The organism is Verrucomicrobiia bacterium (assembly GCA_026414565.1).
Lineage (GTDB): Bacteria > Verrucomicrobiota > Verrucomicrobiia > Limisphaerales > Fontisphaeraceae > Fontisphaera.
This window is the reverse complement of the sequence record JAOAIT010000037.1, coordinates 57672-101616: the sequence shown is the minus strand read 5'-3', so window position 1 is coordinate 101616 and position 43945 is coordinate 57672. Positions and strand designations below refer to the sequence as shown.

Genomic DNA, 43945 nt, shown 5'->3' with positions numbered 1-43945 from the left:
CGCTTCGGGGCCAGCACTTCTTGCCGTGTGATTTCGCTCATTTGGGTGTTGATCGTTCGGTAACACCCATTTTGAGCTTACAGGGGCCGCCCCAGCGGCCCCATACCCCTCCTTCGGTAACATTTATTTTGAGTCAAATCGACCGCCCGGGGCGTTGCATTGCTGCCTTGCAATTCCACCGCGCTTGTTTCTACTCTCTCTGGCTTGGGGTTTTTTGGGTTTGTTTGTTGTGAAAGAACCACTTTCGATCCGCCGGTTTTTTACCGGCAAAAAAGTGCTGTTGACCGGGGCCACCGGCTTCCTGGCCAAGGCCGTGATGGAAAAAATCCTGCACGACCTGCCGGAAATTGGCGGCATTTATCTCTTGATCCGTTCGCGCCGCAAGCCGGACGGCACGCTCATCCCTGCCCGGGAGCGGCTCCATGATGAGATTCTGCGCAACAGCGCCTTTGGCCGGCTGCGCGAAAAACTGGGCGAGGATTTTGAGGCCTTTTGCGAGGCGCGCATCCGATGTGTCAGCGGCGATCTCACCCTGCCGCGGCTGGGCCTGTCCGAGACGGAGTTTCAAACCCTGGCCCGGGAGATTGATGTCATCATCAACAGCGCCGCCACCGTGGTCTTTGATGAGCGGCTGGACCTGGCGCTAAGCCTCAACACCCTGGGGCCGGCCCGCCTGCTGGAGCTGGCCCAGGCCGGCCATGCGCTCTACGTGCATATTTCCACCGCCTACGTCTGCGGCAAGCGCACCGGCAATGTCCCGGAAAAATTGCTCGATCCGCTGGAGGCCATTGACGCCCAGCTTCCGCCCGGCGTGGAGCGTCCCCGCCGCTTTGTCGTTAAAGAGGAAATTGCCGCCCTGCATCAAGTGGCCGACCAGGTCAAGGCCCGCTGCGCTGAGGAAATCCGCCGCCGCGGCTGGGATCCCAACAGCGAGGATGCGCGCAACTATCTGGAAAAAGAGCTGGTGGACGCCGGCATGCGCCGCGCCCAGCAACTGGGATGGAATGATACCTACACCTTCACCAAGTTTCTGGGCGAGCAGCTCGTGCGCGAAGACCGCGGCCGGGTGCCGGTGGTCATCGTCCGGCCCTCCATCATCGAGTCGTCCCTGCGCGATCCCGAGCCGGGCTGGCTGGACGGCCTGCGCATGGCCGACCCCATCATCATCGGCTTTGGCAAGGGCCGCCTGAATGATTTCCCCGCCAACCGCAACATCGTGCTGGACATCATCCCGGCGGATTTTGTGGTGAACTGCGTGCTGGCCGCCGCCGCGCACATTGCCCGCGAGCCATCCGGTTTTGATCTGTTCACCGTGGCCAGCTCCACCAAAAACCCGTTGTGGTTTGAAAGCCTCTACACCCACGTGCGGGACTATTTCCTCAAGCATCCCTTCACCGACCGCAGCGGCCGGCCCATCCGCGTCCAAGAGTGGAAATTCCGCCCCATCGCCGAATATCGCCGCCTCATGGTGGCCCGCTACCTGCGCCCGGCCCAACTGGGGCTGGCGCTGGTCAATGGCCCCATTCCCATCCCCGGCTCCCGCAAATGGCGCCCGCGCCTCAAAAATTACGTCAATAAAATCGAGCAGCTCCTGTACTACGTGGACATCTACGGCCCCTACGTCAATCTGGACTGCCGTTTTGAAACCGAACGCTCCTTTGCGCTGTTGGAATCCCTCGAGCCGGAGGAACGCAAACAGTTCAACTTTGACCCACGGGTCTTCCATTGGCGCGGCTACCTGCAGGATGTGCACATCCCCGGCCTCAAGCGCAACATCCTCCGCATGGACGCCGTGCCCCGCACCGGCGCCGGCCAGGGACGGCTGCTGGACGAGGAGGCGCGCGCCGCCAAAACGGCCGCCGCCGCCCCCACCATTCGGGGGGTGCCGCAAACCATCGTGGACATCGCCCGCCGCGGCCATGAACGGTTTGGCAGCAAAACCTTCCTCGAAATCCGCCGCTCCCGCCCCGAAAATGGCCCCGCCCATGTGCGGCTGACCTACACCGATTTTTGGGAAAAATCAGGCCATCTGGCCCGCAAACTGGCGGCCCGCCTGAACCTGCACGTGGGCGATCGCGTCGCCCTCATGGGCGAGAACTGCCCGGAGTGGGCCCTGGCCTACCTGGCCATCGTCCGCGCCGGCGCCACTGCCGTGCCGCTGGACCGCATGCTGCCGGCGGGGGAAACCCGGCGCATCCTGGAGATGGTGGGCGCCCGGGCGCTGGTGATCAGCCCGGCCTGTCTGAAAACTTTGCGCAGCAATGGCAACGGCCACGGCGGCCCCCGCCTGCCCCTCTGCCTGAATCTCCTGCAGGAGGTGGAGCCGTTTGCGGGAGAGGCATGGCCCCATCCCAAAGCCAGCCCCGAGAGCCGCCCCTTGCGCGATCCTGCCCCCGAGGCGCTGGCCTCGCTCCTGTTCACCAGCGGCACCACCGTCGAACCCAAGGGCGTGATGCTCACCCATGCCAACTTTGTGGCCAACGCCATGGCAGTTTCCGAAGTGCTCGAACCGCTGGAATCCGACCGTTTCCTTTCCGTCCTCCCCCTGCATCATGCCTTCGAGTTCACGGCCGGTTTCCTGATCCCCATGCTCGGCGGAGCGTCCATCTACCATCTCGAACAACTCAAGGCCCAGGAAGTGCTGGACGCCATGCGGCTGAATGAAATCACCGTCATGCTCGGCGTGCCCCGCCTCTTCAAGCTCTTCCGCGACGGCATTCAGGCCCGCATCCAGGCCGCTGGTCTGGCCGGGCAACTGATGCTCGAGGCGGGCGAGCTGGCCTGCCTGGCCGGCGAAGTCTTCGGCGCCAACTGGCGGCCCCGCATCTTCCGCAAAGTTCACGAGGCCTTCGGCGGCCACATCCGCGTGTTCGTCTCCGGCGGCGCGGCGCTGGACCCCGACATCTTCCACTATTTCAAACGCTTTGGCCTCACCATTTGCGAGGGTTACGGGCTGACCGAAACCTCGCCGGTGCTCACCGTCAACCCCCTGTCCGCCCCCAAAGCCGGCTCCGTCGGCCCGGTCATTCCCGGCATGGAAATCAATATTTTGCCCCTCGAGGCGGACGACGAAATCGGCGAGATCCTCGTGCGCGGCCCCTCGGTGATGCACGGCTACTGGCACAACCCCCAGGCCACCGCCGCGGTGTTCACCGAAGGCTGGTTCAAGACCGGCGACCTCGGCAAGTTTGACGAGGACGGCTACCTTTACATCACCGGCCGCCTCAAGGACATCATCGTCACCAGTGCCGGCAAAAACGTCTATCCCGATGACGTGGAGCACCACCTCCAGGGCCTGCCCGGCCTGAAGGAAATGTGCGTCATCGGCCTGCCCGGCCGGGACGGCCAGGGCGAGGAAGTCACCCTGGTAGTGGTGCCGGAGAATCCGGAGGCCCGCCCGGCCATCGAGGCGGCCGTGGCCAAAATCTGCGCCGACCTGCCCAGCCATCAGCGCGTAAGCCGGCTGGAGTTTCAAACGGAAGATTTGCCGAAAACCACCACCCTGAAAATCCAGCGGGCCAAGGTGCGCCAGCGTTATCTGGCCGGCGCCCGCCCCCTCAAACCCACCCCCGCCCCCGCCGTGGCCGCGCTGGCCGCCACCCCGGGCGAATCCCTCGCCGATACCAGCACCGTGGCGGTGGAAGTGGCCCGCGCCGTGGCCCGCGTGGCGGGCAACCTCACCCCCGCCGAAATCGAGCCCCACCATAAGTTACAAATGGATTTGGGCATTGACTCCATCGGCCGGGTGGATTTGCTGCAAACCCTCGAAGTCCGTTTCTCCCTGACCCTGCCGCCCGGCACGGAGGACAAAGTCCTGACCGTGCAGGACGTGGTCACCGTGGTGGAGCAGGCCCGCCAGCAACAGGCCGCCGCCCGGCCCCGCCGCACCCGCCGCCTGTGGGAGCGCGCCCAGGTGCCGCACGACGCCCTCCAGGCCGGCATGCGCCAGACCCGCGGCCGCCTGCTGCTGCGCGGCCTCTTCGAGGCCGTCACCGGCTTCATCATGAGCACGCACCTGCGCGTGCGCGGCGACGGCCTGGAGCACCTGCCTGCCCATGGCCCCTACATCCTGGCCGCCAACCATTCCAGTCATCTGGATCTGCCGGCCATCCGCAAAGTGCTGGGGCCGGCCGCGCGCAACCTCCACGCCATGGCGGCCAAGGATTACTTTTTCAACACGCCCTTCAAACGCTGGTTTTTCACCACCTTCCTCAACGCCCTGCCGCTGGACCGCGAAGCCAACGCCGCCGAAAGCCTCGCCGTGTGCAAAACCGTCCTCGACAGCGGGCGCTCCATCCTCATCTTTCCCGAGGGCACCCGCTCCATCACCGGCGATTTGCAACCCTTCAAGCCCGGCGTGGGCGTGCTGGCGGTGGAATTGGATTATCCCATCATCCCGGTCTGGATTCAGGGCGCCTATGACGCCCTGCCCAAGGGCCGCGTCATCCCCCGCCCGGGCCACATCGAGGTCCGCATCGGCCCGCCGGTGGATTTCTCGGTCCTGCGCGCCCAGCGCGAGCAGGCCTCCATCTCCGATCTCTATCGCCGCGCCGCCCACATCCTGCGCGAGCAGGTGGAAGCCCTGGCTGACCTCCCCCCGCTCAAGCCGGAGCCTTAACCCTCCCCGCCCGCCCAGTTCAACGGCGCATTTTCCATTGCCGCGCCCAAGCCACCCGCGCTAGTTTGGCGGAAGTGAAAACTGCCGCCGCTTTTGTGGTTGTGCTGGTCACCGCGCCGGACACCGACGCCGCCCGCCGCCTAGCCCAGGCCGTCCTTCAGGGGCGCGTGGCCGCCTGCGCCAATCTGGTCCCCGGCCTGGAATCGCATTACTGGTGGCAGGGCAAATTGGAAACCAGCTCCGAGGTTTTGCTCATCCTCAAGACCACCCGCCGCCAGCTTGCCGCCCTGGAAAAAACCATCCTCGCCCACCATCCCTACGACACGCCGGAAATCCTTGCCCTGCCCCTGGCCCAAGGCACGCCCAAATATTTGCACTGGCTGGCCGGCGAGGTACGCAAAGAAAAATCCGGCCATTCTTCCCGAACAAGCCGCCGGGCATCGCGAGACTCCAGCCCTGGTCCCGCCGGGGAGTGATGGCGCCGCCCCCAGCAGCCCGGCCCTTGAGTTCTACTCGGGTTTTGCGTTTGTGCCCGCCTCGCCCTGCCCCGGCGGGCGTAAGGTTGGCGCCTATTTGGCCCCCGCCCAAATCTCCTTGATGGTGTCTTCCTGATTGAAACCCTGGGGGAAATGGCGCTGCATGTTGGCGTAATACCAGTTGCGGCGGCCTTGCGGGGTATCCACCGGCGTATGCAGCACCCGGCTGCCGGGCATTTGCAGCCAGCCGTTGGGATCGTTGTCCCGCACCCATTTCCAGGCATACCGCAGCCACTCATTGCGGTAGTCCTCCGGCTGATGCGCAAACCAGGACATTTCATCATAGCCCCAAACCCAGAACTTCATGCCCGGCGTGCCCGGTTTGGCGCTGCCGCCCCAGTTGTCCACCTCCACCAGGTACGGCAGGCTCTCGCAGCGCCAGCCCGCGGGCGTCAATCCCCCGCGGCTGCGGCCGTAGAGGCTGTCCAGATAGCCTTTCTCCAAAATGCCTTTCTGCGGTTGCTCCAACACCTCTTTGATGCGGAGCGGAAACGAGTGAAAATCAAACAATAATTGCTCCCCGCGCCGCGGGCCGCCGTCCGGGGTGTGCGCATCGCACAACACCCAGTGGCGGCGCGCATGACGCGCGGCATACTGGCGCACCCGCGTCAACATGTCCCACCAACCGTCATAATTTTTATCCTGCCGCCCAATGAGCGCCACCTGCCCGAAGTGAATCGCCTCCATGCCGGCGCTGATGTAGGTGGTGGCCACGTGGTAAAACCACATGCGCGTTTCCAGTTTGGTCATGTCGGGCACGGTGGTATCCCGCCCCCAATGATTGAGGTACACGCCCTGATCAAACAGCATTGCCGCGTAGCGAAAGTTGCGGGTCTCCACCGGCACCCCGAAGGCCTGAAACACCTCCGGCGGAATGGGCACAGTCTCCACCTGCGGCGTCACAATCTCAAACACACACCCCTGCAGGATCAGCTCCGGCATCACCTGGTGGGTGCGCGCCGCAATCTCCCGCGCCCGTTGCACGCGGTTGGAAAACTGGTTTTCCCGTCCCCACATATAGAGCACGCGCCCCGCGAACCGCGCGCCAATGTTTTGCAGCATCCGCAGATTGTCCTCCGGACTTCCCTGGCCCGTGCAATAATCCATCATCGTGATGGCACGGGAAAGATAACGCTCCAAAACCGCCCGCGACATGGGGCCGTCAAATTGCAGTTCCGGATGGGCCGCCCGCAGCAGCGGCAAGCCCAAAAGCCAGATAACCAACCAAATGCCTGGTTTCATGCCGCCAGCGTCGCGAGCTGGCTTGCGGCTGTCAAGCGCCGCCCACAGGGCTGCGCTTCCCCTCTCCCTCACCCCGCCATTGCGGAACCGGGCGCGCTGTTTTATCCTCCGCGGCCATGAGCGACTTCCAGAAAGCGGACGGCATGATGTATGCCCCCAAGGGCAGGCCCAATGTGGTGTGCGCGCCCGGGGAGTTTCGCTTCGCGGCCATTGGCCTGGATCACGGCCACATTTATGGCATGTGCAATGGCCTGCTGGAGGCCGGCGGCCAGCTTGTGGCCGTGTACGATCCCGACCCGGAGAAGGTGAAACGCTTTTGCCAGACCTACCCCGGCGTCCGGGCCGCCGCCAGCGAGGCCGAAATCCTGAACGATGCCACCTTGCAGCTTGTGGCCGCCGCGCCCGTCCCCTGCCAGCGCACCCCCCTGGGCCTGCGCGTCATGGAGCACGGCAAGGATTACTTTGCGGACAAACCGGCCTTCACCACCCTGGAACAACTGGCCGCCGCGCGCGAAAAAGTGCGACAAACCGGCCGCCTCTTCGCCGTGTACTACGCCGAGCGCCTGCACTGCGAGGCCGCCCTGTACGCCGGCCAGCTCATCCAGGGGGGCCGCATCGGCCGTGTGCTGCATGTGGCCGGCCTGGGGCCGCACCGCATGAACGCACCCACGCGCCCGCCGTGGTTTTTCGACCGGCATAAAACAGGCGGCATTCTCTGCGACCTCGCCAGCCATCAATTCGAGCAATTCCTGGCCTTTGCCGGCGCCCGCAGCGCCCGGGTCCTCCACAGCCGCGTCACCAATTATTACGCCAGTCAATACCCCGAGTTTGAGGACTTCGGCGATGCCACCGCGGTGGCGGACAATGGCGCCACCTTTTACTGCCGGGTGGACTGGTACACCCCGGACGGCCTCGGCGCCTGGGGGGATGGCCGCACTTTTATCATCGGCACCACCGGCACCATTGAACTGCGCAAGTACCTGGACGTCGCCCGCGACCGCGCCAGCGATCATGTCTATCTGGTGGATGCCCACGGCGAGCATCATCTGGCCGTGCAGGGCAAGGTGGGCTTTCCCTACTTTGGCGCCTTGATCCGCGACTGCCTGGACCGCACCGAAACCGCCATGCCCCAGGCGCACACCTTTTTGGCCGCTGAACTCAGCCTGCAAGCCCAGGCTCAAGCCCTCCGACTCTAATCCATGACCTCTGCCCAATGGGAAACCCTCCGCCGTTGCGCCCGCGGCGAAGCCCTCCCCCATCTCCCCGTGGCGCTGATTGTGGACAGTCCCTGGATCCCCGGATACCTCGGCCTGTCCACCCTGGACTATCTCTTCGCGCCCGACGTCTGGCTGGAGGCCAACTTCCGCGTCATCCGCGAATTCCCCGACCTCATCTTCCTGCCCGGTTTCTGGGCGGAAATCGGCATGGGCGCCGAACCCAGCGCCTTCGGCTGCAAAACGCTTTTTTACCACGACAAAACGCCCCAGGTCCTGCCGCTGGTGGAGACCTGGGACGCCCTGCCCGAGTTGAGCGAACCCAACCCCGAAACCGACGGCTTCCTGCCCTATCTCCTGACGCTTTATCGCCGCTCCCACCCGCGGCTGGCCGAGGCCGGTCATGAGGTGCGCATCGTGGCGGCCCGCGGGCCGTTGACGCTGGCCACCCACCTGGTGGGCGTCAGCGAATTTCTCATGGGCCTCAAAACCGAGCCCGACAAGGCGCACCGCCTGTTGCAGGTGCTCGCCCGATTCATCACCCGCTGGCTCGAAGCCCAGGCCGCGGCGGCAGGCCCGGCGGTCCAGGGAATCATGGTGCTTGATGATATTACCGGCTTTCTTTCGCCCAAAGATTTTCAGACCTTCGCCCTGCCTTATCTGCAACAGATTTTCCGCGCCTTTCCCACAGCGTTAAAAATCTTCCACAACGACACCAACAACGTGGTGCCTTACCGTTTCCTGCGCGAAATTCCGGTGGACATTTTCAACTTCACCCACCTGCAGCCGCTGCCGCGCGTGCGCGAACTCTGCGGGCCCGATATCTGCCTCATGGGCAATGTCCCCCCGCTCGAAGTCCTCGCCCAGGGCACGCCCGGGCAGGTGGCCGAGGCCGTGCGCCACGCCCGGGCCGGCCTCGCCGACTCCCGGCGCTGGCTGCTCTCCGCCGGCGGCGGCGTCTCCCCCGGCACCCCCGGCGCGAATCTTTATGCCCTGGTGGCGGCTGCCCGGGCCGCATGATTTGGAATGGCCGCGCGCATCTGCGGTTGTCAACCGCTGCGCCTGACTTTATAAATAAAGCTATGAAAATAATTGCTCGTGCTCTGTCGGCCGCCGGCCTGGCCCTCTTGTCCCTGAGCCTGGGGGCGGCGAACGAACTCCCATGCCGCCTCGAGGTGGATGTCCACCGGCCCATCGCCCGGGTCAGCCCGGTCATGTGGGGCATCTTTTTTGAAGACATCAATTTCGGCGCCGACGGCGGCCTTTATGCCGAGCTGGTTAAAAACCGCTCCTTTGAATTCAACCAGCCGCTCATGGGCTGGCAGACCGTGCGACCGCCCGGCAGCACAGCCATGATTGGCGTCAGCTCCCGCGACCCCTTGCACCCCAACAATCCCCAATACCTGGATGTCACGGTGGGACCCGCGGATCACGGCGTGGCGCTGCTCAATGAAGGCTTTCGCGGCATGGGCCTCCGCCAGGGAGAATCCTATGTTTTTTCCGTCTTTGCCCGGCAGGTCAGCGGCGGCCCCACCGCCTTGAAGGTGGAATTGCTGGATGAACAGGGACAAGTCATCGGCCAGACCCGCCTCAAAGGCTTCCAACCGGCCTGGCTGCGGCACACGGCCGCGTTGACCGCCCGCACCACCGCCGCCCGCGGCAAACTGCGCCTCCTCTTCGAAGGCCAGGGCCGTGTGCACCTGGACATGGTCTCGCTCTTCCCGCGCCAGACCTGGAAAAACCGCCCCGGCGGCCTGCGCGCCGACCTGGTGCAAATGCTGGCCGAGCTGAAACCGGGGTTCATTCGCTTCCCCGGCGGCTGCATTGTGGAGGGATTTAATCTGGAAAACCGTTACCAATGGAAGAACACCATCGGCCGCCCGGAGGAACGCAAGCTCATCATCAATCGTTGGAACATGGAGTTCAAACACCGGCCCACCCCCGATTATTATCAAAGTTTTGGCTTGGGATTTTATGAGTACTTTTTGCTGTGCGAAGATTTGGGCGCCGAACCGCTGCCCATTCTGAATTGCGGCATGGCCTGCCAGTTCAACACCGGCGAGCTGGTGCCCCTCGAGCAGTTGGACCCCTTCATTCAAGATGCCCTGGATTTGATTGAATTTGCCAATGGCCCCACCAACACCGTCTGGGGCGCCCGTCGCGCCGCTATGGGCCATCCCCGGCCTTTCCACTTGAAATTCCTGGGCATCGGCAACGAGCAATGGGGGCCGCAATACCTTGAACGCTACGAACGCTTTGCCCGCGTACTCCAGCAGCGGCATCCGGAAATCCGCCTCATCTCCAGCGCCGGGCCGGACCCGGACGGCCCGAAATTCGACCTCCTGTGGCCCCGTCTGCGCCAGCTTCGCGCCGATATTGTGGACGAGCATTACTATCGGCCCCCGCAATGGTTTCTGGACAACACCCATCGTTATGACCGCTATGACCGCAACGGCCCGCGGGTGTTTGCGGGCGAATATGCCGCGCAAAGCGTCCGCACCGTCAGCCCCGACAACCGCAACAACTGGGAGTGCGCCCTCGCCGAGGCGGCCTTCATGACCGGCCTCGAGCGCAACGGCCAGGTGGTGCGCATGAGCAGCTACGCCCCGCTGTTTGCCCATGAGGACGCCTGGCAGTGGCGGCCCAACCTCATCTGGTTCGACAACCTGCGCGTCTATGGCACCCCCAATTACTACGTCCAGCAGGCCTTCGCCCGCCACCGCGGCGACTTGATCCTGCCCGCCCGCCTGCAGGGCGAGGTGGGCCAGCCCGAGCGTGTCTATGCTTCAGCCACCTTCGACGAAGCCGCCCTGGAAGTCATCATCAAGCTGGTCAACGCCACCGCCACCCCGCGCATGATCACCCTCCAGCTCAACGGCGCCACCCCCGCCGGCCGGGCTGGACGCGCCCTCATCCTGACCGGGGCCTTGACTGAGGAAAACTCCCTGACGCATCCCACCCGCATCGCGCCCCTGACCCAGCCCCTCCCCCCCACCGGGCCGGCCGTGGCGCATGTGGCGCCGGCCTATTCCTTGAGCGTGTTGCGCGTGCCGGTAAAGACTGGCGGGAAATAAGCAAGGGCGCCGGACACAACTTACAGGCAGTGCAGCGGTAAATCCTCCGGCGGGACGGCAGGCAGGGAGGCAGCCGCCTTCTCCTGCGGCGCGGGCACGGCGGGCCTGGCTGCCGGGCGCGGACGCGCAGAAACCGGCCGGGGTGCCGGCGCCGGTTTATCTTTGCGATACAAGCTGTTGGCCGCGCTGGTCCACGCCCCCATCTGCAGGCGGGCCGCCACCCACCGCAAGCTGGCCGCTGTTTCCGCGCGCACGCGCCGCGCAATGCGCACCTTTTCCGGATCCCCCTTGGGCCGCCGCGCCAGTTCCGCCTCCGTCCAGCCCAGGCGCGCCAGCTCCTCGCGCACGATCAGATCAGCCTGCTCACGCGCCAGCACCCGCCCCGGCTCGGCGGAGTTGCCGCGGCTCTCCTGCAACCATTGCAACAACGCGGCGCGAAACGCGTCACTCCCCATGCGCCAGCCCCGCCGCAACGAAGCCCAAAGCTCCGTCGGGGGATGCGCCGCCACCGTCCGCAACCGGGCGGCGAACTTGGCCCGGCCGGCATCGTCATCCTTCAAATCCAGGGCGTTGAAAACCGGGGCCACCTGCAGCCACGGCGGGCGTTGCGCCGGTGCCAGCAGGTAGTAACGCAAACTGCACCATGGATCCTCCGCCTCCGGCAGCGCGGGTGAACCCCCGCCGCCCGCCGCCAGATGCACATAATCCACCCCCGCCGGCAGAAAAGGCGCCTTCGGCTCAATCAACACCGAGCGATAACGGCCCGCCAACAGGTGACCGCGGCGTTGATGGCGGCGGTTGTACTTGATGGTAAAAGCCCCCAGCAACCATTTCATCCCTGCCACCAGGTTGGGGGCGGGCGTGTGCACCACCATTTCAAGGCGGCGCGCCACCAGGCGAAAAGCCAGCACCTCCCACTGAAACCGCTGGCAGGCTTGCTGCAGCGTGTCCCAAAATAAAACCCGGTCCTCCTCCCCGTGAAAGACCACCTCCCCACCGTTTCCCTCCGAGGCGAGGTAATAAACGGCGCCGGGAAATTCGAGGCGCAAGGGCCGAGCCATGCGCAGGATGGTTGCGGAGGAACCGCCGCCTGTCAATGCCACGCCATCCCCCGCCCTCCGGCAAAACCCGCCCTGTTGCCCGAAGGCAGCCTTGTCTCGCAGGCGGGCTTGTGCGTGCTGCGGCAGTCCCTTGCCAAAGGCATGGGCAATTTACCTCCCCACGGACGGCAGCCTTTGTGGAGCGCGCCCCCCACGGGACAGTTGCGCGTTATCCTTGCGCATCACCACAGAACCCGAATAATACCCCAACAAACCCATGAATGACCGTGCGCTTTTCTGGTTGCCGGTGCTCGCTGCTTTCCTGATCGGGCAGTCCCAACCCTCCGCCGCCGCCGCGCCCGCGGCTGCGCTGACCGGCCGCCGTCCGAACATTATTCTCATCTTAACGGACGATCAGGGCTACGGCGACCTCTCCTGTCACGGCAACCCGGTGCTCAGGACCCCTCATCTGGACCGCCTGCATGCCGAGGGCCGCCGCTTTTTGGATTTCATGGTCAGCCCCACCTGCTCCCCCACTCGCGCAGCCCTGTTGACCGGCCGTCATGAGTTCAAGTCCGGTGTCACTCACACCATTTATGAGCGGGAGCGCCTTGCGCTCTCCGCGGTCACTCTCCCCGCCCTGCTCAAACAAACCGGCTATCACACCGGCATCTTCGGCAAATGGCATCTGGGCGATGAGCGGCAGTACTGGCCCGACCGGCGCGGCTTCGAGGAGTTCTTTATCCACGGTGCCGGCGGCATCGGCCAGACCTACCCCGGCAGTTGCGGCGACGCCCCCGACAACCATTATTTCAGCCCGGTGATTCTGCACAACGGGCGTTTTGTCCCAACCACCGGCTACTGCACCGATGTTTTTTTCACGCAGGCGATCACGTGGATGGAGCGGGTGCGCGGACGGCGTCCCTTTTTTGCCATGATCACCCCCAATGCGCCGCACACCCCCTTGGAGGTGCCCCCGGAGTACGAGGCCCTGTATGCCGGGCGCGTACCCACCAATGTGGCCAAGTTTTTCGGCATGATCGCCAACCTGGATGACAACGTGGGCCGGTTGCTGGCCCGCCTGCAGGTCTGGGGCCTGGAGCGCGACACGCTGATCATCTTCATGAACGACAATGGCGGCACCCAGGGCGTGCGGTTGTTCAATGCCGGCATGCGCGGCCAGAAAGGCACCCCCTATTGGGGCGGCGTGCGGGCCGCCTCGTTCTGGCGCTGGCCGGGCGTCCTTCCACCGGGCGATATTGCCCCCCTGGCCGCCCACGTGGATGTCATGCCCACCCTCCTCGAAATCGCCGGAGCCAGAGTCCCGCCCACCGTGGCGCGTCAATGGGATGGACGCAGTCTCGTCCCCCTGCTGTTGGAACCTTCCGCGCCGTGGCCTGACCGCTGCCTCTTCACGCATCTAGGCCGATGGCCCACCGGCAAAGCCGCCGCGGCCAAATACCAGGATTGCAGCGTGCGTTACGGCCCTTACCAGATGGTCAGCGCGGGCAAAACCAGCGGCATCTGGGAGCTTTACCACCTGCCAACCGATCCCGGCCAGACCAACAACCTGGCCGGCCGGCATCCCGAGCTGGTGCAAAAGTTGTCCGCCTGTTATGACCGCTGGTGGGAAGCGATCCAGCCCGGCCTGATCAATGAAATGGCGGTGGGCCCCAAAATTAACCCATTCAAGGAGCTGTATTGGCGGCAGTTTGGCGGCGCGCCCACGCCGCAATTATTGCAAGGCATGAATCCCCAGCTCAAATTTTCGCCCGACGCCCTCCGGTAGCCGCCGCTAGCTCTTGATGTCGCGCAGGTGAAACACGGTGGCGCCGATCAGGAAGAAGGTGGCATTGAAGCCAAGCAACAGGCTCAACGACTGGCCGATGCGCCACCAGGGAATGGTCTCTTCAAAAATATAGACCCAGATGTTCAGGTGGTAGGTCAGAATCCAGTTCTGGTAATCCCGAAAATAGGGGATGTGTTGCAGAATAAAACTGATGAGCACCACTGACATGGCCAGGATGGTGGCCGCCGCCGGCTTGATGTTGAAGCAACTGAACATGAACGCCAGCGTCATGATGGTGACCGCCTCGGGAATCAAAAACACCTGCGCCAGCAGATAGCGCTCCAGGCCCTCCCCGGCATTGAATACACTGAATATGGATTGCTCCGGCGCAAAGACAAACAGCCCGCCCCACGGAAACCAGACCCGCGCGGACAGCAATCCCAGCCCGCCCAGGGCCAGCACCAGCAGGGCGGAAAACACGCACCCCGCCAGCCATTTCACCGCCAGCAACCGCCAGCGGGAGATCGGCCGGCATAAAATCATGCGCAGCGTGCCGTCCTCGCTCTCCTTGGCCACAAAATCCCCCCCCACCAGCGCCGAGTACAACGGCAGCAGGAAAATGGCGATCATCACCATCATGATGACCGCGATGGTCAGCGCACTGATGAACGACTCCGCCAGATATCCATTCTGATTCAGCAGCCGCTCAATGTGTCCGGTGGCCGTGGTGAACTTGAAGCCGAGGCTGATGGCGTTCTGCGCCAGAAGAAACATGGCAAAGCCAATGTACGTGCGCTTCTTGCCAAACAACTTCCACAACTCCCCGCGAAATTGGTGGTACAACATAGCTGGGTCACTCTGCCACGGCCGCGCCGGCGCGCTCGCGGTGCATGAGCGCCAGGTAAAAGTTTTCCAAGCTTTGCTCCTCGGGCGCAATCTCGCTCACCGGCAAACCGGCCTCCACCAGCCGGCGCACCACCTCCTGGCTGGTGGCCGCCGGGGCCAGTTGAATGGCCTGACCGTCGCGCGCGTCGCCGATCAGCCCCGCCCCGCGCAGCAAAGCCACCGCTCGCGCAAAATCCGTCGTCCGCAACCGCCACCACGCCCCCTGCCGCCGCACCTCCTCCAGCGGCCCTTCAAAGACCTTCCGGCCCTGATGCAGCACGGCAATGCGCGTGCACAACTGCTCCACTTCATTCAGCAAATGCGACGACAACAGAATCGTCAGCCCCAATTCCCGCCGCAGCCGCAAAATGGTGTGCCGCATCTCGTGAATGCCCTCGGGATCCAGGCCGTCGCCCGGCTCGTCCAGAATCAGCAACGCCGGCTGTGGCAGCAGCGCCTGGGCCAGTGCCAGCCGCGTCCGCATGCCGTGCGAGTAGGTCCGCACCGGGTGATGCTCCCGCCCCGTCAGTCCCACCCAGGCAATGACTTCCTGCAGACGCTCCCGCGGCGTGGGCGCCGTGAAGGAGCTGAGAATCTCCAGGTTGCGCCAGCCGGAGAGGTAATCATAGAACGCCGGAGTCTCGAAGATCGCCCCCACTTTTTCCAGCGCCCGCCGCCGGTTGGAGGTCACATCATGCCCCAGCAGGCGCACCTCCCCCGCATCCGGCCATACCTGGCCCAGCATCATGCCGATGGCCGTGCTTTTGCCGGCGCCGTTGTGACCCAGCAGGCCAAAGATCTCCCCCGCCGGCACGCTCAAATCCAGTCCGTCCACCGCCTGCCGGCGGCCAAAACGCTTGCTCACCCCCCGCAGCTCAATCAGGCTCATGGACGCGTCCCCTCCAGCACGAGCAGGTTTTTAATGTGGCCATCGGCATAAAGAAAATTGATGCCCTTCCCCTCCCCCCGGGCGGCATGAAAGGCCTCTTTGTCAAACATCAGCGGCATTTGGTGCGGATTGAAAGGCAGATTGAGCACCGTCAAACGATCCGCCGGCTGGTTGTTCAGCAAACTGTTCCAACTGTAGCTGGAGCCGGTGGTGTAAAAAAGGTCTTTGGTGTCTGAAGGACAGCGCAAAACATTGGTGTTGCCCAGGTAGGGAGCCAGCACCCGCTCCGGCCCGGCGGGCACATTCGTCGCCGGCGCGCCAGGCGGCTGATCGCGCATGATGGGCAGGCGGTTGTGGTGATCCTGCGTGTACAGTTGGATCGCCAGACCCACCTGGCGCAAATTACTGATGCAGGCCGCGGCCCGCCCCGCCTCCCGCGCGCGTGTCATCACCGGCAACAGCAACGCCGCCAGCAGGCCAATAATGGCGATGACCACCAGCAGCTCCAGCAGGGTGAACGCCCCGGGGCCGAAACCCCACCGCCCCCCCCGCCTGCACCGTTGTCGCGCCTGCTTCACGCCGTCCTTCAAGGATGAGGCCGCCGCCCGCCAAACGTGCGCCCGGATTCCATCAACCGTTGGATCTCCTCCAGCAGCGGCGCGACCTCGGCCTTCGTTTGCGCGGAGCTGGACGAGTAGAAAGTTTTCAGCCCCAGCACGGCGATTTTCTTCTGCAACTCTTCACTAATCACCGGGGCCTCCGGATCATTGCCCCACCGCGGCGGGGCTGGCCCGGCCCCCTCGCCCTGGGCCGCCATCTCCTCTTGCGCCTCCCGCAAACGCTTGAGCGCCTCCTGCACGGCGCGCTGGCGGCGCTCGGGCGGCATTTTCTCAAACGCCTCGATCATCGTCTTGAATCCGGTGGGCATGGTGGCCTCCACAAAGGCATCCTTTTCCGCCTCCGTCATCTGTTCAAACCACCGGCGCCATTCGCGATCCAGGCGCGCCCGCCGGCGCTCCTCCCATGGCAGGGCGTTGAGTTTGCGGGCCAGCTCCTCCAGCGCCTGCCCCCGCCGCGAAGGCGGCAGGCGGCTCAAATCCGTCTGCCGCATGTACTGCCCCACTTTTTCGGCGGTCATTTTGCTCTGCCGGGCCAGGGCAAAACCGCCCCATGCCGCCAGCCAGAGCAGCAGCAGCCCGGCCACACCCCAGACCAGTGGTTTATAACGTGCCCCAGACACGGCAGTATTATGACTCCTTCCCGCAAAAAACGCCAAACGTCAACCGGGCCTTCCTTCCGCGGCCTGCAAGCCGCTCAGGGTTTGGGGGGACTGGTGGGCAGACGATACAAATCCGTCACGGCCCAGAGGTTGACCGGAGAAAGCGTGCGGCCATACTTGTAAAAGCGCGCGCTGCCGTCACAAAACACGTAATTCGCGCCGCCGCTGAAGTTTTGCCGGCGGGCGTTGTTGTGACGCCCCTGCGCCAGCACCTCCACATCGTCAAACCCGTCGTAATCCAGGAAGAAATCCCCGCGCTCATTCACCTTCTCCCCAAACGCGATGGTCTCCGAGGGGTGTTTGACGGCCCCCTCCGGGATGGGAGTGGGCGAGTTGGCCTGCTTGTAATACGTGGTGTTGGTCGAATGAAATGTCTGCACGTAATCCGTGAACGCATTCATGATGAAACTGCGCGGCGCCGCATCCAGCGGAAACCGCACCGGATCGCTGCGCGGGTGGGTCGCCCCGTCCGAATGCGGCTCATCCGGCCCATCCGCCGGACAAATCATCACCTTGGGGTTGGAGATTTCGTTGCTCATGCGCCCCGGCCACGCCGGCCCGTACATGCGCAGCGGAAACACCCCATCGTTGTCGTTCAGGTACATCCGCAGCGCGATGCCCATCTGGCGCATGTTGTTCATGCACTGAATCGTTTGCGCCCGCTGCTTGGCCGAGGCCAGCGCCGGCAGCAACATGCTGGCCAGCAGCGCAATAATGGCAATCACCACCAGCAGTTCAATCAACGTGAACCCGCCGGTGCGCGGCCTGCAATCTGTCTGAAAACTTTTGCGGCTCATAACCTTTAATATGACACCTGGACCGGCAGTTGCGCTACCGCCATTTTTGCGCAACCGTCTATTCCTTTAGACGGCATAAGCCGGCTTTGGTTTCAAAAAAAACAATTTAATCTTCCCCCCCCTTGCAGTCCCGCCTGCGGCGCGGGCCAAACCGATCGCCCCTGCCCCTCGCTCCGGCCCCAGGCTGCGCCTACCTCACCCGCGCGCCTGGCAGAATAAGCCCGGAAGCGGCAGCCGGGACGGGAAGAAACGTTGACAAGCCGGCGTTGAGCAGCAATAACAGCCTTATGAAAAACACGCAGCACATCTCTCGCCGATCGTTCTTGCGTCAGGCACGCAACCTCTCGCTGGGCGTGGGCGCCGCCCTGGCCAGCCCCAACATCTTCCTGAATGAAACCCGCGCCGCCACCGGGGAAAATCCCTCCGAGCTGGTGCGGGTGGGCTTCATTGCCACCGGCGGCCGGGGGGTACAAAACATGCAGTATTTCCTCAAGAAAAAGAATGTCTTTGCCCTGTGTGATGTGGACTCCAACAACCTCGCCACCGGGCAGAAGGCGGTGATCAAGGCTCAGGGCAAGGAGGTGCCCGGCTACAAGGATTACCGCAAATTGCTGGAGGACAAAAGCGTGGACGCGGTGGTGATTTCCACCCCCGATCACTGGCATGCCCTGCAGGCCATCCACGCCTGCCAGGCGGGCAAGGACGTGTATTGCGAAAAGCCGCTGACGCTGTTCATCGAGGAAGGCAAGGCCATGGTCAAGGCCGTGCGCCAGTACAAACGCGTGCTGCAAACCGGCAGCCAGCAGCGGTCCGATCCGCGTTTCCGCACCGCCGTCGAAATGGTGCGCGCCGGCAAAATCGGCAAGCTGCACACCGTCAAGGTGGGCATCACCACCGTCAACTGGGACAACAAACTGGATGACGTCAAAGACAGCGACCCGCCGCCCGAACTCGACTACGACATGTGGCTCGGCCCGGCGCCCTACCGGCCCTACAACCGGGCCCGCGTCCACTATTATTTCCGCTTTTTCTGGGATTATTCCGGCGGCCAGATGACCAACTGGGGCGCGCATCACCTGGACATCGCCCATTGGGGCATGGATGTGGACAACACCGGCCCGGTCGAAATCACCGGCCAGGCCCGCTATGACGAGAAAAAACGCTTCGAAGTGCCGGTGTGGAGCCTCATCCATTACAAATACCCCAACGGCGTGCAGGTGATTTTGGAGCAGGGCGCCAAAATGGGCACCACCTTCATCGGCGACAAGGGCGTCATTTACGTCAACCGCGGCGTGCTCAAGATGGGCGCCACGGAGAAGGAGGAGGATTTGGACGACATCCCGCCGATGAAGGACACGGACATCAAGCTGGTGTACATCAGCAATGATCATTACGGCAACTGGCTGGACTGCATCAAGACGCGCAAGGACCCGATCTGTTCGGTGGAAATCGGCCATCGCACCGCCACCGCCTGTCATCTGGGCAACATCGCGGCGCGCACCGGCAAGAAAATCACCTGGGATCCGGTCAAGGAAGTGATCACCGTGCCGGAATTGGCGCACTGGGCCACCAAGGCCTATCGCGCCCCGTGGAAGCTTCCGGTGTAACCCACCGGCACCACCTCGCAGGCGGCCTCCGGGCCGCCTTTTTGTTATGGACCCCAACCTGCTCAAAGAAACCGAGGCCCTGCGCCGGATGTGGGACCGCCATGACGCCGCCGATTTGCGCGATTACCTGGTGGCCAGTGTGGAGGACCCGCGGCTGAACCTCTCCAGCATCCTCATGCGCCATTTCCTCCTGGAGCTGCTTTTCGGCCCGCGCTTTGCCCCGCTGCAGGAGGCCGAGGTGCGCTTCTCCATGGCCATGAATTGGATGCTCCAGCGCTTCGAGCATCCCATGATTGATGAGGATGTGGAGAGTTTGCGCCGGGGCTTGCAACGCCCCATGGCGGTGGTGGAAGGCGTCACCCTGCCGCCTTTTTTGCATGCCGTGTACACCCGCCTGCCGGAAAAAATCGGCAGCGTGGAAGTCCCCAACTACCTGGACGCGCTGCTCACCCCGGACCTGCTGGCCATGACGCCGGTCCGGCTCCCCGAGCGCATTTTGAACACCTTTGCCCTCCTGTGGCGGCAGGAGCTGGCAGGCCAGACGGCTCCGCGCCTCACCGTGCTCGAACCCGCCTGCGGCTCGGCCAATGATTACCGCTTCTTTGCTCCTTTTGGGCTGGCGCCCTTCGTGGACTACGCCGGCTTTGATCTTTGCGCCAAAAACGTGGACAACGCCCGCGCCTTGTGTCCCGAGGCCCATTTTGCCGTGGGCAACGTGCTGGAAATCCCGCAGGAAAACCAGTCGGTGGAGGTGCTGCTCGCCCAGGACCTCTTCGAGCATCTCAGCCCGGCCGCCCTGGAGCAGGCCCTGGCCGAAATAACCCGCGTTACTCGCCGGGCGATGTGCCTCGGGTTTTTCCAGATGCACGAAGAGCCGGAGCACCTGGTCCGCCCCGTGGAGGAGTATTACTGGAATCGCCTGAGCCTGCCGCGGGTGCGTGAACGCCTGGAAGGGGCGGGCTTTGCCGTCCAGGCCATCCACCTGGATTCCTTGCTGGTGCGCCAGTTCCACGGCGAACCCACGCACAACCCCCATGCCTACGTGCTGCGGGCATGGCGGCGATGAGCCGGGCGCCATCCGCCTCAAGCCGTCACCGGCTCCGGCGTAGTGGAGACCGGCGCCGTTTCCGGCTGATCACTGAAATCATGATCGCTGCCCGCCGGCTCCAGGCCCAAATCTTTGAGCATCTGCAAATCCTGCTCCACCGGCCGGTTGAGCGTGGTAAGGTAATTGCCCACCATGAGCGCGCTGGCCCCCGCCATGAAAATCATGCTCTGCAAATCCCGCAAATTCACCGTGCGCCCCCCCGCCACCATGATTTCCTGGCGCGGCAGGATGAAGCGGAAACAGGCAATCGTTTTGAGGATTTCCAACGGAGGCAGCGGCGGCACATGCTCAAACGGAGTGCCCGGGATGGGATTAAGGATATTGATGGGCACCACGCTCGCCCCAACTTCGCGCAGGCTCAAAGCCAGTTCGCAGCGGTCTTCCCGCGTCTCCCCCATCCCGATGATGCCCCCGGAGCAGATGCGAATCCCGGCGTTGCGCAGGAATTTCAGGGTTTGAATGCGATCGTCGTAGGTGTGCGTGGTGCATTGCTGCGGGAAAAAGCGGCGCGAGGTCTCCAGGTTGTGCCCATACACCTGCACCCCCGCCTCCTTCAAACGATCGGCCACGCGCTGGCTCTTGATGATGCCCAGCGACACGTCCGCCCGTGCCTTGCCGCTGCGCGCCAGCTCCCGCACCCGCTCGCACACCTCGTCCAGCATCCGGCCCTCGCTCAGCCCCTTCCAGGCCGCCACCAGCCCCACGGCCGTCACCCCGTGGCGCATGGCCTCCTCCGCCGCCTGTTGTACCGGCTCCGGCTCCACAAAACCGTAACGCGGTGACTGAGTTTGGTAAAAGGCCGATTGCGCGCAAAACTTGCAATCCTCCGGACACCCGCCCGCCTTGGCGTTCACGATGGAGCAGAGATGGATGCGATTCCCCTTGAAATGCTCCCGGATGCGGTTGGCCCACGCCATCAAATCATAAATATCCGCGCTGCGCTCCAGGTGAAACAGCTCCAGCGCCTCCTCGCGCCCGATTTGTCCCCCTTCCAAAACACGGCGGCCCAGCGCCGCTATGCGCGCTGAGACATTGGCGTCAACTGATGAATGACTCATACTTGACGCAAAGTAATCTCCCCCTTCAGCCGTGCAAGCCAAAAATGTTCACCCCCCCGCCGGCAGGGCGCACGGCCAGCCGGAGGTTTTCCGCCTTGTCGGGGCGGCGGCCCGTGGCTATGCTCCGCCCGCTATGTTGGACGTGATTGCCAATCGGTTGCAGACGGCGGCGGAGAAACTGGCCCATTTGCGGAGGTTTCTTTGACGTCCCCAAATTGCAACAGCGGCTGGGGGAGCTGGAAACCCAGATGGCCGCAGAGACCTTTTGGAACAGCCGCGAGCAGGCGCAGAAAACCATCGAGGAAGCCAACGACATCAAGCGCAAGCTGGAACCCCTGGAGGCCGTCAGCCGCCAGCACGCCGATTTGAAGGTCATGCTCGAACTGGCCGAGGCGGAACCGCCCGAAAGCCAGGCCAAAGTGGCCGCCGAACTGGACCGCGACACCCAGAAGCTGCTGGAGGAAATTGACCGCCTGGAGCTGCGCTTTTTCCTCAGCGGCCCGCATGATCGCAACAATTGCATCCTCACCATCAACGCCGGGGCCGGCGGCACTGAAGCCTGCGACTGGGCCGAGATGCTCCTGCGCATGTACCAGCGCTGGTGTGAATCCCGCGGCTGGGAGGTGGAAGTCACCGACCTGCTGCCGGGGGAGGGTGCCGGCATCAAAAACGTCACCATGGTGGTGCGGGGCGAATATGCCTATGGCTATTGCAAGGCCGAGCGCGGCGTCCACCGGCTGGTGCGCATCTCCCCCTTCGACGCCAACAAGCGCCGCCACACCAGTTTTGCCAGCGTGGACGTGATCGCCGAAATTGAGGATGACACCGAGATTGTCATCCCGCCCAATGAACTGCAAATTGACACCTACCGCTCCGGCGGCAAAGGCGGCCAGAACGTCAACAAGGTGGAAACGGCGGTGCGCATCACCCACCTCCCCACCGGGTTGGTGGCCGCCTCCCAGGCGCAGCGCAGCCAGGCCCAAAACCGCGCCGCCGCCATGAAGCTGCTGCTCTCCAAATTGTACGCCCTCCGCGAAGACCAGAAAAAGGCCGAGATGGAGCGGTTTTACGGGGAAAAAGGCAGTGTCTCGTGGGGCAACCAGATTCGCAGTTACGTGTTTCAACCGTATCGCATGGTCAAGGACCTGCGCACCGGCGTGCAAACCGGGGACACCCAGCGCGTCATGGATGGCGATCTGGATATGTTTGTCAACGCCTGGCTCCGCGCCGGCGGCCCCACCAAACGCATGCAAGGCATCAAGGATGAGGACGAAGAATAACCCGTGGCGCCGCCGCGCCACTCCTTTCTGCCCGGAATGTCCCGCTCCCGGTGCGCTCCCGCTCCCGGCCGCCAGGAGCGCAGGCGGGCAGGAGCAGCAACCAGCATCTGCGCCCATCACCACCTGATCTCGTGGCCAACATTCTCGACACCATCGTCGCGCACAAGCAGCAGGAAATCGCGGCCCTGCCCCCGAGCCCCATCACCGCGGAGGAGCTGCGCGCGCATCTGGCACGCCGCGGCCGGCGCGATTTTCTCGCCGCGCTGCAACGGCCCCGCCGCGGGCGCCGGATGGCCCTGATTGCCGAGGTGAAAAAAGCCTCGCCCTCTGCCGGCGTCATCCGCCCGGACTTTGATCCCGTGGCGATTGCGCGAGCCTATGAAGCCGCCGGGGCCGACTGCCTCTCCGTACTCACCGATGAGCGTTTTTTTCAGGGGCATTTGGAATATCTGCGCCAGATCCGCGCCGCCGTCTCCCTCCCCCTCTTGCGCAAGGATTTCATCCTGGACGAGCGCCAGATTCTGGAAGCGGTGGAATGGGGAGCGGACGCGATTCTGTTGATCGCGGCCATTTTGGACGATGACCGGCTGCGACAGTTGCACGCGCTGGCCACCGCCGCCGGACTGGCGGCCCTGGTGGAGGTGCACGATGAAGCCGAGCTGCAACGCGCCCTCGCCCTCCGCGCCCCGCTGATTGGTGTGAACAACCGCGATTTGACCACCTTTACCGTGGATTTGGCCACCACCGAACGGCTTGCCGCCCAACTGGGACAGCACGCCTGCCTGCTGGTGGCCGAAAGCGGCATTCATACGCGCGCCGACGTGGAACGCCTGGAGCGGTGTGGCGCGCGGGCCATTCTGGTGGGCGAGTCGCTCATGCGCGCTCCCTCTTTGGAGGCCAAGGTGGCCGAGCTGCTGGGTTGAGCGGCAACCTCCTGCCTCCACCCGGGCCATCCCCCGCGCCGCCGTTTCCTTTTCATTGTTCATGCCCCAGTTCCTGCGGTATGTTGGCGGCAGGTTATGAAAATTGCGCTGGCGCAAATCAACACCATCATCGGCGACATGACCGGCAACCGCGATCGCATCCTGGCGGCCTACCAGCGCGGCGTGGCCGGCGGGGCGGATCTGGTGGTCACCCCCGAGCTGGCGATTACCGGTTACCCGCCGCGCGATCTGCTCCTGCGCCGCTCCTTCGTGGAGCAAAACCTGCGCGTGCTCGAGGAACTGGCCGCCGCCACCGGCGCCACCGGCCTGGTGGTGGGGTTTGTGGGCCGGCACGAAAACCGCCCCGGCCGCGAGGCCACCAACTCTGTGGCCCTCTTGAGCGAGGGCAAAATCCAGGCCCTCCGCCACAAAATGCTCCTACCCACCTACGATGTCTTTGATGAAGATCGTTATTTCGAGCCGGCCGTGGACAATGCCCCGGTGGAGTTCAGGGGCAAACGCCTGGGCTTGACCATTTGCGAGGACATCTGGAATGACGAGGATTTCTGGCGCGAACGCCGTTACCGCCGGAATCCCTGCCGCGATCTGGCCCAGGCGGGCGCGGAGGTCATCGTCAACTGCTCCGCCTCCCCCTGGCACCTGGGCAAAACCCGCACCCGCCATGACATGGTCTCCAGCATGGCCCGGCACATTGGGCGGCCGATTGTTTATTGCAACCTCGTGGGCGGCAACGATGAACTCGTCTTTGACGGCCAGAGCCTCGCCTTCGATGCCGCCGGCCGGCTCGTGGCCCGCGGAGCCGCCTTCGCCGAGGATTTTTTATGCGTGGATTTGAACCAGGCCGCACCGCTCAACTACGCCGAGCCGTGCGAGGAGGAGCAGGTGTATCAGGCGCTGGTGCTGGGATTGCGGGATTATCTCCACAAGTGCGGTTTCCGGGCGGCCGTGCTGGGATTGAGCGGTGGCATTGACTCGGCGCTCACCGCCTGCCTCGCCGTGGCCGCCCTGGGCCGGGAGAATGTCCGCGGGGTTTCCCTGCCCTCCCAGTACTCCAGCCAGGGCAGTCTGGATGATGCCCGTGCGCTGGCGGAAAACCTGGGCATCAAGTACCACGTCATCCCCATCCAACCGCCCTTCGATAGCGTCAAAGGCCAGTTGCGCGAGCTGTTTGCCGGGCGGCCGGAAGATGTGACCGAAGAAAACATCCAGGCCCGCCTGCGCGGCGTCATCCTGATGGCCCTCTCCAACAAATTCGGCGAGCTGCTGCTCACCACCGGCAACAAGAGCGAAAGCGCCGTGGGCTATTGCACCCTGTACGGTGACATGTGCGGCGGGCTGGCCGTCATCAGTGACGTGCCCAAGCAGATGGTGTATCGGCTGGCCCGCTGGATCAATCGCGAGCGCGAGATCATCCCGCAGGCCTCCCTCACCAAGCCGCCCTCCGCCGAGCTGCGCCCCAACCAGAAGGACCAGGACTCCCTTCCCCCCTATGAGGTGCTGGACGCTATTCTGGAGCGCTACGTCGTCCAGGGGCAAACCGTGGCCGAGATTCTGGCCGCCGGCTTTGCCGAGGCCGACGTCCGCCGCGTGGTGCGCCTGATTGATTTGAGCGAGTACAAACGCCGCCAGGCCGCCCCCGGCCTCAAAGTCACCAGCAAGGCCTTTGGCATGGGCCGGCGCCTGCCCATTGCCCAACGGTTTCGTGAGATTTAACCCCCTATGCAATGGACCGCCCGGCAGTTCACCTTCACCTTCCCCCGCCCCCGGCTGGTCATGGGGATTGTCAATGTGACGCCGGACTCATTTTACGACGGCGGCCGCTATTTCGGCGTGGAGGCCGCTGTGCAGCATGCCCTGGACCTGGTGGCCGAAGGCGCGGACCTCCTGGACATTGGCGGTGAATCCACCCGCCCCGGCGCCGAGCCGGTCCCGGAAGCCGAGGAAATGCGCCGCGTGCTGCCGGTCATTGCCGCCCTGGCGGAGCGGGTGACCATCCCGCTCTCCATTGATACGGTTAAACCCGCCGTGGCGGCGGCGGCGATTCGGGCCGGGGCGAGCATCATCAATGACATCGCGGCTCACCGCACCGACCCCGCGATGTGGGAGGTGGCCGCCGCCACGGGCGCCGGTTATGTGGCCATGCACATGCAGGGCACGCCGGCGACCATGCAACAACATCCCGAGTATCAGGACGTGGTGGCCGAGGTGGACGCCTTTTTCGGCGACGTGCTGGCCCGTTTGCAGGCGGCGGGGGTGCGCCCCGAGCAGACGGTGCTCGATGTGGGCATCGGCTTTGGGAAAACTGTGGAGCATAATTTGCAGTTGCTCGCCGCCCTGCGCCAATTTAAAAGATGGGGGCGGCCTCTGCTGTTGGGTGTTTCCCGCAAATCATTCATCGGGAAACTCCTGGGCGCAGAGCCGCCAGAGCGCCTGCCGGGCAGCCTGGCCTGCGCCTGTTGGGCGGTCGAGCAAGGGGTGGACATCATCCGCGCCCACGACGTCCGGGCCACGGTCCATGCCGTGCGCATGACCGAGGCGTTGCTGGCCCGCCAGCTTGCATGATGGAATGGCTCTTACAACTGTGGCGACCGGCGCTGGAAATCCTCATCCTCGCGGTGGGGATTTACTACGGCTTCATCCTCATCCGGGGCACCAAGGGCGCGCCGGTGCTCACCGGTTTTCTGGTCCTGCTCCTGGCCCTCACCTTCGTGACGGTGGTGCTGGATTTGAAGGTGCTCCGCTGGCTGCTTACCACCTTCTTTGCCTTCTTCCTGGTGGCCATTCTCATTCTCTTCCAGCCCGAGTTGCGGCGCATCCTTGCCGAACTGGGCAGCACCTCGCTCTTCGCGTCCGCCCACGAGCAACGCGAAAACATTGAAATCATCGTCCAAACCTGCGAGCGCCTCTCCGAGGCCCGCATCGGCGCGCTCATTGCCATTGAACAGTCCATTCATGTCCATGATTCGGTGGAATCCGGCATTCCGGTGGACTGCGAGGCCACGCCGGAGATGCTGGAAACCATTTTCTTTCCCAACAACGCCATCCATGACGGCGGGGTTATTTTGAAGGGGGACCGCATCCTCTACGCCGCCTGCATCTTCCCCCTGACCCAGCAGCAGGGCCTCAGCCCCTCCCTAGGCACGCGACACCGCGCCGCCATTGGCTTGAGCGAGGAAACCGATGCCATCGTGGTGGTGGTTTCCGAGGAAACCGGCCTGATTTCCGTGGCCTACCGGGGGCAGTTGACCCGCGGCCTGAGCCTGGAGGAGCTGCGCGCCTTCTTGAGCAACCTGATGGTCAAGGCCAAACCGCCCCGCTGGCTGTCCCGCATGCGGGATTATCTGCCCCAGCGTTTCCGGCCCGCTCCGCCGGTGGCCACCAAAGCGGAGATGAAATAAGCCATGCCCCTGCAAAAAATCATCTTCCACAACTTTTGGGCCAAGGTCTGCTCCCTGCTGCTGGCCGTGATGATCTGGCATGTCGTCAACACTTGGCAGCAGGGCGGACGCCTGGAGCGCACCCCCGTGGTGGCCGCCGCCGAGGTCACCTTTTACCGCCATCCCATCACCGTCATGAAGTCCGCCGGAGATGAACGCGCCTTCCGCGTCTCGCCCGCCACGGTGGACGTGACCCTCAAGGGGCCGGTGGAGATCATGAACAAGCTCCGCAGTGGCGACCTCATGGTGTACATCAACCTGGTGGACCTGGGAGATGCCCCGCCCCTCCCGCTCAAAGTCATGGTCCACCATCCCCCCGGCGTGGCCGTCACCCGCGTGGACCCGCCGGAGGTCCAGGTGGCCCGCGTCCGCTGAACCCTCTTATCCTTATCCCTTATGAGCAATGGCAAACGCATCTTCGGCACCGACGGCGTCCGCGGCATCGCCAACATTGAGCCGGTGACCGCCGAAACCGCCCTCAAACTGGGCCGGGCCGCCGCCCATGTCTTCAAAAACCTGCCCGGCCCCTCCCGCGGCCGCGGCCGACATAAAATCGTCATCGGCAAGGACACCCGCCTCTCCGGGTACATGCTCGAAAACGCCATCTCCGCCGGCATTCTCTCCATGGGCGTGGATGTGTTGTTCATCGGCCCTCTGCCCACCCCCGGCGTGGCCTACGTGACCCGCAGCCTGCGCGCCGATGCCGGCATCGTCATCACCGCCTCGCACAACCCCTACGACGACAACGGCATCAAGTTCTTCCGCGCCGACGGCTACAAGCTCGACGACGCCGTCGAGGCCGAGATCGAAGACCTGGTCTTCTCCGGCCGCATTGACAGCATCCGGCCCACCGCCAGCGCCATTGGCAAGGCCGTGCGCATTGACGACGCCCTCGGGCGGTACATCGAATTTGCCAAGGCCTCCTTCCCCAAGGGGCGCACCCTCGAAGGCCTGCGCATCGTGGTGGACTGCGCCCACGGCGCCGCCTACAAATCCACCCCCTGCGTCCTGCGCGAGCTGGGGGCCGAAGTCCTGGTTTTTGGCAACCAGCCCGACGGCCTCAACATCAACCGCGAGTGCGGCTCCATGCACCCCGAAAACCTCTGCGCCCGCGTGCGCGAATTTCGCGCCGATGTCGGCATCGCCCACGATGGCGATGCGGATCGCGTGCTGCTCTGCGATGAATTCGGCCGCCTGGTGGACGGCGACGACATCATGGCCATCACGGCCCTGGACATGCTCGCGCGCGGGGTGTTGGTGGAAAAAACGCTCGTGGCCACCGTCATGAGCAACGCCGGCCTGGACGCCGCCATCACCGCCGCCGGCGGGCGCGTCCTGCGCACGGACGTGGGCGACAAGAACGTCATTGATGAAATGCTGCGCGGCGGGTACAACCTCGGCGGCGAGCAGAGCGGCCATCTGATTTTCCGCGACCACAGCACCACCGGCGACGGCCTGGTGGCCGCGCTCCAGGTCCTGCAAACCATGACCGCCACCCAAAAACCGCTCTCCGAGCTGGTCAAGTGCTGGACCCGCTTCCCCCAGAAAAACGTCAACCTCAAGGTCCGCGAAAAACGCCCGTTTGAAGAACTGGACGGCGTGGGCGAGCTGGTGCGCCAGGCCGAGGCAGAGCTGAAAGCCCAAGGCGGCCGCGTGCTCTTGCGTTACTCCGGCACCGAGCCAAAAGTGCGCCTGCTGCTTGAAGGCCGCGACGCCGCCACCCTGGACCTCTGGGCGGCCCGCATCATGGAATGCCTCCGCCGCCAGATCGGAGCCTGACCGGCGCCGGGAGCCGCCCTCGCTTTGCCTCCCCCAAATACCCCCCATCGCGCATACCTCCCGCCGCGCGGCGGATGCTCCGGGGTTGCGTTGCCAAACCAGCCCGCCCGGTGTACGCTGCCCGGCGTGCGTCTGGGATGGCATACCCTGATCCGCAAGCTGCCCGCCACCACCGCGTGGGCCGGGCTGGTGGCTGGCCTGACGGGCTTGCTCGCTGCGCAACCGGCCGCACCTCCGCCTTTGCTCAGCGTCCCGGATATGGGACTGCGGGTGGCGGCGGGTTTTCGTGCCCAATGGCTGGCCGAGCCGCGGCTCACCCCCAACCCCGCCGCCCTGGCGGTGGATGCCTGGGGACGCATCCTGGTAGGGGGCACCGGTTACATTCGCGTGCTTCAGGACGCCGATACCAACGGCGTCGCCGAAAGCATCACCCTCTTCACCCTCGCGCCCGGCTCCGTAACCGCCTTGGCCGTCGAAGGCTCCGGCCTGCTGGCCATCGTGGATCAGACGCTCTGGCGGTATCGCGACAACAATCAAGACGGTGTGGCGGATGGCCCCCCGGAGCGGCTGCTCACCTTCAGCGGCCCCGCCAACGCCTGGCGGGCCTTGCGCCAGGGACCCGACCGCTGGTGGTACGTGCTGTGCGGCGCCGGCGACATCCCCCAACGCGGCTTTGTGCCGTTGGACAGCTCGCCCGTTACGGTGGCCGACGCGGGGGCGCTCTACCGTTTCAGCCCGGATTGGAATGAATACGAAATCGTGGCGCACGGCCTGCATCATCCGGGCGGCCTGGACGTGAACGGGGCAGGCGACTGGTTCACGGTGGACGGCGAAGCGCATGGCGATTGGGGCCTCCCGTGGTTCGCTCCGGCCACGGTTCACCATCTGGCGCCGGGCGGACATCACGGCTGGCGCTCCGCCGTGGGCCAGGGAGCAGCAGCAGGCCGCGCGCGCCCGGATTATTATGGGGACACTGTACGCTCCGTCACAGACCTCGGGCGGGCGCGTCCCAGCGCGGTCGTGGCGTATGAGCATCATCAATTCCCCGAGCGCTATCATCACAGTCTTCTGGTGGCCGACTGGGCCTATGGCCGCGTGTTCTGTGTGCCGCTCTCCCCCCACGGCGCCACCTACTCCGGCGCCCCGGAATTGCTGCTCGAAGCCGAAGGCCGCTCCGGCTTTGCCCCCACCGCCCTGGCCGTGGCCCCCGATGGCTCGCTGTTGATTGCTTCCGGCCGCGGCGGCCAGAGCGGCATCTGCCGTTTGACTTATCCCCACCCGGACCGAATTGTGCGGGATGTCCTGCACCTGGTGCGCAGTGCCGGGACGCTCGAATCCACCCTCGCCGTGCCGCATCCGTGGGAGGCCTGGAGCCGGGCCGCCTGGCAGCCGGTGGCCCAGCGCCTCGGCCCCGAAGTTTATGTCCGTGCCGTGGTGGATCCCTTGCGCCCGCCGGAGCAGCGCGCTCGTGCCATCGAGATTTTGGTCCACACCTTCGACGGCCTTCCCCCACGCGAGGCGGCTGCTGCCGCCCGCGCTCCTGAACCGGAAGTCCGCGCCCGGGCGGCATGGGCCTTGGGCGTTAAACCATCCCCCGGCTTCACCGGCATCCTGCTGGACTTGGCGCTGGATGCGCATCCTTGGCCGCGCCGGGTGGCGTTGGAGGCCCTACAACACCGTTACTTGGAGCTGGAAAACCTCTCCCTGCAACCGGTCCTGCGGGAAAACCTGGGCCACGAAGACCCGCGCCTCCGGCAACTGGCCGCCCGGCTGTCCTCGCGCCTGCCCCAGCCGGCATGGGAAAAGCTCCGCCAAGGGTTGCGCGCTGACGCTCCCTCGCGGCTGGGTACGGCCCTGGTCTTCCTCCTGCGCGAGCCTGCCGCCACCTGGCACACCAACGCCCTGGAGCTGGCCCTCGGCGCCTGGAATGCCACCAGCGACATCAGCCTGCGCATTGAGGCCATCAGCTTCATCATCAAGGCCTTGGGCGATGACCGCCGGGTCCAACCCGGTTGGGATGTCTTTGCCGGCTACGTTCTGCCCACTTCTTTCCAGGGGCACGAAATGGATCTGCGCCGCCTCCGCCTGACCGCCCGCACGGCCTTTCCCGCCAGCCACACCATTTTGGATGTCGAGCTGGCCCGCCTCCTGGCCATGTTGGCCGACGACGATCCCCGAACCCCGCGCAAGGTGGTGGAGCGCATTCAAGCCAGCACGCCCCCCTCCCTGGACTTCCATTATCTCGCTGTGCTGGCCCGCCTGCCGGTGGCCCGCGAGCCGGCTATTACCTCCGCCACGGCCGACGCGCTCACCGGCTTGGGCCGCAAACTGGCCGGCGTGCCCCCGGAATCGCTGGCAGGCTGGAACCCCCGGCTGGCGGAACTGGGCCGCCATCTGCTGGCGCGGGATCCGGCGCTGGCCGAAGCCCTGGCCCGGCATCCGGAACTGCCGCGCCCCGCCTTGTTGCCGCTGGTGCCGCTCCTGAATGTGGCGCAACAACGGCAGGCCGCCGCGCGTTTTCTGGCTGCCGCACAACGCGATGCCAACTTCCCCTGCGTGCCGGAACTCTTGCAGGTGCTCGCCTCGCTGCCGCCCGAGCAAACCCGCAGCTTCCTGCGCCGCCGGTGGCCCACCGTGGACTTGCCCCGGCAATGGGAAATAGCGGTGGAACTGGCGCGCGCCCCGGAATTGACGGATCGCCCCATCTTCCTCGCCGCCCTGGAAGCCGCCCCCATGGATGTGGTGGAGGCTTGCGTCAAGGCGTTGGCCGCCCTCCCCCCGGACAATGCCCCCCGCAATGTGGCCCCGGTGGCCCGGGCCTTGTGGCGGCTGGCAGGCCTGCCGGAGCAGGCTCCCTTGCGCCAACAAGTCCTGCGCCTGCTGGAACGGCAGACGGGACAAAACTTTGATGTGGCCGAAACCAATGCCCCTGCCGCCGGGGCGGGGGCAGTGTATCAACCGGTTTGGAATTGGCTGGCTCAACATTATCCCACCGCCCTCCAAGACACCAATGCCCCTTCTGCCGCCGCCTTGAAGGCACTGGAACAAGTCCTGCGCTCCACCCCCTGGGCCAAAGGCGATGCCCAGCGCGGCGCGGCGCGTTTTGAACGCTCCTGTGCTGCCTGCCATGCAGATCCCCTGCGCACCCCGCCGCTGGAGCTTGGGGCAAGCCGATGGCCGCCGCTGGAATTATTCCCTCACATTGCCTACCCCCATTGGCGCGTGGCCGAGGAATACCGCCTGCGGGAATATCAACTGACCAGCGGGCAAAGCATCAAAGGACGTCCCCTGTTTGAAGGGATGGAAATGCGCCTGGTGCAAACCGCCCAGGGCGTGCTGCGGTTGCGAGCCGCTGAAATCCGGCGCTCCCTGCCGGCCTCCGGCTCCTTGATGCCCGATTCCCTTCTCAAGGGTTGGCCCCCCGCTGACCTGGCTGATTTATGGGCCTTCCTGCGTGACTACCAAGGTTGGCGCTGAACCCGCCCGCGCTCACGGGCGGGAGCCGGCCTCCCCCAAACCCGTCTCAAAATCCGTAGGCTCCACCCAGCCCGGCTGGAGTTTTTCCCCCCGCTGAAAGCGCTCATAAAAACCGCGAAACTGCTGCTCCGCATACGGATATTCGTCGAACACATGGCCCCGGCCTTCCATCCGCGGATCCCCCTGCGCCCGCAGAGCGGCGTGCATGCGGGCCTTCATGGCGGCCAGCGTTTTGCGGGCGGTGGCTGCTGCCGCCAGATTCGTCAGGCAATCAGGATCCTCCCGGAGGTTGTACAATTCCTCGGCTGGACGTTTGCCAAAACAAAGCTCCCAAAACGCCTTTCCTTCCCCCCGGCGCCGCTGCTCCAGGATCAGGGTCTTGGTAGGGCTGCCATCGCAGTTCAAGTAGCCGGTTTCCGGATTGCAGGCAGGCCAACGATCCGGCGCCGCATTCCAAAGGTACAACCAATCATCCTGCAAAATCCCGCGGATGGGATAACCAACATCGCCGGGGCGTCCCACGTCATGCCGCTCCTGACCCACCAGCAAAAAACGGCGCTGCCCTCGCTCCACCCAGCCCCCGCGCTGGGCACGAAAAATTGGCACCAGACTCCGCCCGGCCATCGGAGCCATGCCGGACGCTGCGGGCAACACCCCGGCCACTTCCAGCAAGGTGGGCGCCAGATCCACCAAACTGACATAATCCTCGATGACCCGCCCCGGACGGCGGATGCCCTGCGGCCAGCGAATGGCCAGCGGCATGTGCGCCGCCAGCTCATAGAGATTGCCCTTGGCCCGCGGAAACGGCATGCCGTTGTCGCTGGTCACGATGACCACAGTGTTGGAGGCCAGCCCGCGCTCGTCCAATAATTCCAGCATCCACTGCAAGTGCCGGTCAAAATGCTCCACCTCAAAAGCATAGTCCAACATATCCTGCCGGACAGTGGGCGTATCCGGCCAGCAGCCGGGCACCCGTTCAATGTCCTCCAGACGCCTGCCGCCTTTGGCCGTGCCCACGCCAGCTTCATAGGCCCGATGCGGCTCCATGCCACCATACCAGAAACACCACGGCTGCCCGGCAGGCACGGCGTCCAGAAAATCCCTGAAATTCGCCGCATAATCATTATTGGACATCGCCCGCGCCGGCGGGGGTGCCGTGCGCCGGTCATAACCGCGGCCGGCAAGCGGGCGCGGTTGCTGGCGGGCGTCCAACGCCACACCCGGGCCCCAGCCCTTGCCGGTCTTGCCGCAAAAATAACCCTGTTCAGCCAGCGCCTCTGGGTAGGTTTTGAACTCCTGCGGGAAGTAGCAGACATGATTGGCCGCTTCCTTGAGCTGCCAGGGATTGCGCCCGGTGAGCAGACTGGCCCGCGACGGGGCACATTTGGCATTGGGGGTGTAGGCCCGCTGAAATAACAGCCCCTCGCGGGCCACGCGGTCAAATGCCGGGGTCTTCACCCACCGGCAGCCATACGCGCTGGCATGGGGATGGGACCAGTCATCGGCAATGGCCAGGAGTATGTTGGGCCGGGCCGCCGGAGCGGCGCAGGCTGCAACCGCCAACAATCCCGCCCCAAGAAGCCAGGTCTTCATGCCTCCATCAAACCACGAAGATAATGCAAAATCAGCTCCGGCAAATCCTTGCTGTAGCCCCCCTCCAGCACATGCGCTGCCGGCACTTCCAAGCCGCGTATTTGCGCGCCCAGCCAGCGGAAATCTTCCGCCTCCAAGGTCTCCTGCGCCAAGGGATCGCGGTGGTAGGCATCAAATCCCGCGGAAACCAGCAGGAAATCCGGCTGAAAGGCCCGCACTTTTTCCAGCGCCTCCGCCAGCACGGCGCGATACTCCGGGCGCGGGGTGTGGGGCGGCACGGGATAATTAAAGCAGTTGCTCCCCCGATGCCGCAGCCCCGTGCCGGGATAAGCGGGCGATTGATGCACCGAGCAGAACAACATCCCCGGCTGATCCAGCAGAATGTCCTCGGTGCCGTTGCCGTGGTGCACATCAAAATCAAATACCGCCACCCGCCGCGCCCCGGCCGCACGCGCTGCATACGCCGCCACCGCCACGTGATTGAAATAACAAAAACCCATGGCCTCCCCCCGTGTCGCGTGATGTCCCGGCGGGCGCATCAGGCTGAAGGCGGCCTCTCCCTGGCGGGCCAGGTTGACTGCGGCCAGCGCCCCCCCGGACGCCCGCAAGGCGTGTCCGTAAATATCGGGATACGCCGGCGTATCCGCATCGAAATCCCCCGCCGGCTGGCGCACCGCCTGCACCAGGGCCGGCTCATGCGCCGCTAAAAGTGCCGCTTCCGTCGCCGGCTCCGGCACCAACCAGGCAAGGGACAATTCCTTCTGGGTTTTCAGGCGGGCCATCGTGGCCAGGATGCGCTGGGGCCGTTCGGGATGGCCGGGCGCGGCATACTCCACGCACCGTTCATCGGTGATGATGGTCATGGCGTGATTATAAAGGCACCACCACCGCTGCGCACGCGGAAAGCGGTAAAGCCGGAAGAGGCCACGCGGCCCACCCCGCCTTAGGTGGCCTGCCGGGGACGCGGTTGGGTCTGGCTCAGCCAGCGGTGAATGCCCTGGGCGGCCTTGCGGGCGTCGCGCACGGCATACACCGCCAGCGCCGCGCCGCGCACCATGTCCCCGCCGCTGAACACGCCGGGCACACTGGTCATTTGATTGTCATCCACAATCAGCCCGCCCCATTCATTGGCCGCCAGCCGGCTCATGTCCGAATCCTTGGGCCAGCGGACCGGATCAAATCCATAAGCCACCAGCACCACATCCGCCGGACATTCAAACTCCGAGTTGGGCACCGGCACCGGCTTGCGCCGGCCCTGGGCATCGGGATCGCCCAGTTGCATGCGTTGACAGCGCACCCCCCGGACCTCCCCGCGTTCATTGCCCAGCACGGCGATCGGATTGGTCAGAAAACTGAACCGTGCCCCTTCCTCCAGCGCATTGAAAAATTCCTTCCGGCTGCCGGGCATGTTGGCAAAGTCCCGGCGATAAAGGCACACCGCCTGCCGCGCCCCGCAACGCAGCGCCGTGCGCAGACAGTCCATCGCGGTGTCGCCGCCCCCCAGCACCGCCACCCGTTTGCCCTGCACGTCAATCTCGCCGCCCTCAAGCAAAATCCCGGCGTTTTTCTGCGCCAGAAACGGAATCGCCTGGTAAACCCCCTGCAACTCCGCCCCCGGCACATCCAGCGGCTTGGCCTGCTGCGCCCCAATGGCCAGAAACACCGCGTCAAACTCCCGCAACAAATCATTCAAGCCAAAGTCCCGTCCCAGCCTGACCCCCAGTTTGAATTTCACCCCCCGTTGCTTGAGAATGTTGACGCGGCGCTCCACCACCCGTTTCTCCAGTTTGAAGGCGGGGATGCCGGTAACGAGCAGACCGCCGGCCACCGGCAGCGCCTCGTGCACCACCACCTCATAGCCCATTTTGGCCAGCTCATCCGCGCAGGCCAGGCCGGCGGGGCCGGACCCCACCACCGCCACGCGGAAACCGTTGGGCGGGGCGACGGCGGTGTTGATGGCCCCGTGTTGCAGGGCGTATTCGTTGAGAAAACGCTCAATGGCGCCAATGGAAATCGGCTCGGTTTTGCCATCCACCAGGCAATGCCCCTCGCACAACCGCTCCTGGGGACAGATGCGCGAGCAGATTTCCGGCATGTTGCTGGTCGCCTGCGAAAGCTCGGCCGCCTCCAGAAAATGGCCCTCCGCCACCAGCGCCAGCCATTCCGGGATGCGGTTGGAAAGAGGGCAGCCCTTGACACAGTTGGGGTTGTGGCACTGGACGCAGCGCGCCGCCTGCTCGCGGGCGGTCTGCTCGTCCATCTCCGTGTAAATCTCAAAGAAGTCCGCCACGCGCTCCACCGCCGAGCGCTTGGGAGGCTCCACGCGATCCACTTCGGCCCAGGTGTACTTGCGTAATTCTGGTTCGGCGCTGATCATGGCGGCAAACGGCTCGGAGCCGTGGCAAAGGGCGCTTTACGCCCTAACCATACCCCCAGCTCCGCCCCGGCGCAATGCTTTCTGCGGCCGGCTCACCCCGGGGAGCTTAGCCTGCGGCCCCCGCCTTGCGGCGCTCCTTCCATTCCCAATACCAGGCCACGGCCACGCTGATTTCATACAAAAGCTGCAGCGGCAACGCCATGGCCAGCATGGTGAAGGGATCCCCGGAGGGAGTCACAAAAGCCGACAATACCAGGTTGCCAATGATGGCCCACTGACGGAAGCCCTTGAGTTTCTCGTAGTCCAGAATGCCGATCTTCACCAGGACCAGAATCACCACCGGCAGCTCAAACGTCAGCCCCATGCCCAGCATGAACTTGATGACAAAGCTGATGTAGGCATCCCCGCGCCATTCGTCCGCCCCAAAGCCCAGCCAGCGGGAAAACTCCACGGTGGCCCCAATGGCCAGCACCATCACAATCAGATAACAAAACGCCACCCCCAACAGAAATAGACCCGTACCATAGGCCACAGCGCGAAAGAGAATCTTTTTCTCGTGCACGTGCAGCGCCGGCAGAATAAAGGCGCCCAGGAAATAAAACACAAACGGCGAGGCCACCACCAAACCACCATAGAGCGCCAGTTTCAGCGCCACCATCACCCCTTCAATCGGCCCGTAATTCTTGATGACCACCAGCGAGGGCGGCGGCACATCCGGCTCCCCGTAGTGGGGCTGCAGCGCCAGAACGGTGTTGGACCCCACCACCACCGGCATCAGGTGAAAGGAGCCAATCCGATTCGTGCCCCACACATTGGTGCCGCCAAACTCTTCCAACTGCACGCGCGTCAAAACATTCGTGCCCGCCACCACCGCCACATCGGTCCGGTTGCGCTGGAAAAATTTCTCCGACAGTTTCAGCGGCCACATCAGAAAGGCCACCAGGTAATTGGAGGCCACCAGGCACACAATCATCCCGATTACCACCGCGCTGACGCTCTTGACCAGCGTCCACCGCAAATCCTCCAAATGCTCCAAAAAAGGCTTCACCGGCCCGCCGCCCTCTTCATCCTCCTCGTCCCAAACTTCGGTGTCGCTGCTTTCACTGGCGGCGGGAGCGGAGGACTCCGCGGCCGCCGGGGCGGCCGGTGAGGCGGTGTCTTCGCCGGGATAGGGTGTATAGCCCTCCGGCCCCTGGCTGTCGTAGCCGTAGGCGTAATAGGGGCTGCCCGGCCCGTATTCACCGCCGGGCGCAGGAGAAGTTTCAGCGGGGGAAGTGGACGCCTCCCCGGCAGGGGTCGAAGTTGTGTTGGCCGGGCTGTCCGCGGGGGCGCCTGCAGTAGGCGACGCCGCAGAGCCTCCCTCCGGGGGGGCCGTCGCCGGGGTGACGGGCCGTGCTGGTCCGTCCGGTTCTAGCGGAGCCTCCGCGGGCGCGGAGGCACCCGGTTCCCCGCTGGAGTCCGGGTCCGGGGTCCCGGTGGGTATGGTGCCTTCCGGAGGAGCCTTCGTTTCCTTCGCGGGGCCGCCGGAATCACCCGATCCCCCTCCCGCGCCGGATGGATTGGCCATGGCTTAAAAACCGTGAATCAACGGCCGGTCAGGCCGAGGCCGGAGGGTTGGAACTGGATTGCGGGGCCGGCTTTTTTGGCGGCGGCGGAGGCGGCTCGCTTTCCACCGCGTGATTAATCTCCTCCTGCACTTCGCGTGAAGCCTTCTTGAATTCTTTGATGCCCGTCCCCAAGCCCTTCATCAATTCGGGAATTTTCTTCGCGCCGAACAGCAGCAGGCAGATGATTAAAATGCCGATAATCTCTGCCGAGCCAAGCATGGCCAGCAACGTCATTGAATTTTGCATAATTACTTCTTTCAATCTGCGCCGTCGTCAGGCGTCGCAGGGGAAACCTAAGCCCAAAGCCCCCATGCGGCAAGCGGATATTCGCCTTACCTGCCGCCGGTCACGGCTCAGTGGCGGAAATGCCGCATCCCGGTGAACACCATGGCCATGCCCCGGGCATCAGCCGCCGCGATGACCTCCGCATCCCGCAGGGAACCACCCGGTTGTATGGCCGCAGTGGCTCCGGCCTCGGCGGCGGCCACCAAACCATCCGGGAAGGGGAAGAAGGCATCGCTGCACACCACGCTGCCCTGCAGGGACAACTGGGCTTCTCCCGCCTTCCACACCGCAATGCGGCTGGCGTCCACCCGGCTCATCTGCCCCGCGCCAATGCCCAGTGTGCGGTCGGCCGCGGCATACACGATGGCGTTGGACTTCACGTGCTTGACCACCCGCCACCCAAAAAGCATGGCCTGCCATTCCGCCTCGGTGGGCGCGCGCCGGGTCACCACCTTCATCTGGGAGCGCGCCGCGATGGTAAGGTCCCGCTGCTGCCACAAATAGGCATTGGCCCCCACGCTGCGCACTTCCCAGGCGCTGCCGGTCAACGGCGATTTCAACACCTGAATCAAGCGCAAATTCTTTTTCTTCTGCAATATCGCCAGCGCCTCCTCCGCAAAGGCGGGGGCGATGATGACCTCGCTGAAAATCTCCGCGATGGCCTCCGCACAGGCGGCATCCAGCGGATGGTTCACCGCAATAATGCCGCCGAAGGGCGCCTGCCGGTCGGTGGCGTAGGCCTTCTCCCACGCCTCGCGCAAGGTGGCCCCCTGCCCCACCCCGCAGGGGTTGGTATGCTTCAAAATGGCCAGCGTGGGCGGCTGCCCCTCAAATTCCGCCATCAAATGCGCCGCCGCCGTCAAATCCAGGATGTTATTGTACGAAAGCTCCTTGCCATGGAGCTGCTGATAGAAAGATTTGAACCCCCCATACAACGCGGCCGCCTGATGTGGATTCTCCCCGTAGCGCAGCGGCTGCACCAGCGGCGCAGAAAGGACCAGCGCCGGCGGCAGGGCCGCCGCCCCCTCAAACTGCGCCGTCAGATGCGCGGCGATCGCCGCATCATACGCGGCGGTGCGGGCAAACACCTTGGCCGCCAGCCGGCGGCGCAATTCCAGCGTGGTCTCGCCCCGGGCCTGGATTTGCTCGGCCACCACGCCATAATCGGCGGGATCCACCACCACCGTCACGCTCTCATGATTCTTGGCCGCGCTGCGCAGCATGGACGGCCCGCCAATGTCAATGTTTTCTATGGCTTCGTGCAGGGTCACATTCGGCCGCGCCACCGTCTGCTCAAAGGGGTACAAGTTGACCACCACCAGATCAATCATCGCAATGTCATGCTGCCGCGCCGCCGCCTCGTGCTCCGGATTGCCCCGGATGCACAACAACCCCCCGTGTATCTTGGGATGCAGCGTCTTGACCCGCCCGTCCATCATCTCCGGAAACCCAGTGTGGGCGCTGATGTCCTTGACCGGCAGCCCGGCTTCCCGCAGGGCCCGGGCCGTGCCGCCGGTGGAAATCAGCTCGACCCCGGCTGCCACGAGGGTTTGCGCCAGCGGGATCAGCCCCGTCTTGTCTGACACCGAGAGTAAAGCGCGTTGAATTTTCGCCATAAAAAACGTGTCCCAAACATTTCAAAACCCCTGCTTCAGTCAATGCCGAAATGGTCTGGCAGGCCCCCGCCGCCGGCGCCCACCGCAACCCCTGCACCTACCGCACCACCTCGGTGCCCACACCCTCGTCAGTAAAAATTTCCAACAAAACGGCATGCGGCACGCGGCCGTCCACAAAGGAGACCTTTTCCACGCCAGCCTTGATGGCCGCCACGGCGCTGTCCACCTTGGGAATCATGCCCTTGTCAATAATGCCGGCCTGCTTGAGGGCCGGCACCTCGCTGATGCGCAGATGCGGAATGACCGTGGCGGGGTCTTTCGGATCGCGCAACAACCCCGGCACATCGCTCATGAACACCAGCCGCCGGGCCTTCAGCGCAATGGCCGTCATCGCCGCCGCCACGTCGGCATTGCAGTTGTACACGTGGCCGTCCTCGCCCCGCGCCGTGGGGCTGATCACCGGCGTGATGCCCCTGGCAATGCACTCCAGCAACGGCTCGGTGTTGACCGCCACCACCTCCCCCACATAGCCCAAATCCACCGGCCGCCCGTCCGGCCCTTCCATCTCCAGCTTGCGGCAGGTGAAAATGTCCGTGCCCGCAAAGCCCCGCGCCAGCCCGCCCAAGGTCTGAATGGTGCGCACTATCTCCGGATTGATCTCGCGCGACAGCACGCGATCCACCACCTCCACCGTGGCGGCATCGGTCACCCGCATGCCCTGCACAAAGTGCGCCTTCAACCCGGCGGCATCCATGGCGCGGGTGATGGCCTTGCCCCCGCCATGCACCACCACCGGATTGATCTCCACCGCCTCCAGAAACACAATGTCCCGCGCCACACTCTGCCGCACCTCCGGATCGGGGGAGTCCATGAAGCTGCCGCCATATTTCACCACAAAGGTGGCGCCGCTGTACCGCTGGATGTACGGCAGGGCCTCCAGCAGGGTGTGCGCTTTGGCAATCAGTGTTTCCATAATCACCTCCCGCAATCTCAGCCGCCCAGCGCGGCTGGGTTGGACACATCGCCCTTGTTGAAATCCACGTAGGCCTCCGTCAAATCGCAGGTGTACATCATCGCCTCCCCGCGGCCCAGGTTCAGGAAGATGTGCAGTTCAAACTCCTTCTCCGCCACCACCTGGCAGAGCGTGGCAAAACTGACCTTGGTCGGCTGCCCTTTTTTCACGCTATACCACAGCTTGCGGCTGCCGGGACGGCGGTAGGCAATGTCCACCTTCTCCTCCGCCACCCGCGCCGGCGAATAACCCAGGGCGTCCATGATCCGGCCCCAGTTGGGATCCCCCCCGCACCAACTGGTCTTCACCAGGGCGCTGTTGGCCACCGCCCGGGCCGCGGCGTCGGCATCGGCGGCATGGCGCGCCCCGTGCACATGCACGGTGACAAAGCGTGTCACCCCTTCACCGTCGCGCACAATCATCTTGGCCAGCTCCAGACACACATGATTCAACGCCGCCTGAAACGTCGCCAATTCCCGGCCACCCCGAATTTCGCGATTGCCCGCCCGGCCGTTGGCCAGAATCAAGACGGTGTCATTGGTGCTCATGTCGCCGTCCACCGTGATGCGATTGAAACTGGCCGCCACGGCCTCGCGCAGGGCGGTCTGCAACGCCGGCCGCGCAATGGCGGCGTCCGTGGTGATGAAGCACAACATGGTGGCATGCAACGGCCGCGAAGCCGGGCGTGCGCCGGTCGGGCTCATGCCCGGCTGGATCATGCCCGCACCCTTGCAAATCCCCCCCAATCGCACCGTGGCGCCGCCCACCTTGAACTCGACGGCCATCTGCTTGGGGCGCGTATCGCTGGTCATGATGGCCTCGGCGGCCTCGGCCGCGTGCTCCGGGGCATCGCCCAAAAGCTGGGCGGCGGCCTCAATGCCCGCCTGCACGCGATCCATCGGCATGAGCACCCCAATCCGGCCCGTGGACGCCACCAGCACCTGGCGCGGCTCCACCTGCAGCGAGCGCGCCGCAAGGGCCGCCATCTGCCGCGCATCCCGCAGGCCCTGTGCGCCGGTGCAGGCGTTGGCATTGCCGCTGTTGGCCACGATGGCCTGCACCGTCCCGCCCCGCAAATGCTCACGGCACACTTTCACCGGCGCCGCGCAGACCTGGTTGGTGGTGAACATGCCCGCCGCCCGCGCCGGCTCGGTGGAAACAATGAGCGCCAAATCCCGTTTCCGGCCCTTGTCCGATCCTTTGCCGGTGCCCAGACGCTTGATGTCGCAAAACCCCCCCGCCGCCAGAAATCCTTGCGGGGCCGTGACCGAACCAGGAATGCACTTCCAGAATGGCTTCATAGACTGACATCCTTCTGCGCCCGGCCCGCCGCACCGGCCATGGCCCTTACGGCGCCGGCAAGCTGCGGATTCAATGCGGATGGCCGGGCGGCTCCGGCTGCTCTCCCCCGCCCGCCTTTATTTGGACTTCCCGGAGGCCGGCGGAGCATTGGTGCGGGGGCGGTCCTCCAGGGCGCCGGGCGGAGCTTTGGCGTTCAACTCGGCGGTCAGCGTCTCGGTGATGTCCTCAATCGCCGAATACAGAAAAACCTGCGTGCCCACCGGCGTATCCGCCGACAAATCAATCACCAGGGTGTAACCCGCCACTTTGGCCTTGGCGGCAATGGCTTCCTTGAGCTCCTTGACGATGTTGTTGCGCATCCGCGCCTCGGTCTCCTGCAACGTGCTGGCCGCGTTGCGCAAGAATTGCTCGGTCGCCCCCTCGATTTGCTTCAACTCCACCAGTTTCTCCTCGGCGGCCTTTTTGCGTTTGTTCCGTTCCTCGGCGGAGATGACCTGGTCATTGGCCGCCTCCAGCAATTTGCGGTACTCCTCGTCCGCCTTTTTCAGGCGATCGGTGTAGGCGTTGCGCTCCTTGAGCATCTCCTCGCGCTGATTCTGGAGGTTGTTGTTGGCCTGTTTGGTGCGCCAATAATTTTCAAACAGCTTCTTCAAATCCACCCCCGCCACACGCAGCGCGCCCGCCGGCGCGGGGGCCGGCGCTGCAGCAAGGGTGAGGGTGCCGGCCACCAGGGCCGCCAGCAATATCATGCGCACATTCATGGGAGATTAGACGGGTTCAAACCAGGAAAGTTCAAAATTCACGGGTGTACCCCACCCCAAACTGGAATTTGCCGCTGCTGTCATTGCGGCTGTCGGTGGTGATCGGCACGCCAAAGTCAAACCGCATCGGCCCAATGGGCAGATTCAGCCGGATGCCCACGCCCCAGTTGTCATTGTAAAATTTCTCCCCCAGCAGGCTGTTGTGGTTGAAACTCCAGGACTGGGCATACACATTGCCGATGTCATAAAACACCGCAAAGCGCACCTGCTGAATAATGGGAATGGAATATTCCACCGAGCCAAACCAGTAGGTGTTGCCCCCAATCGGCTCGCCATTCACATCCTTGGGCCCCACCTCGCGGTAGTCAAAACCCCGCAACGAGTACAGGCCGCCCAGGAAAAACCGGTCAAACAACGGCACGCGCTTCGAGTCCCCAAATGGCGCCATGGACCCCGCCCGCGCCGCCACCTCCACGATGTGGCTGGGGTGGAAGCCCCGGAAATACTGCACGCCGCGCAGCTCCACCTTGTAATAATCGGTGTCCCCCATGAAGGGCCCGCCGGCCACCTCGGAGAACAGCTCCACGCGATGGCCGCGGGTGGGCATCAACGCGTGATCCCGCGTGTCGTACGTCAGGCTCGCGCCCACCTTGGAAACCAGCCGGTAACCCGCCTCGTCCTGAATCACCTGCGAGGCGTTGGGATTCACATTCACCACCCCCACCCGCTCGATGGTGTAGGCCACCGAACCAATCAACAAATCGGTCCCCAGCGCCCGGCTCAGGCTCAGCCGCGCCCCCGTGCGCCGCTCGTCATACAGATCATTGAGGCTGACGTAGTTCAGCACGCGGTGATACAAGTCCACCCCCAACGTCAGTTTGCGCTCCAAAAACCACGGCTCAATGAACGAGATCAGGTAGTCCTGCCGCACCGTCCCCAGCGTGGCCCGCAGGCGCATCTTCTGCCCGCCACCTTCAAACCGGGGCGGTTTGAACAAATCAAAATTGCTCTGCCGCACCTCCACATAACCAATGAGGCTGTCAATCGAGCTGAAGCCGGCGCCCAGGGTGAAATGGCCGGTGTTCTTCTCGTCCACCGACACCACCAGGTTGCGCCGGTTGGGCGGATCCGTGGGGCCGGGCTGCTCGGCGCGGGCGTCCACCTTCTCAAAATATTGCAACCCCTCCAGCCGCCGCTGGCTGAGCTTCACCCGGGTCATGTCAAACACCTCGCCCGGCGCCACCGCCAGCTCCCGGCGGATCACCTTGTCCTTGGTCTTGGTATTGCCCTTGATCTCAATCTTCTCAATGAACACCTGCTGGCCTTCCTCAATCTGGTA

35 protein-coding genes (1 of these 35 running past the window's edge) are annotated in these 43945 nt (G+C 64.4%); 16 read left to right on the top strand and 19 right to left on the bottom strand.

What is annotated here, in order from left to right; all coding sequences use genetic code 11:
* The first annotated feature begins 229 nt into the window (after nucleotides 1-229).
* A complete protein-coding gene (locus N3J91_08555; protein ID MCX8156481.1) occupies nucleotides 230-4618 on the top strand; it encodes an AMP-binding protein in 4389 nt (1462 codons plus the stop codon).
* Between the two features lie 74 nt (nucleotides 4619-4692).
* Nucleotides 4693-5094, top strand: coding sequence for a divalent-cation tolerance protein CutA (locus N3J91_08550; protein ID MCX8156480.1), 402 nt, complete (start codon nucleotides 4693-4695; stop codon nucleotides 5092-5094).
* A gap of 93 nt (nucleotides 5095-5187) precedes the next feature.
* Here N3J91_08550 and N3J91_08545 read toward each other — a convergent pair whose 3' ends face one another.
* Entirely contained in the window at nucleotides 5188-6396 is a 1209-nt protein-coding gene (locus N3J91_08545) for a hypothetical protein (protein MCX8156479.1), read from the bottom strand.
* Between the two features lie 116 nt (nucleotides 6397-6512).
* Between N3J91_08545 and N3J91_08540 the strand changes: the two genes are divergently transcribed.
* The 3 genes from N3J91_08540 to N3J91_08530 all read left to right on the top strand — a co-directional run bounded on the left by N3J91_08540 (nucleotide 6513) and on the right by N3J91_08530 (nucleotide 10684).
* Complete coding sequence (locus N3J91_08540; protein MCX8156478.1) at nucleotides 6513-7592, top strand: Gfo/Idh/MocA family oxidoreductase; 1080 nt, start codon at nucleotides 6513-6515, stop codon at nucleotides 7590-7592.
* Nucleotides 7593-7595: 3 nt separating this feature from the next.
* Complete coding sequence (locus N3J91_08535; GenBank protein MCX8156477.1) at nucleotides 7596-8630, top strand: uroporphyrinogen decarboxylase family protein; 1035 nt, start codon at nucleotides 7596-7598, stop codon at nucleotides 8628-8630.
* 62 nt (nucleotides 8631-8692) lie between these two features.
* Nucleotides 8693-10684 carry an alpha-L-arabinofuranosidase gene (locus N3J91_08530; protein ID MCX8156476.1) on the top strand — a complete coding sequence of 664 codons (1992 nt, stop codon included), beginning with the start codon at nucleotides 8693-8695 and terminating at the stop codon, nucleotides 10682-10684.
* A gap of 20 nt (nucleotides 10685-10704) precedes the next feature.
* Here the strand turns inward: N3J91_08530 and N3J91_08525 are convergent, their stop codons facing one another.
* Nucleotides 10705-11745: a hypothetical protein gene (locus tag N3J91_08525; GenBank protein MCX8156475.1), complete on the bottom strand. Its 1041-nt coding sequence runs from the start codon at nucleotides 11743-11745 to the stop codon at nucleotides 10705-10707.
* A gap of 256 nt (nucleotides 11746-12001) precedes the next feature.
* Between N3J91_08525 and N3J91_08520 the strand changes: the two genes are divergently transcribed.
* On the top strand, nucleotides 12002-13513 hold the full coding sequence (locus N3J91_08520) for an arylsulfatase (GenBank protein MCX8156474.1): 1512 nt from the start codon (nucleotides 12002-12004) through the stop codon (nucleotides 13511-13513).
* A gap of 6 nt (nucleotides 13514-13519) precedes the next feature.
* Here N3J91_08520 and N3J91_08515 read toward each other — a convergent pair whose 3' ends face one another.
* The 5 genes from N3J91_08515 to N3J91_08495 all read right to left on the bottom strand — a co-directional run bounded on the left by N3J91_08515 (nucleotide 13520) and on the right by N3J91_08495 (nucleotide 17363).
* Nucleotides 13520-14359 (bottom strand): ABC transporter permease, encoded by an 840-nt coding sequence (locus N3J91_08515; GenBank protein ID MCX8156473.1) that lies wholly within the window; start codon nucleotides 14357-14359, stop codon nucleotides 13520-13522.
* 7 nt (nucleotides 14360-14366) lie between these two features.
* On the bottom strand, nucleotides 14367-15287 hold the full coding sequence (locus N3J91_08510) for an ABC transporter ATP-binding protein (GenBank protein MCX8156472.1): 921 nt from the start codon (nucleotides 15285-15287) through the stop codon (nucleotides 14367-14369).
* Complete coding sequence (locus tag N3J91_08505; protein MCX8156471.1) at nucleotides 15284-15865, bottom strand: DUF1559 domain-containing protein; 582 nt, start codon at nucleotides 15863-15865, stop codon at nucleotides 15284-15286. Before N3J91_08505 ends, N3J91_08510 begins: the two co-directional genes overlap by 4 nt.
* Before the next feature lie 8 nt (nucleotides 15866-15873).
* Complete coding sequence (locus tag N3J91_08500; protein MCX8156470.1) at nucleotides 15874-16527, bottom strand: hypothetical protein; 654 nt, start codon at nucleotides 16525-16527, stop codon at nucleotides 15874-15876.
* A gap of 74 nt (nucleotides 16528-16601) precedes the next feature.
* Complete coding sequence (locus N3J91_08495) at nucleotides 16602-17363, bottom strand: type II secretion system GspH family protein (GenBank protein ID MCX8156469.1); 762 nt, start codon at nucleotides 17361-17363, stop codon at nucleotides 16602-16604.
* 287 nt (nucleotides 17364-17650) lie between these two features.
* On the opposite strand from N3J91_08495, the gene N3J91_08490 reads away from it, so the two are divergent.
* Complete coding sequence (locus N3J91_08490; protein MCX8156468.1) at nucleotides 17651-18970, top strand: Gfo/Idh/MocA family oxidoreductase; 1320 nt, start codon at nucleotides 17651-17653, stop codon at nucleotides 18968-18970.
* A gap of 46 nt (nucleotides 18971-19016) precedes the next feature.
* Entirely contained in the window at nucleotides 19017-20036 is a 1020-nt protein-coding gene (locus N3J91_08485; GenBank protein MCX8156467.1) for a class I SAM-dependent methyltransferase, read from the top strand.
* A gap of 17 nt (nucleotides 20037-20053) precedes the next feature.
* Here the strand turns inward: N3J91_08485 and bioB are convergent, their stop codons facing one another.
* Together bioB and N3J91_08475 are read right to left on the bottom strand one after the other, a co-directional pair.
* Nucleotides 20054-21136 (bottom strand): biotin synthase BioB, encoded by a 1083-nt coding sequence (bioB, locus tag N3J91_08480; GenBank protein MCX8156466.1) that lies wholly within the window; start codon nucleotides 21134-21136, stop codon nucleotides 20054-20056.
* Nucleotides 21137-21161: 25 nt separating this feature from the next.
* On the bottom strand, nucleotides 21162-21323 hold the full coding sequence (locus tag N3J91_08475) for a hypothetical protein (protein MCX8156465.1): 162 nt from the start codon (nucleotides 21321-21323) through the stop codon (nucleotides 21162-21164).
* Between N3J91_08475 and prfB the strand changes: the two genes are divergently transcribed.
* The 8 genes from prfB to N3J91_08435 all read left to right on the top strand — a co-directional run bounded on the left by prfB (nucleotide 21270) and on the right by N3J91_08435 (nucleotide 32053).
* Nucleotides 21270-22416 (top strand): peptide chain release factor 2 gene (gene prfB / locus N3J91_08470; protein ID MCX8156464.1). Its coding sequence is split into 2 segments (ribosomal slippage): nucleotides 21270-21338 and nucleotides 21340-22416, totalling 1146 coding nucleotides; the frame shifts between segments, so codons are not numbered across the junction. The genes N3J91_08475 and prfB overlap by 54 nt on opposite strands.
* Nucleotides 22417-22547: 131 nt before the next feature.
* Nucleotides 22548-23339: an indole-3-glycerol phosphate synthase TrpC gene (gene trpC, locus N3J91_08465; protein ID MCX8156463.1), complete on the top strand. Its 792-nt coding sequence runs from the start codon at nucleotides 22548-22550 to the stop codon at nucleotides 23337-23339.
* A gap of 96 nt (nucleotides 23340-23435) precedes the next feature.
* Complete coding sequence (locus tag N3J91_08460) at nucleotides 23436-25073, top strand: NAD+ synthase (GenBank protein ID MCX8156462.1); 1638 nt, start codon at nucleotides 23436-23438, stop codon at nucleotides 25071-25073.
* Between the two features lie 6 nt (nucleotides 25074-25079).
* On the top strand, nucleotides 25080-25922 hold the full coding sequence (folP, locus tag N3J91_08455; protein MCX8156461.1) for a dihydropteroate synthase: 843 nt from the start codon (nucleotides 25080-25082) through the stop codon (nucleotides 25920-25922).
* Entirely contained in the window at nucleotides 25919-26758 is an 840-nt protein-coding gene (gene cdaA / locus N3J91_08450) for a diadenylate cyclase CdaA (GenBank protein MCX8156460.1), read from the top strand. Before folP ends, cdaA begins: the two co-directional genes overlap by 4 nt.
* A 3-nt stretch (nucleotides 26759-26761) precedes the next feature.
* Nucleotides 26762-27172: a CdaR family protein gene (locus tag N3J91_08445; GenBank protein MCX8156459.1), complete on the top strand. Its 411-nt coding sequence runs from the start codon at nucleotides 26762-26764 to the stop codon at nucleotides 27170-27172.
* A 21-nt stretch (nucleotides 27173-27193) separates the two neighbouring features.
* Complete coding sequence (glmM, locus tag N3J91_08440; protein ID MCX8156458.1) at nucleotides 27194-28576, top strand: phosphoglucosamine mutase; 1383 nt, start codon at nucleotides 27194-27196, stop codon at nucleotides 28574-28576.
* Between the two features lie 126 nt (nucleotides 28577-28702).
* Entirely contained in the window at nucleotides 28703-32053 is a 3351-nt protein-coding gene (locus N3J91_08435) for a hypothetical protein (GenBank protein MCX8156457.1), read from the top strand.
* Between the two features lie 12 nt (nucleotides 32054-32065).
* Here N3J91_08435 and N3J91_08430 read toward each other — a convergent pair whose 3' ends face one another.
* The 10 genes from N3J91_08430 to bamA all read right to left on the bottom strand — a co-directional run.
* Nucleotides 32066-33646: a sulfatase gene (locus tag N3J91_08430; GenBank protein MCX8156456.1), complete on the bottom strand. Its 1581-nt coding sequence runs from the start codon at nucleotides 33644-33646 to the stop codon at nucleotides 32066-32068.
* Nucleotides 33643-34509 carry a histone deacetylase gene (locus N3J91_08425; protein MCX8156455.1) on the bottom strand — a complete coding sequence of 289 codons (867 nt, stop codon included), beginning with the start codon at nucleotides 34507-34509 and terminating at the stop codon, nucleotides 33643-33645. Before N3J91_08425 ends, N3J91_08430 begins: the two co-directional genes overlap by 4 nt.
* 80 nt (nucleotides 34510-34589) lie before the next feature.
* Complete coding sequence (locus N3J91_08420; protein MCX8156454.1) at nucleotides 34590-36023, bottom strand: NAD(P)-dependent oxidoreductase; 1434 nt, start codon at nucleotides 36021-36023, stop codon at nucleotides 34590-34592.
* Between the two features lie 106 nt (nucleotides 36024-36129).
* A complete protein-coding gene (locus N3J91_08415) occupies nucleotides 36130-37590 on the bottom strand; it encodes a twin-arginine translocase subunit TatC (GenBank protein ID MCX8156453.1) in 1461 nt (486 codons plus the stop codon).
* A gap of 28 nt (nucleotides 37591-37618) precedes the next feature.
* Nucleotides 37619-37855: a twin-arginine translocase TatA/TatE family subunit gene (locus tag N3J91_08410; protein MCX8156452.1), complete on the bottom strand. Its 237-nt coding sequence runs from the start codon at nucleotides 37853-37855 to the stop codon at nucleotides 37619-37621.
* 128 nt (nucleotides 37856-37983) lie between these two features.
* On the bottom strand, nucleotides 37984-39531 hold the full coding sequence (gene purH, locus N3J91_08405) for a bifunctional phosphoribosylaminoimidazolecarboxamide formyltransferase/IMP cyclohydrolase (protein MCX8156451.1): 1548 nt from the start codon (nucleotides 39529-39531) through the stop codon (nucleotides 37984-37986).
* Between the two features lie 97 nt (nucleotides 39532-39628).
* On the bottom strand, nucleotides 39629-40504 hold the full coding sequence (gene argB / locus N3J91_08400; GenBank protein MCX8156450.1) for an acetylglutamate kinase: 876 nt from the start codon (nucleotides 40502-40504) through the stop codon (nucleotides 39629-39631).
* A gap of 17 nt (nucleotides 40505-40521) precedes the next feature.
* Entirely contained in the window at nucleotides 40522-41844 is a 1323-nt protein-coding gene (gene argJ / locus N3J91_08395; protein MCX8156449.1) for a bifunctional glutamate N-acetyltransferase/amino-acid acetyltransferase ArgJ, read from the bottom strand.
* A 117-nt stretch (nucleotides 41845-41961) separates the two neighbouring features.
* Nucleotides 41962-42594, bottom strand: a complete 633-nt coding sequence (locus N3J91_08390; GenBank protein ID MCX8156448.1) for an OmpH family outer membrane protein — start codon at nucleotides 42592-42594, stop codon at nucleotides 41962-41964.
* Nucleotides 42595-42637: 43 nt separating this feature from the next.
* Nucleotides 42638-43945, bottom strand: the 3' portion of a protein-coding gene (gene bamA, locus N3J91_08385; GenBank protein ID MCX8156447.1) for an outer membrane protein assembly factor BamA. The gene runs 1062 nt beyond the window's last position; 1308 of the gene's 2370 nt are visible here — the last part of the coding sequence; its start codon lies off the right edge, out of view; the stop codon is at nucleotides 42638-42640.

Coding starts and splice junctions, on each gene's coding strand:
- N3J91_08545 (MCX8156479.1), bottom strand. CDS start 6,396: ATGAAACCAGGCATTTGGTTGGTTATCTGGCTTTTGGGCTTGCCGCTG.
- N3J91_08540 (MCX8156478.1), top strand. CDS start 6,513: ATGAGCGACTTCCAGAAAGCGGACGGCATGATGTATGCCCCCAAGGGC.
- N3J91_08535 (MCX8156477.1), top strand. CDS start 7,596: ATGACCTCTGCCCAATGGGAAACCCTCCGCCGTTGCGCCCGCGGCGAA.
- N3J91_08530 (MCX8156476.1), top strand. CDS start 8,693: ATGAAAATAATTGCTCGTGCTCTGTCGGCCGCCGGCCTGGCCCTCTTG.
- N3J91_08525 (MCX8156475.1), bottom strand. CDS start 11,745: ATGGCTCGGCCCTTGCGCCTCGAATTTCCCGGCGCCGTTTATTACCTC.
- N3J91_08520 (MCX8156474.1), top strand. CDS start 12,002: ATGAATGACCGTGCGCTTTTCTGGTTGCCGGTGCTCGCTGCTTTCCTG.
- N3J91_08515 (MCX8156473.1), bottom strand. CDS start 14,359: ATGTTGTACCACCAATTTCGCGGGGAGTTGTGGAAGTTGTTTGGCAAG.
- N3J91_08510 (MCX8156472.1), bottom strand. CDS start 15,287: ATGAGCCTGATTGAGCTGCGGGGGGTGAGCAAGCGTTTTGGCCGCCGG.
- N3J91_08495 (MCX8156469.1), bottom strand. CDS start 17,363: ATGAGCCGCAAAAGTTTTCAGACAGATTGCAGGCCGCGCACCGGCGGG.
- N3J91_08490 (MCX8156468.1), top strand. CDS start 17,651: ATGAAAAACACGCAGCACATCTCTCGCCGATCGTTCTTGCGTCAGGCA.
- N3J91_08485 (MCX8156467.1), top strand. CDS start 19,017: ATGGACCCCAACCTGCTCAAAGAAACCGAGGCCCTGCGCCGGATGTGG.
- bioB (MCX8156466.1), bottom strand. CDS start 21,136: ATGAGTCATTCATCAGTTGACGCCAATGTCTCAGCGCGCATAGCGGCG.
- N3J91_08475 (MCX8156465.1), bottom strand. CDS start 21,323: ATGGGCCAGTTTCTCCGCCGCCGTCTGCAACCGATTGGCAATCACGTC.
- N3J91_08460 (MCX8156462.1), top strand. CDS start 23,436: ATGAAAATTGCGCTGGCGCAAATCAACACCATCATCGGCGACATGACC.
- folP (MCX8156461.1), top strand. CDS start 25,080: ATGCAATGGACCGCCCGGCAGTTCACCTTCACCTTCCCCCGCCCCCGG.
- cdaA (MCX8156460.1), top strand. CDS start 25,919: ATGATGGAATGGCTCTTACAACTGTGGCGACCGGCGCTGGAAATCCTC.
- N3J91_08445 (MCX8156459.1), top strand. CDS start 26,762: ATGCCCCTGCAAAAAATCATCTTCCACAACTTTTGGGCCAAGGTCTGC.
- glmM (MCX8156458.1), top strand. CDS start 27,194: ATGAGCAATGGCAAACGCATCTTCGGCACCGACGGCGTCCGCGGCATC.
- N3J91_08430 (MCX8156456.1), bottom strand. CDS start 33,646: ATGAAGACCTGGCTTCTTGGGGCGGGATTGTTGGCGGTTGCAGCCTGC.
- N3J91_08425 (MCX8156455.1), bottom strand. CDS start 34,509: ATGACCATCATCACCGATGAACGGTGCGTGGAGTATGCCGCGCCCGGC.
- N3J91_08420 (MCX8156454.1), bottom strand. CDS start 36,023: ATGATCAGCGCCGAACCAGAATTACGCAAGTACACCTGGGCCGAAGTG.
- N3J91_08415 (MCX8156453.1), bottom strand. CDS start 37,590: ATGGCCAATCCATCCGGCGCGGGAGGGGGATCGGGTGATTCCGGCGGC.
- purH (MCX8156451.1), bottom strand. CDS start 39,531: ATGGCGAAAATTCAACGCGCTTTACTCTCGGTGTCAGACAAGACGGGG.
- argB (MCX8156450.1), bottom strand. CDS start 40,504: ATGGAAACACTGATTGCCAAAGCGCACACCCTGCTGGAGGCCCTGCCG.
- argJ (MCX8156449.1), bottom strand. CDS start 41,844: ATGAAGCCATTCTGGAAGTGCATTCCTGGTTCGGTCACGGCCCCGCAA.
- N3J91_08390 (MCX8156448.1), bottom strand. CDS start 42,594: ATGATATTGCTGGCGGCCCTGGTGGCCGGCACCCTCACCCTTGCTGCA.